We start from the raw sequence: 57,436 nt of genomic DNA, 5'->3' as shown, positions 1-57,436 counted from the left end.
GCTTCTGCGATCAGGTCGACGATCTCCCATTCGCGACCGTTGACGGTGATCAGTTCGCCAACCTTCTTGCCGAAGAGAGCCTGCGCCATGGGTGAGATATGCGAGATCGAGCCTTTGCCGGGCTCGGCCTCGTCCTCCCCCACGATCTGCCATCTGGCCGTCTTGCCGTCTTCATCTTCCAGCGCCACGGTCATGCCGAAGCGAACGACATCGGAATCGGCATCCGGAACGGACAGCTCGGCATTCTCGCGCCGCGCTCCCCAATACCGCAGATCGCGTGCGGCAAGCTCCAGTCGTTCCCGATCCCCTTCGGCCTCGGCGCGCACGATCTCTTCGCGCAACCGAACGATTTCCACCTCGATAAGCGCCAGACCGCGTTGCGTGACGAGATTGCGATGCGGGCTCACAGGGCGCTCGCCAAGGGCTGCGATCGCGCTTTCGTTATCGTCCTCCCGGGTAAACGCCCTGCTCATGGCGGCTCAGTCCGCAAATGCGGCCGGGCGAACCTCGCCGACCTTCGCGCCATTGCGGCTCATGATGGGCTTGTGCGCCAGATTGCGCAGTTCCTCCGCAAGCGGCTCGTCCTTTTCAAGAAGCTTCGCCAGAACGCCCGCAATCATCGCTTCAGCCGCGCGGACGGCTCCGTCATCGCATTTCAGCGCGATACCGAAGCCCAGTTCCGGCACCGCGGCGCAATAGACGCCCTCTGCCCCCATCTTGACGAAGATGCGACCGGGCGCGGCCTTCATCAGAGCCTCGTCGGCACGGCCGGTTCCCGAAACCATGAAGGGCTCCGCCATGCAGGCCGACATCAGCCGCCGTCCGGCCTTTGCCCGCTCCGGCTGCAAGCCGTTTCCGGTCGCTATTCTGGCAAACCCCATCGCGAAATCGCGCAGCGGAACCGCATAGGTCGGGATCGAGCAACCGTCGGTGCCGCAACTGTCCACGTCATGGGCCGCCCCGGTCACTGCCTCCATGGCATCATGTACCAGCCCCTGCAGCCTGTGATCCGCCTTCACGTAGCCCTCATGGGCGATGCCGGAATGGCAGCAGGTGCAGAGAAATCCGGCATGTTTGCCCGAACAGTTGTTGTGCAGCGCATTGGGTTCGCCGCCTGCCCGCGCCATCGCTATGGTGGCGGCATGGTTGTCCGGCCAGTGGCAGCCGCATTCCAGCGCTGTTTCATCCAGCCCCGCGCGCCGCAGCATCGAAAGCGCCGTCTCGGCATGCAGGGGCTCGCCGGAATGCGACGCGCAAGCCAGAGCCAGCTCACGATCTCCAAATCCATAAGCGTCCGCCGCACCGCTCTCGACCAGTGGCAAAGCCTGAATGAGCTTTACCGCAGAGCGGGGAAAGACCGGTCGGTGCGTCTCCCCGATTTCCCAGACGGATTTTCCGTCGCCATCAAAAACCGCCACCGAACCACGATGAACGCTTTCCACCAGAGTTCCGCGAAGAACCTCTGCCAGTACCGGATTTGTCACGTCTGCCGGCTCCTCCCAGGCCAGAGCAATTCCGAAATCGAATCATGAGGCGATCTAATTTCGGAACTGCGAAAACCGCTCGCAGCGCTCGCGCGCTTCGCGTCAGTTATGAATCCGCTTTAGCGGATACGGTCGAGAATCGATACATAGTTGGCGACAGCCGCACCTCCCATGTTGAAGATGCCACCCAGCTTTGCATTCGGCACCTGAATGCCGCCCGCCTCGCCGGCAAGCTGCATCGAGGTCAGCACATGCATCGAAACCCCCGTTGCGCCGATCGGGTGGCCCTTTGATTTCAGGCCGCCGGAAGGATTGACCGGCAGCTTGCCGTCCTTGGCCGTATAGCCTTCTAGCGCCAGCTTCGCGCCCTCGCCGCGTTTCGCCAGTCCCATCGCCTCATACTCGATCAGTTCGGCAATGGTGAAGCAGTCATGCGTCTCCACGAAAGACAGATCGTCCAGGGTCACGCCGGCCTTCTTCAGCGCCTGCGCCCAGGCATGTTCGCAGCCCTCGAACAGCAATATGTCGCGCTTCGACATCGGCAGGAAATCCTGCACATGCTCATTGGCGCGGAAGGCGATGGCACGGCGCATCGACAGCGCCGTCGTGGCATCCGTCAGCACAATTGCTGCGGCGCCGTCCGAGACGAGCGAGCAGTCGGTGCGCTTGAGAGGTCCCGCAACATACGGGTTCTTCTCGCTTTCCTGCCGGCAGAAATCGTAGCCCAGATCCTTGCGCATCTGTGCATAGGGGTTTTCAACGCCATTCTTGTGGTTCTTGGCGGCAATGGCGGCAAGCGCGTCCGACTGGTCGCCATGACGCTGGAAATAGGCATGGGCGATCTTGCCGAACACGCCGGCGAAGCCTGCCGGGGTGTCGCCGTCTTCCGGCAGATAGGATGCCTTCAGGAGATTGGCGCCGATCTCCGGTCCCGGCGTGGTCGTCATCTGCTCGGCGCCCACCACAAGAACGAAACGCGCGCCCGAGTCGACGGCCCGGATGCCCTGCCGCACGGCGGCCGATCCGGTCGCGCAGGCGTTCTCCACCCGCGTCGCCGGCTTGAAGCGCAGGCGGTCATCTGTCTGGAGCACGAGGCTCGCCGTGAAATCCTGCGCCGAAAATCCTGCGTTGAAGTGACCGAGCACGATCTCGCCCACGTCTTCCGGTCCGATGCCCGCATGTTCCAGCGCTTCAGCGGCTACCTTGGCAATCAGACTTTCCAGCGTTTCGCCTTCCAGCTTGCCGAAGCGCGAATGCGCCCAGCCGACGATACATGCGGTCATGACAACATCTCCCTGTCCGTTCAGCTGTCCGGCTGATCACGGCACTCTGATCCGCGCAGGATAACCACCCCGCCGGCCTCGTAAAGCACCTTGTTGTGGGTCAGGTACAAATTGCTCGATTTTTCATTGATTGATTAGTCAATCAAAAATACACTTGCCCTAAGGAGAAGCCAGAATGCCAAAAATCGGAATGGAGCCCTTGCGCCGCCGGGCGCTGATCGACGCTACCATTTCCACCGTGGGCGAACGTGGCACGCTGAACGTGACCGTTTCGGAAATCGCCGGGCGCGCCGGCGTTTCCTCCGCCCTTGCGCATCACTATTTCGGCCCGAAGGAAGTGCTTTTGCAGGCCACGATGCGACAATTGCTGGTCGATCTGGGCCGTGACGCGGTCGTGGCGCTTAAAAACGCCACCACGGCGCGCGAGCGCCTGTCCGCGATCATCGCCGTCAATTTCAATGCCGCACAGTTTCGCGAGGAAACCGTGCATGCGTGGCTGGCCTTCTATGTGGAGGCTCAGAATTCCCCGCCGCTGCGCCGCCTGCTGCGCGTTTATGCAAGGCGTCAGAATTCCAACCTGATGAGCGCGCTCGTTCCGCTGGCCGGCCGCACGGAAGCCCGGCGCATGGCGGAAGCAATCGCGGCCATGATCGACGGTCTCTACATCCGCCGCGCCTTGCGTGACGGTCTTCCCAATCCCGCAAGTGTGGCCTCGCTGGTCGAGGATTATGTCGATGCGAAACTCAGACAACAGGCGAATTCATCATGAGCAACCGGCCTAACATCCTGATCCTCATGGTCGACCAGCTCGCCGGAACCCTGTTTCCCGATGGCCCGGCCGAATTTCTTCATGCGCCCCATCTTCGCGCCCTTTCGGCCCGCTCGGCCCGGTTCCGCAACAATTACACCGCCTCGCCCCTGTGCTCGCCTGCCCGCGCCTCCTTCATGAGCGGCCAGCTTCCCTCACGTACCGGCGTTTATGACAACGCCGCCGAGTTCGCCTCGTCGATCCCCACTTTCGCCCATCATCTGCGCGCCGCCGGCTACCACACCTGCCTGTCGGGCAAGATGCACTTCGTCGGACCGGATCAGTTGCACGGCTTCGAAGAGCGTCTGACCACCGACATCTACCCGGCCGATTTCGGCTGGACGCCGGACTACCGCAAGCCCGGCGAACGCATCGACTGGTGGTATCACAATCTGGGTTCCGTCACAGGGGCGGGCGTCGCGGAAATCACCAACCAGATGGAATATGACGACGAGGTCGCCTTCCTCGCCGGCCAGAAGCTCTACGACCTGTCGCGCCAGTCCGGCGATGAAAACCGCCGCCCCTGGTGCCTGACGGTCTCCTTCACTCACCCGCACGACCCCTATGTGGCGCGCCGCAAGTACTGGGATCTCTACGAGGACTGCCCGCAACTGGAACCTGACGTGGGCTTCATGGCCCATGACGAGCAGGACCCGCATTCGCAGCGCCTCTATCTCGCCAGCGACTATGCCAGTTTCGACATCAAGCCCGAGCAGGTGCGCCGCGCGCGGCAAGGCTATTTCGCCAACATCTCCTATATCGACGACAAGGTTGGCGAGTTGCTGGACGTGCTCGACCGCACGCGCATGGCCGATGACACGATCATCCTGTTCTGCTCCGACCATGGCGACATGCTGGGCGAGCGCGGCCTGTGGTTCAAAATGAGCTTCTTCGAGGGATCCGCGCGCGTTCCGCTTATGATCGCCGGCAAGGGCATCACCGCCGCCCATATCGATGCGCCTGCCTCGAACCTCGACATCTGTCCCACCCTCTGCGACCTCGCCGGCATCGACATTTCCGCCATCATGCCATGGACGGACGGACAGTCGCTGAAGCCCCTCATGCAGGGCAAAGAGCGCAGCGAGCCGGTACTGATGGAATATGCGGCGGAGGGCTCCTATGCTCCGTTGGTCGCCATCCGCGACGGCAAGCACAAGTTCGTGCATTGCGAGATCGACCCGCCGCAACTGTTTGATCTGGAATCGGATCCTCTCGAACGGGAAAACCTTGCGGCCGCTCCCGAAAATGCCGGTCTGGTCGCTGCCTTCATGGAAAAAGTCCGTGCGCGCTGGGACATGGCCGCCTTCGACGCTGCCGTGCGCCAGAGCCAGGCACAGCGCTGGGTCGTCTATCCCGCGCTGCGCAACGGCGCTTACTTCCCGTGGGATTTCCAACCTCTGCAAAAAGCGTCCGAACGCTACATGCGCAACCACATGGATCTCAACACCCTCGAAGAACAGAAGCGCTTTCCGCGAGGTGAATAGCCATGCATGAGGCAGACTTCGTCATCATCGGCTCCGGTTCCGCCGGCTCGGCCATGGCCTACCGGCTTTCCGAGGATGGCAAGCATTCGGTCATCGTCATCGAATATGGCGGCACCGATTATGGCCCGCTCATTCAGATGCCGTCCGCCCTGTCGATCCCGCTCAACATGCCGCTCTACGACTGGGGTTTTTCCAGCGAGCCCGAACCGCATCTGGGCGGAAGGGTTCTCGCCACGCCGCGCGGCAAGGTTCTGGGTGGCTCTTCTTCCATCAATGGCATGGTCTATGTGCGCGGCCACGCCCGCGATTTCGACCACTGGGCGGAGGAAGGCGCTGCCGGCTGGAGTTATGCCGACGTGCTTCCCTACTTCAAGCGTATGGAGCACTCCCACGGCGGCGAGCAAGGCTGGCGCGGAACCAGCGGCCCGCTGCACGTCCAGCGCGGCAAGCGCGCAAACCCTCTCTACGCCGCCTTTATTGAGGCCGGCCAGCAGGCCGGTTTCGAGCTGACCGCTGACTACAACGGCTCGAAGCAGGAAGGTTTCGGGCCGATGGAACAGACCATCCATCGCGGCCGGCGCTGGTCTACCGCCAATGCCTATCTGCGCCCTGCCCTCAAACGCAGAAATGTGAGTCTGGTCAGCGGCTTCGCGCGAAAAGTCATCATCGAGAATCAACGCGCCACCGGCGTCGAGATCGAAGTTCGCGGACAGATTCAGGTCGTTAAAGCGCGACGTGAGGTGATCGTCGCTGCGTCCTCGATCAACTCGCCGAAAATCCTGATGCTTTCCGGCATCGGCCCCGCACGACATCTACAAGAAAAAGGTATCGCAGTGGTTGCCGACCGGCCGGGTGTCGGGGCCAATCTCCAGGATCATCTGGAACTCTATATCCAGCAGGAATCCACCCAGCCGATCACGCTGAACTCGGTCCTTAATCCGATCTCAAAGGCGCTGATCGGCGCACAGTGGCTGCTGTTCAAGAGCGGTCTCGGCGCCACCAATCATTTCGAGGCCGCCGCCTTTCTGCGCTCGGCAGCTGGCATCGATTACCCGGATATCCAATATCACTTCATCCCCGCCGCCGTGCGTTACGATGGCAAAGCGGTCGCCGACACGCACGGTTTTCAGGCGCATGTCGGGCCGATGCGCTCCAGATCGCGCGGCAGCGTTACGCTGCGTTCTCCCGATGCGTGGGAAAAACCCGTCATCTGCTTCAACTACATGTCGCATCCTGACGACTGGACGGAATTCCGCCACTGCATCCGCCTCACCCGCGAAATCTTTTCACAAGCCGCCTTCGATCCCTATCGTGGCAGGGAGATCTCTCCCGGCAGTGATGTGCAAACCGACGAAGAACTCGATGCCTTCATTCGCGATCATGCCGAGAGTGCGCTGCATCCCTGCGGCACCTGCCGCATGGGCCGGGCTGATAATCCCATGAGCGTTGTGGACCCTGAATGCCGGGTCATCGGCGTTGAAGGTCTGAGGGTCGCGGATTCGTCCATCTTCCCGCGCATCACCAACGGCAACCTCAACGCACCCTCGATCATGACCGGCGAAAAGGCCGCTGATCATATTCTCGGCCGCACCCCGCTGCCGCCGTCCAATCTGGAACCCTGGATCAATCCGCGCTGGCAACAGTCGGACAGATAAGCCAAAGTCCTTTCAACCGATCCGATGGAATTACCGGAGCCTGCCATGCGCGCCCAACCGACCGCCTCGCATTACGTCAATGGACGTTATATCGACGACGACCGTGGCGCCGAGATCGCCGTCATCTATCCGGCCACCGGCGAACGCATCGCCACGCTGCATGCGGCGACGCCCAACATCATCGAGTTGGCCATCGAATCGGCGCGCGCCGCGCAGGCCGAATGGGCACGCCTCAAGCCGGTCGAGCGCGGCCGCATCCTGCGCCGCGCCGCCGATATTCTGCGCGAGCGCAATGAGGCTCTGGCGCGGCTTGAAACGCTGGACACCGGCAAGGCCATTCAGGAAACGCTGGTGGCGGACGCCCCTTCCGCCGCCGACTGCCTCGAATATTTCGCAGGCGCCATTGCCAGCTTCAACGGCGAGTTCATCGACCTGGGTGGCCCCTTCGCCTACACGCGCCGCGAACCGCTCGGCGTCTGCGTCGGCATCGGCGCATGGAACTATCCGATCCAGATCGCCGGCTGGAAATCCGCACCAGCGCTCGCCATGGGCAACGCCATGGTGTTCAAGCCCTCCGAAAACACGCCGTTGTCGGCGCTGGCGCTGGCCGAAATCTATTCCGAGGCCGGCCTGCCGGACGGCCTGTTCAACGTGGTGCAGGGCTATGGCGATGTCGGCGCATCCCTTGTCGGCCATCCCTCCGTCGCCAAGGTGTCGGTCACCGGTTCGGTCGCTACCGGCAAGCGCGTTCTGGCGCAGGCCGGAGCCAACATGAAGCACGCCACCATGGAGCTCGGTGGCAAGTCGCCGCTCATCGTCTTTGACGATGCCGACCTCGAAAACGCCATCGGCGGCGCGATGCTCGGCAACTTCTACTCCACGGGCCAAGTCTGCTCCAATGGCACCCGAGTCTTCGTTCAGAAAGGCCTGCAGGACCGGTTTGTCGAGCGCCTTGTCGAGCGCACCAAGAAAATCCGCATTGGCGACCCGCTCGACCCTGAAACCCAGATGGGGCCGCTGGTCAGCAAGGCCCAGCATCAGCGTGTGCTGTCCTATATCGAAGCCGGCATGCAGGAAGGTGCTGTCCTCGCCTGCGGCGGCAATGCCCCTGCCCTGCAAGGTTTCGATGGCGGCTTCTTTGTCGAACCCACCGTCTTCACCGGCGTCAGCGACACGATGCGCATCGCGCGCGAGGAGATTTTCGGCCCCGTGATGAGCGTCTTGTCCTTCGAGGATGAAGACGAAGTGATCGGCCGCGCCAACGGCACCGAGTTCGGCCTTGCCGCCGGCGTCTTCACCCGCGACATAGCACGCGCGCATCGCGTCATCGGTGAGCTGCAGGCCGGCACCTGCTGGATCAACGCCTACAATCTCACCCCCGTTGAGATGCCGTTCGGCGGCTACAAGCAGTCCGGCATCGGGCGCGAGAATTCGCTCGCCGCCCTCCAGCACTATTCGCAGATCAAGTCGGTCTATGTGGAGACCGGCGACGTCGACAGCCCCTACTGACCTGTCTCCGTCGTCGCGTCCAGATACTGCATCAGCGCGTAGACGAGGTGATAGAAAATCGAGGCAGGCACCTCGGTCGCCACAGAGCGGCCGCGCTCGTCGATGCGATCGACCCACAGGCCGAGCGGCGCCGGGTCGATATGCCAGCGGAACAGGCGGCCCACGCGCGCCTCGATCTCAGGCTTGAGGTCCGGCCCGTCGGCCCGATCCAGCGCGATCGACGCCTTGATCGCCTCCGTCTGCGGCCAGCTTCGCGACACCAGATCGAGCGGCATGCCCTGCTTCGACACCGCGCCGTAGGCAAGGCCGGTCGCACGGTTCAGGCCATTGGCGACAGCCGAGGCATAGAGCTTGCGGGCATAGGTGGTGAGGCTCTTCTGGCCGCTGCGATTGGCGAAGTCGATCAGCAGCGAGGCCCATTCGAAATGATGGCCGGGCTCTGTCCAGTCGCCCTTGCCATCCGGGGCCGGCGCCCAGCCATCCTCGAAGAATTCACCTACGGTCCATGAATCGGCGTCGAAGAAATAGCTGCGGAACAGATCGACGATGCGGGCGGCACGGCGCAGATAGGTCCTGTCGCCGGTTGCCTCATGCCAGGCCAGAAACGCTTCCAGCAGATGCATATGCGGGTTGGAGCGGCGCAGGCTGCCACCCTCCGGCGCTTCAAGAAAACCGGCAAGGCTGCTGTCCTCCAGATGCTCGTCGAGGAAGGCGAAGGTTTCCCGGCCAAGCCTCAGCGCATCGGGATTGCCACACATATGAGCGTGGGCGAGTGCCAGAAGCACGCAGGAATGGTCGTAGGCGTCTTCGGTCGCATCGTTTATCGAACCATCGACGTTGAGGGTGCGCACCCAGCCGCCCCGGTCGGTGCGCCCGCGCGACATGAACTCCAGCCCGTGCGCGATCAGCCGGTCGGCAGGCCCGTCCCAGCCGCGCGACCCCGCGACCGCGAAACCGTAGACCTGCCGCGCCATGGTGCGCATGCGCTTCGGCCTGGCCAGCGGCACGGCATCCAGCCCCAGCGCCTCATGAAACCCACCATGGCGCTCGTCCACGCCAACGGTCGACCACAAGGGCAGCGCCTCATCGAACAGCCAGTGCCGCACGCGGCTGCGCCACGCGCCGCTTTCCACCACCCGGTCGTGCGACGGCGTGAAGCGTGTCTCCAGCCTTCCGCTCTTTTCGAGCTGCTGCACCACCTTGCGTACATTCTGGCTGTGCGAGACAGGCGCCACGAAGGTCGCGTCGGCGGTGGCGACCACGGCCGTATCCTTCAGTCCGACCGCCGACAGCAGCCGGCCATGGCTGCGGATATAGGAGTTCTCGCAATCGATGGCGACGACATCGCCAATGATGACATTGCCGTTTTCGTCGGAAGGTCCGACATCAAGCAGGGACTGCCACGAACCGAGATCGTTCCAGCGAAAGCCCGCCGGCACCATGGCGATGCCTTCGGCACGTTCCATCACCGCATAGTCGATGGAATCGGACGGGATCGCCGCATAGAGATCCTCCGGCATATAGAGGCCGGAAAGATCGGTTCTGGCGGCTGCGAAAGCTTTCTCCGTCGCGGCCCATATATCCGGCTGGAAGCGCAGGAAAGCATCGCGCATCACGCTCGCCCGGAACAGGAAGATGCCCGCATTCCAGTAGTAATTTCCTGCCGCAACGTATTTCTGCGCAGTCGCGGTATCAGGTTTTTCCACGAAGCGCGAGACATCGAACACGCCGCCATGCTCCGCGCCGACTTCGATATAGCCATAGCCGGTTTCAGGCTGATCGGGGCGAATGCCGAACACCACCAGCCTGCCCGCACCAGCTGCCGGCACGCCCTGCTCCACCGTCTGCCAGAATTGCGCGGTGGTGGAAATTTCGTGGTCGGAAGGAACCACCAGCACGAGGCTGTCGCCGAAATCGGCCAGCGTGCGCAGCGTAGCCAGCGCCACCGCGGCGGCCGTATTGCGCCCCACCGGCTCGAACAGCACGCCGCCGCCAGCGAGATCAATGCCATTGATGTCGCCATGCACGCGCCCGGCATGGCGTTCGGATGCGATCAGGAACACAGGTGCGACACCCGCTGTCCGGCCTGTCATGCGCCGCAGCGTCTTGGCCAGCATCGAGCCATCGCCTGACAGATCGTGAAACTGCTTGGGATTGTCCTCGCGCGACAGCGGCCACAGCCGCGATCCCACGCCGCCGCTCATCACGAAACAGGCGATAAGGTCACTCATGGTCACGCTCAAAATGTCTGGTTGTAGGGACCGACTTCCGGGCTGCGCCGCAGCACGGCATCCAGCGCCTCGAACATCTCGCGCCGCCGTTCCGCAGAAACCGGGCTTTCCACCACCACGACCAGCTCGGGCTTGTTGGAGGACGCCCGGATCAGCCCCCAGGTGCCGTCCTCAGCCACGACGCGAACGCCGTTCACCGTCACCAGTTCGACGATCGGCTGCCCGGCAAAGCGTTCTCCGGCGGCCTTCATCGCCTCGAAATCGGCCAGCACCCGCTCGACCACGCCATATTTGATCTCATCGTCGCAATGCGGCGACATGGTCGGCGTGCCGTATGTGACCGGCAGTTCCCGATATAGATCGGCCATCGACTTTGACGGATTGCGGTCGAGCATGCCGCACACGGCAATCGCCGTCACCAGCCCATCATCATAGCCGCGCCCGATCGGCGGGTTGAAGAAGAAATGGCCGGATTTCTCGAAGCCGGCGATGGCGCCAAGCTCGGCTACGCGGCGCTTGATGTAGGAGTGGCCGGTCTTCCAGTAATCGGTCTCAGCGCCATTGGCCTGCAATTGCGGATCGGTCTTGAACAGGCCCGTCGACTTGACGTCCACGACGAAGGACGAGCCGGGATATTGTTGCGAAATGTCACGCGCCAGCATGACGCCGACCTTGTCGGCGAAGATCTCGTTGCCTTCATTGTCGACCACGCCGCAGCGGTCGCCGTCGCCATCGAAGCCGAGGCCCACATCCGCGCCAGTCTCCAGCACCTTGTCGCGGATGGCATGCAGCATCTGCATGTCTTCCGGGTTCGGATTGTAACGCGGGAAGCTGTGGTCCAGTTCGACGTCGAGCGGAATCACCTCGCAGCCGATTCGTTCGAGCGCCTGCGGGGCGAAGGCGCCCGCCGTGCCGTTGCCGCAGGCAGCCACCACCCTGAGCTTGCGTGATATCCGCTTTCCCGCGACCAGATCATCGAGATAAGTGTCGCGAAAATCGGGCACGAATTCGTAGGAACCCCCGCCGACGAGATCGAAGTCGCCCTCCAGAACGATTTTCTTCAATGCCGACATTTCGTCCGGCCCGAAGGTCAGCGGCCGCTGCGCGCCCATCTTCACGCCGGTCCAGCCGTTTTCGTTGTGCGAAGCGGTGACCATGGCGACCGAAGGCGTGTCGAGCGCGAACTGCGCGAAATAGGCCATGGGCGAAAGGGCAAGGCCTATGTCCTTCACCTTCGCGCCGGCGGCCATCAAGCCCGACACCAGGGCCAGCTTGATCGCAAGCGAATACTCGCGGAAGTCATGGCCCGTCACGATCTCGGGGCCGATGCCCATGCGGCGGATCAGCGTCGCCAGTCCCATGCCCAACGCCTGCACGCCGATCAGATTGAGTTCCGGCTCCTTTTCCGCGCCCGGACGGCCAAACCACCAGCGCGCGTCATATTCGCGAAAGCCGGTCGGTTTAATCAGCGCCGAAGTCTCGAACCCGAACGTATTCGGCCTCGCCTGTTCCACGATCCTGAGCTTCAATTGAGCAGGCCCCCGCACCTTTTTAACACGCAACTCTGCTGCATTGCCTATCAGCAAAGCCTTTAAAGGGGGTTATTCTCGCACCATCCCGCCGTGTTCACAAACAATCGTGACAAACAGGCAAATTGTCGTGTCATTGCCGCTTGCAGGAACAGATTCGCGGCGTTATAAGCCCGCCACTGGTCACGGAGTGTAGCGCAGCCTGGTAGCGCACGTCGTTCGGGACGACGGGGTCGCAGGTTCAAATCCTGCCACTCCGACCAGATAAAACAATCAGTTAGTTTTCCCGATTTTTCTCCTCTCCCCTAGACTCCGCCTGAAACAATCAGGAGAGGCCGGGTTATTGGTGTGGGGAAGCTGATTTCAGATATGCAATGAGGTTCCTGATATCCTCATCGCTCCATAACCCCAGAAACCGCATGGAATTGCCCGGAATGGTTCTTCTCGGGCTGTAGAGGAATTCGGCCAGCAGTTCCTCAGTCCACACTCTTCCTTCCTGTCCGGCACTTTTCATTGCCTGCGAATAGGACCGGAAGTCCGGGACCGAGCCAATCTCGCGGCCAACAATCCCCATGAGGTGGGGCCCCATTCGATTGCCGTTGCTGGTTATGTTGTGGCAGGGGGCGCATTTGCGAAATATCTGTTCCCCGGCTCCAATATCCGCAGGAGCGGCGGAAGCCGTCGTCAAAGTGAGGAACAGCGCGGTCCGAACCAATCCGGCTACGCAAGACAGAACGCCGGCATCGCGCCAAAACATGTGTCGGACCGCCTCAGATTTTCGGCATGTCACGATCGCGATGCCGCGGGAATTCGGCAACATTCATAGAATACAGATTGCCTGCTATCCATCGATATTGACGGCTGACACCGGCAGGGTCAATCTCCTGTAGGGTTCGCATAATCCTCCCCTCCTCCGCTAAGGTGCCAAAACACATGTCTGAAGTCTCCCCTAAAGACGCAGGTCTTTTCATACCCTTTTTGGGCCCGTTCTATCGAAACTTCGCGCAGCCATATGGATGGGCGGCATTCAGAATTGTCATCGGCGGCCTGTTGATGATCGAGGGGTGGCCGAAAATCGTTGCACCCTTTGCGCAAACCGGGTTTGTTGAAGGACTTGGCCTCTATCCCGGCTGGTTCTTCTCGCCGCTGCTGGCCATCATGCAGTTTGTGGGAGGAGCCATGATCGCCGTCGGCCTTTTCACACGCCCCGTCGCTCTGGCCAATGCCGTGATGCTGGTGGTCACCATCTGGTTCCACATCACCCACCCGTACGGCGACGCTTTCCTTACTGCTGAAGGAATGGAATTTCTGAAGGATAATCTTCAGTATCTCACTGCTGATGGTCAGGCGCGACTGCTCTCCGACGGTGGTTCTGCATTCCTGCATCAGGTCCAGTCCAAAGCCGAATTCAACTCGACTTTCTGGTCAGCCGGGGCCGCTTTGATAGCAGCTTTTGGCGGCGGTCGGATTTCCGTTGATCGCCTGCTGATTGGACGGGAATTCTGAACGCGCTGATCCGCCGGACAGTGCGGATCGCATGCGGAAGTAAAGGGATCGCCGAAGGCCGTTTTTACAACGGGTCCAGGCGGTTCCCGCAAGCCGGCAGGAAACAACTGCCTGATACGCCGATCCTGCGGAGACCAGAACCTCCCGGGTCCAGCCAGCCATCTGCTCCGAAGTGCTGAGGGCAGTCCGTCATCGCGACAGGCGTCGCGCATTGGCCCGCACCTTCTTGCGGTAGCCTTTCACCACCTTGTCAGGCGAAGCGCCCCGCGCGATCTGGACGGAGGCCTGACCTGCCGCAGCGACCTTCTCGCTCACCATGCGGCGCGCCTCGCGCTCACCCCGCTTGCCGCCCATGGCAAGCTTCATGGTCCGCAACCAGATCACCTGCTGGGCCTCGATTCCCAGCATCGCCATGTTGAACCACAATCTGTGCATCGCGATCTCCTTTGCGGGCGCGCCCCTCAACGCGAATGGCCGTAAGCGGTTCCATGAGGGTTGCGCCCGGCAATCCGCCTGTGTCTTGATTCTGGTCAATCCACGTTACAGATGGCCTGCTATCAGTGGATGACCTGAGAACAGAGAACCGATGTCTTTCGTATCATTCGTCATCGCCGCCATCATGGTGCTGATCACGCCCGGCCCGACAAACACGATCCTCGCGGCATCGGGCGCAGCTATGGGCTGGCGTCGCGCCATGGTTCTGCCTGTGGCGGAGGCGGCAGGCTATATGGTCGCCGTCACGGCCTATCTGGTTCTTGTGCAAAGCTTCGCCGATGTGGCCGCCGCGATGCCGGTCATGAAGGGAATTGCTGCGGTCTGGCTGCTGTTTTCGGCATGGAAGCTCTGGCACCAGCCTGCGGACGCCATAGCAACGGAAAAGTCCGCTGCCATGCGCCGGGTCTTCCTGACGACCCTTCTCAATCCGAAGGCGATGCTGGTGGGCGCCATACTGATCCCGGCCATGAGCCCCGGGCTCCGGTCGGGCGCGATCGCGACGTTCCTTTGCTTGTCGCTGATTGCCGGAGCGATCTGGACAGTCTGCGGCTCGTCGCTGCCCAAAGCTATCAGGCCGCACGCCTATCGGCTTGCTGCTGTGGTCATCGGCCTGTTTTCGCTGATGGCGGCTTCCAGCGCCATTGCCGGCTGATCGCCGGCTCGTCGGCCCTCAAGGCGTTGCTGACACCACAACCTTATCGGCTGTCGGACTGGATCGTATCCAGATAGGCAAGCAGGGCCGTCACCTGATCCGAAGTGGCCTTGAACTCGGGCATATCGGGATGCCCGCTGTAAATGCCTTCCACAAAGGCTTCTTCAAGCGCATCCAGAGGATAGCGCTTCGACAGGTCGCGCATGGGCGGTGCCTGCGGATGCTTGCTTTCATCCCTGGCGCCAATGGCGTGACAGGGCGAGCAATTCATCTCCGCGATCTGGCGGCCCCTTCTGACGAGGTCTTCGGCCTGCGCAGGGACGGTGAACGCTGTGGCTAACAGAACAATGGCTAGGCGTTTCATGAGTTCGCTTGTCTATGGAAATGGTTAACGGGAGGTTCAGAAGCGAACCGCCACACCAGATTGAGCAGGCATTCCTGTCAGGACTGGATTACCACCACGCGCGTGCCCGGCGTCGCGCGTTCGTAAAGATCGATGACATCGTGATTGAGCATGCGGATGCAGCCGCTGGAAACGGCCTTGCCGATAGTGCTCGGCTGGTTGGTGCCGTGGATGCGGAACATGGTGTCGCGTCCGTCGCGGTAGAGATAGAGCGCCCGCGCGCCCAGTGGATTGTTGGGTCCGCCCGGCAGGCCACCGGCATACCGGCGGTTGCGCGGATCGCGCCGCATCATGTTGGCCGTCGGCGTCCAGCTTGGCCATTCGGCCTTTCGGCCGATCGTCGCGTTGCCGCGCAATGCAAGGCCCTGGCGGCCAACGCCTATACCGTAGCGGATGGCGCGGCCATTTCCGAGAACGTAATAGAGCCGGCGCTCCGACGTGTTTACCACGATGGTGCCGGCAGCATAGTCCCCGCCGAAAGCCACTTCGGTGCGGCGCAGCTCCGGCTTCACTTCCGATGCAGGTATGGCCGGCAGCGGAAACCGCTCACCCGGAATGGCGCCATAATTTGCATATTGAGAGGTCGCGCACCCTGCCATCAGCAATGGCAGCCCGATGATGAAGCCCCTGCGCGAAATCGACATGTGCCGCCCCGATTCAGTTTATGTTGCTGAATTGGTTAGGTCAGTATGGTTAACAATTTATTGCCGCGCCGTGGCCGCATGCCGTGGCGATGCACGGTGACTGCCGGGGCGGCCAAGCCCGCCCACCCCGACAGCCGGCCCGGTGCGCTCCGGGCCACCGGCAGAGCCGGCAGGTTTGAACGAGCACATCTCATGCCATGCGATTTCGTGCCGAAGTGAAACGCAATCGCCCCTGTAACGGGACATCCGGCACCCGCACCGCATCAAAACGGGGCTGGCGCTTTCCCATCCTGAGCCATGGCGTTACTGGCCATGCGGCTTGCGCTGGGCGCGATGCAGCATCCAGGTTGGCACCAGCGCAATCAGGAACACCAGCATGACGACGAGGAAACCGTCATGAAATGCCAGCGTGTTGGCCTGAATGGCGATCATCTGGCCCAGAAACTGGATGGCCGCGGGGATTTGCTGATAATCGGGCAATCCGCCTGCCTTGGCGATACCCGACACCGTGCCCAGCAGATCCATGGTCGCCGGATTATGACTTGTCTGCGTCGCGGTCAGTCCGTCGGCATGGTAGACGGTGCGCCGTTCAAGGAACACGGCCAGCAGGTTGACGCCGAAGGCGCCGCCAAGCTGGCGGATGAAGTTGATGGCGCCGGATCCCTGCGCCACCAGTTCGCGGGGCAGCACCTTGAGCGAGCCCGCCGTCAGCGACGGGAACAGCAGGCCAAGACCGATGCGCGAGATCACCACCCACCAGGCCAGCGTCCAGAATGCGGTATCGACGCTGACCGATGCGGTCAGCCATGACGACCACGCGAAGAGAACCATGCCGACGGCGATCAGATAGCCGGCAGGCACCTTGTCCGACATGCGCCCGGCGATCGGGAACACGACCACCAGCACAAAGCCGGACGGCATCAGCAGAAGGCCGGCCTGCGTCGGTGTCAGGCCCTGTATGGTCTGAACGAACAGCGGCACGAGATAGGTGGAACCGAACAGGCCCGCCCCCATGATGAAGGCGACCAGAGATGCAGCCGAGAACGGCACGCTGGTGAACAGCCGCAGGTCGAGCATCGGTCTGGCGGTGGTCGTCTCCCACCAGATGAAGCCGGCGATCGCGACGGCGGCGACAGCGAACTGCAACAGAATGGGATCGGAAGACCAGCCAAGGCGCTGGGCATTGGTCAGCGCATTCAGGATCGAGGCCAAAAACAGGCACAGCAACACCATTCCGCCCCAGTCGAAACCGGGTCGCGGACCGGTCTGGGTCCGCACGGGAAGGAACAGATTGGACAAAACGATGCCGATCAGGGCGAAAGGAATGCCAAGGTAGAAAACATAGCGCCAGCTGAAGGCATCGATCAGGAGACCGCCGATCCACGGTCCGAGCGCAGGCGCCAGAACCACGCCGATGCCGAATATGCCCATGGCCGCACCGCGCTGGTTAGGCGGGAATACCTGAAACAGCAGGATCATCGCCAGAGGCTGCACAACGCCGGCGGCGGCACCCTGAATGACGCGCGCGACAGTGAGAACCGTCTCGTTCGGCGCAATGCCGCCCAGCACCGAACCGGCCATGAAGATAGCCAGCGCCCCCACCATGGTTGCGCGCTGGCCAAAGGCCCGGTCGGCCCAGTCCGTCACCAGCATGGTCGCGGTCATCGCCGCCAGAAAGCCCGTCGACAGCCACTGCGCCTGCACCTGGCTGATGCCGAAGGCGCCCATCACGTCGGGAATGGCGACGTTGACGATCGTGGTGGACAAGACCACCGCGATCGTCGCGATCATCACGGTTCCCGTGGCGAACCAGCGATAGGATGGCCCGTAGCGGTCGAACAGGCCCTCAATCGACGACATCGACGCTCACTTCCACCATCATGCCGGGCCGCAGCAGGCCCTCCTGCTGATCGATCTCGATGCGGATCGGCAGGCGCTGCGTGATCTTGGTGAAGTTGCCGCTCGGGTTGGGGCTTGGCAGCAGGGCAAACTGGCTGGTCGCCGCTTCGCCAACACGCGTGACCTTGCCGCTCACCTTGAGCTGCGGATAGGCATCGACTGTCACGGCGGCAGGCGCGCCGAGCTTCACCCTGCCGAAATCGGTTTCCTTCACATTGGCATCGATCCAGATGACGTTCGGATCGTGGTAGATGAGCAGGCGCGTGCCCGGCCCCACATATTCGCCGGCCTCGATGAAAGTGCTGTCGATGACACCGTCGAACTGGGCGCGGATTTCGCGCCGTCCGAGATCGACCTCCTTCTGGCCGCGCTGGGCGACAAGGGCCGCTTTCTGGCTTTCCAGCACCGCGATCTGGCGATCGAGCACCGCGATCTGGGCTTCTTCCGAGCGGGCGACGTCCAGATTGGCCCGCGCTGTCATGATCGCGGCGGCGGCCGACTTTTCCTGCTCGGTCGCAGTGGAGAGCGTCGCCTGCGCCTCCTCCAGTGTCTGCTCGGACGTCACCTTGCTGCTGGCAAGCCTGTTGACGCGCTCAAAGCGGCTGCTGGCATTGATGAGGCTCGCCTGGCTCGCCCGGTGATTGGCTTCGGCCGCTGTGAGCTGGGCTTCACCGGCTGCCAGTTTCGCCGCAACCTGCGTGCGCACCATATCCTGCTGCGCCCGCAACTGCGCCTGCTGCGCGTTCACGCCTTCAATCTGGGCATCAAGCGCCGAAAGTTCGAGCCTTGCAGTCTCGCTGTCGATCGAGGCGAGAAGATCGCCCTTCTTTACCTGATCGCCCGCAATCACATCGATGGAGACGACACGGCCGCTCACCTCGCTGCCAACTGTCACCAGATTGGCCGCAATGCGCGAATCGTTGATGGCAACATGGCTCCAGCGGTGCGCCAGCCAGGGCCAGATCACCAGCGCAGCGACGACAAGCCCGACGACAAGTACAAGCAGTTTCGCTCTGCCGCCACGCATGCTGCGCCCACTGGTCCGCCGCTTCACGGCTTCCGAAGCGGCAGGCGCCGCCTCCGGCTTCAGCCTTTCGGCCTGTTCATTTTCGTCCTTACGCAATTCCACAACCTTATCCACCGGTGCCCGACTCCAAACGATCCCCAATGATTTTCAAAAGCTCGCGCGCGCGCCCCAATTCCTCGGGCGCCACGCCTTCCAGCAATTCGTTACGCAGATCCGCAGCGATCCGGCCTATCTCGGCAAGAACCGGAGCAGATCCTTCGGCCAGCTCCACCAGCTTCACGCGGCGGTCGGCCTTGCAGGCACGGCGCAGCACCAGCCCCTGACGCTCCAGATTGTCGAGAACCCGGACCAGCGTCGGCCCCTCCACGCCGATAATGTCGGCAAGCTCGCGCTGGGATACCGGCGCCGAGCGCGACAGTTGCAGCAGCACCATCCATCTCGCCTGCGTCAGGTCGAGATGCCGAAGCCGCTCATCGATGCGCTTTCGCCACTGCCGGCTCACACGAGCCAGTTCGACGGCGAACAGCTCGCCAGCGTCCATTGAATGCATTCCTATTTAGTAGGTTGCTATCGATATAGAGGCAGTCCGTTGCTTTCGCAATGGTATCTGCAAAACCTCCCCCTACGACAATCCACCGCACCCGCTGGCCTAACCATCGGCACTTGCAGTTTGAATCGATATATTTTTATGAATATAACAGTTGCAGTTTCGCGGCATGAATCGCACGCGGACCAATGGTTATATAATTGCTTTTTTGGGGGATCATAAGTTGCGATATATATGGATAGGCTCAGCGCTAACGGCGCTGGCCACGATTATGTCTGCTCAGAGCAGCCTGGCACAGACCGTTGAGAATGACGCCGCCGAGGTTCAGTCCAACGAGAAAGACAAGAAACCCAGGGTGAAACAGGCTGGGGATGATGTCTTCGTTCTGGGACGCATCAATGTTTACGATGCACGCGGTGATGGTGGCACCAGCGGCCAGGCGGTATCGCAGAGTATTATCTCCGCCGATGATGTGCGTAATCAGAACCGCAACACGCTGGATGATGCGCTTCGTACCGTTCCGGGCGTGGAATCTTCGAATTCCGGCGGCCAGAGAAACGAGCGAATGGTTTATGTCCGCGGCTTCGATCGCTGGCGTGTCCCATTGTCGATCGACGGTGTTCGCATCTATCTGCCCGCAGACAACCGGCTTGATTATGGAAGATTTCTGACCCCGGACCTTGCTGAAATTCAGGTCCACAAAGGTTATGCATCCGTCTTGAACGGTCCCGGGGGCATGGGAGGCCAGATCAATCTGGTTACTCGGAAGCCAACCAAGGAGATCGAAGGCGAATTGCGCGCCGGCGTAGAGTTCGGAAACACCGGGCATCTTTCAGCCCATAATCTGTTCGGTTCAGTCGGCACACGCCAGGATATGTTCTACTTGCAGGCGAGCGGTTCTCTGCGCGACAGTGACGGCTGGTTTCTGTCCCGCAAGTACGATCCCGCTCCCGTTGGCGCAGGTGGTCCCGTACAGGGATCGGGGAAACGTGATTTCAGCCAGACAAAAGACTGGCGTATCAATTTAAAGGCAGGTTTTACACCAAACGACACAGATGAATATGTGGTCAGCTACACGAAACAGGAAGGCAACAAAGGCGCACCATATCACGTTCGCGAAGATGTGAGCGGCATCACTCCCGGAGCCAGCAAGTATCAGAATAACTGGTCCTGGCCTCAATGGGATGTTTCGACAGCGTCTTTCAACTCTCATACACAGATCGGCGATGTCTCCTATCTGAAAACGAAGTCCTATTATAACACCTTCGACAATCGCGGGGCTTTCTACGACGATTACACGTTCTCCACTCAGAAGACCAAGAATTCGGAAAACAGCTATTATAATGACTACGCATACGGTTTCAGCATAGAGGGAGGAACGGAACTCATCCCCATGAATACGCTGAAAACGGCGTTCCACTATCGCCGTGACGTTCACAGGCGGTGGAGCCACTTTTCGCCGGACGTGACGCCGGCGGATATCTCTCCTCGGCAGCGCAGGGTTGAAGATACCTGGTCGGTAGCAGCCGAGAACACTTTTCATGCCACCGATACGGTCGATTTCGTAGGAGGCATCAGCTACGACTGGTACAAAACGCGGCGTGCAGAATACTATTCGAAAGGAGAATTCGGTGAATTCCCCTTGTTCGACAATAATGCCTTCAACTGGCAGGGAGCGGCAATCTGGCGTCCAACTGCCGACGTTGAATTGCACGCCAGCATTTCCAGCCGCACACGTTTCCCGACCCTGTTCGAGCGCTACAGTTCACGTCGCGGTAATTATATCGAGAACCCCAATCTTGGCCCCGAACGGGCAACCAACTACGAGATCGGTGGCTCAACGAACCTTCTGAACGGCGACGCAAGAGTTGGAGGGGCGATCTTCTACAGCAGGGTCGGCAACGCGATTGAATCAATCGGCGGCTTTGTTTGCCCTGAGGATAAGCCTGCGAACCCTAACGCCCCGCCTCCCCCCGCCAAGTGCAGCCAGAACCAGAATATCGGTAAGGCCACTTACTATGGCTTCGAGATTTCAGGTGAGTGGGACATGCTTTCGACTTTGACGGTTGGCGGAAATTATACGCTCCTCAAAAGCGAACTCCGCAACCCGGACAATCCGAATCTGAAACCTGACGGTCGACCCGAGCACATTGCCTATCTTTATGCGCACTGGCGGCCTATCGAAAAGCTCACCATCACACCTGGGCTTGAATTGTCCAGTTCGCGCTGGGCAAGCATCAGCGGTGGTAAATTCACAACCAAACCCGGCTTCGGCCTAGCAAACCTCAATGTCCACTACGACTTCAACGATCAGATGTCGTTTACTGCTGGCGTCCGCAACATTTTTGACAAGCACTACGAACTGGCTGACGGCTTCCCGGAGCCCGGCCGCACCTTTTATCTGAACTCGCGCCTCACGTTCTGAGGCATCCTCCCCAAACAAAACCGCCGGCGAGAGCATCGCCGGCGGTTATTTCAAATCTGCAGAGGCTTCTACCCTACCTCGAAATCGCCCGGCTGCGGCGGGGCTATGGGCGTGAAGCGCGTCCGCTCCGGCTTCAGGTCGAGCAGGGGCGTGCCGTCGAGGCAATCGAGGCCGCGCACCAGAAGCGTGTTTGCCTCGCGCCCGGCCCGCGTCACGATCGAGGTCCCTATCGGATTGGGCCGCACCGGCGAGCGGATGGAGAAGGTTCCGCGAGACTTGCCGTCGCTGGCGGGGCTTTGCAGCACCAGATCACGCCGCGACATGTGCAGCCAGTACAGCACTTCCAGTTCATCGAACTCCTCGATATTGGCCAGCGCCGCAACCCATGGTTCGAACACTTCGATGCGGCACACCGGGCCGTCGCGCCGGCCTTGTCGCGGCGTCATCATGCGCGAGGTCCAGGGCGTGTGGATGCGGCCGATGAACACCAGTCCGGCATCGCTCGCCGGCGGCATCGCCACGGCCCGCTCGCCCTCGCGGATTTCGTTTTCCCTCACCATCCCTTACTCCTGACGGAAGCGGCCGAGCGCGGGTGCGCATATGCTTCGCCCGGCACCCTGCATGAATTCCACGGCAACCTCCACGCCATAAAGGCCGTGCAGGCTCTTCGGCGTCACCGCCTCGCTGGGCGAGCCATCAGCGACCACATGCCCCTGCTTCATCAGCACCGCCCGGTCCGCACAGGCGAAGGCATGCCCGGGATCGTGCGTCGACAGAACGATGGAAAGACCGGACCCCCGCAGTTCGTTGATGCAGTCGAGCACGCGCGCCTGATTGCCGAAGTCGAGGCTGGCGGTCGGCTCGTCCATGACGATCAGTTCCGCCTCCTGCACCAGCGCGCGCGCAATCAGGGTCATCTGCCGCTCTCCGCCGCTGATCTCGTTGAAGGAGCGTTCGGCGAGATGCGCCAGGCCAAGCCGGTCCAGCGCGGCAAAAGACAATTTCCGGTCATGGGCGGAGGGCGTGGCGAAGGTGCCGATGCGGCTCGCCCGCGCCATCATCACCACGTTGAGGACGGTGAACGGAAAATAGGACGAGCCCGCCTGCGGAACATAGGCGACATGACGGGCAAATTCCGCCCTCGTATAGGCCTGCACCGGCCTGCCGCGCATCTCCAGACGGCCACCCAGTGGCGGCAGAAGGCCAAGCAGGGTGCGAAACAGCGTGGTCTTGCCGCACCCGTTGGGTCCCATCAGGCACATCACCTCGCCTGAGTTGACGGAGATGTTGACGCCCTGCCCTATGGCCTTGCCACCATAGCCGAAGGCCAGATCCTGCGCGGACATCATCACTGCCATCCGCGCCTCCCGCTCACCAGCAGCCACAGGAAGAATGGCGCGCCGATCACCGCCGTCAGGATGCCGAGCGGCACCTCGATCCCTGCAATGGTCCTTGCCAGCGCATCCACGCCAACCATGTAGCCGCCGCCGAGCATGAGGGAGGCCGGCAGCAGGCGGCCGAAATCCGGTCCCACAAGGCTGCGGGCTATGTGGGGCATTACCAGCCCCACCCAGCCGATGATGCCGGAAACGGAAACGGCAGCCGCCGTCATCAGCGTGGCGGCCGACACCAGAATGAGGCGCAGGCGCCCGGTTTCGATGCCGAGTGCGCGCGCTTCCTCCTCATCGAGCGTCATCAGGTTCATGCGCCAGCGCAGAAGCAACATCGGCACCAGCCCCAGCAGCATGGCCGGCAGGAGTGACGCGGCATCGGCACGGGTGATGCTGGCGAGGCTTCCCAGCAGCCAGAAGGTGATGGCGGGCAACTGGTTGTAGGGGTCAGCAAGTACCTTGAGCAGGGAAATGCACGCCCCGACCAGCGCGCCCACTGCCACGCCGGCGAGCACGAGCACGAGCACGGGATCGCGGCCCCGCACCATAGACCCGACCGCATAGACCAGCGCGACAGCCGCAAGGCCGCCGGCAAAGGCCATGCCCTGTATGGCCAGCACCGGCAGCGACAGGAAAATGCCACCGACGGCGCCGAGGCTCGCACCCGCGGAAACGCCCAGAATGTCGGGCGACACCAAAGGATTGCGGAACAGCCCCTGATAGACGCAACCGGCGGCCGCAAGCGAGGCTCCCACAAGCAGCCCCGCCAGCACCCGCGGCAGACGCACATTCCAGACCACCGTCTCGACGGTGGCGTCCAAACCACTCGGTGTTCCTGTCAGGCGCGACCAGACCACCCGCGCCATATCGGAAAGGGAAACATCATATTTCCCGGCCGAAAGGGCCAGAATTACGACGATCGCCAGCAGCAATGGCGGCAGCAGCACCGGGAAAAGAGAGCGCCCTGCCCGACTGCCGGCATCTGGCAGCGCCCCGCTTTTGCTCATTTTATCGCGGAATCCGCCAGAAGCTGGTCAATCTGCTCCTGTGTCAGCTCGACCTGATAGAACAGACGGTAGAATTCGCGCGTCCGCTCGCCCATGTCGAATTCCGCCTTGCCCGGATAGAGGATTTCCGTCAGCCACGTCACCGACATCAGCCGGTTGACGCCGGGCGGGGAGTCGAACCAGCCGAATGGCTGCGTCGGCGCACGGTAGACCCGGCCATCCTTCACCGCCTTCAGGTTCGCCCATGTCGGGTCCGTCTTCACGGATTTCTGGAATTCCGGGCTCAGCGTCAAAATGACATCGGGGTTCCATCCGAGAACCTGCTCGATCGAAACGTTCGACAGCCCTCCCGATCCCGCGAGCGCTGCAACGTTGTGAGCGCCCACAACATCGAGAATTTCCATATTGATGGAGCCGGCGGAACCGGTCTCAAGTCCGTCCGGCCCGCGCCCGTAATAAACCTTCGGGCGGTCTTCCGGAGCGATATCGGCAACCATCTCCTTCTGCCATGCCATCGTGCGCTCGGCATAGGAAGCCAGTTCCTCGCCGCGTACTTCTACCTCCAGCAGGCCAGCCACCTCGCGCAGGGTTTCCGGCGTGCGCAGGAAAGCGCCGTCGATCAGCACATAGGGAATGCCGGTCTGTTCCTGCACCCTGTCGGCCAGTGAAGCGTAGGTCGGATCGATGGTGCCGACATCGATGATGATGTCCGGCTTCATCGACAGGACCATTTCGATATTGGCCGTATTGCCGCGTCCGGTGAGCCGGCCGGTCTCCGGCAAGTCCCGATACGGCTCGGCGAGAAACTGCTTTTCCGCATCCGATGGTGAACGCACCCAGCCCACCATTTTTTCCGGCGACACCACATAAAGCAGCACGGAAGCAGGTGGCCCCGCTGCAAGCACGCGCTCTACCCTGTCGGGTATTTCGACAGACCTTCCCGCAGCGTCCGTGAAAAGCCGTGCCGCCTGCGCAAGAGCAGGCATGAGAACCAGTTGCAGAGCGGCAAAGGCGACAAGCAGCAGACGAATTGGGAACATTGCGGGCTTCCGGAACCAGTGGCGTTTCCATGGTTATATAAGCTGAAATATATCGATCAAGCACGAACCACACATCCCGAGGTTCGCAATCATTGCTTAATCTTTTCATCTTAAAGTTAAAATCTTGAAATCGAACACTCGTAAGTTGAATATCAATTTGGAGGGTGTCTTGATCTGCTATTTGCCGAAACGCCTCTGCGTATTCCTTCGGTGTAGACGGGCTGCAGCGGCCGTCGAATTCGCCATTCTCTCCCCGATTTTCCTCCTGCTTATATTGGGAATGATCGCTTACGGCATCTATTTCGGTGCCAGCCATTCAGTCCAGCAACTGGCCGCCGATGCCGCGCGCATCGCCATGAGCGGACTGTCCGCTTCCGAGCGCAGAGCGCTGGTAACGGACTTCATAAACCGCAACGGGTCGGGATATGCATTCGTCGACGCCACGAAGCTCACTGTCGACGCTCATGACAGCGCCGCCGATGGCAGCCAGTTCGTCGTAGCCGTTGCCTATGACGCATCCAATCTGCCGATATGGGGTCTTTTCGAGGGCATAACCATGCCGGGAAAGACGATCCGGCGGCAGTCCACGATCCGGATAGGAGGACTGTGATGCATGAACCTCCGGCTGCGGCCACGCAATCGCCCCGGAATTTTCTCAGGAACAGGACTGGCAACTTCGCGGTGATGACCGCGCTGATCATGCCCTTTGCCGTGGTGCTGACCGCCTTCGCGGTGGATCAGGGATCTCTCTACACCGAACGGCGCCATGCGCAGGCGATAACCGACATCGCCGCTATCGCCGCCACCGGCAACATAAGCAAGGCGGAAACGATGGTTGCCGCCACCTTCAGCGACAATGGCCTTGGTCAGGTTCTGGTGCGCGGCGCGGGAAACACCACGAAACCCTTGCCGGGCCGGCCGGTCGCCAACGTCATTCGCGGCCGCTACACCCCCGACCCGTCGAAGCCGCGCGCAAGCCGTTTCGTACCGGGAAAGCAACCTTACAACGCAGTCGAGGTTTCGCTGGAAAAGCTCGGCAACCTCTACTTCGGCAGCAGCGTGATGGCTCCGCCGGTCATCGGCACATCGGCCATAGCCAGTATAAGAGCGGAAGCTGCCTTCTCTGTCGGCTCACGTCTGCTGAACCTTGATAATGAAGGGCTGCTTAACGGCCTGCTTGGCGCCCTGCTGGGCGGCAACATCAATCTGAACGTCATGGACTACAGGGCGCTGGCGGCTGCCGACGTCAGCGTCCTGTCATTTCTGGATGCGCTGGCCATTCGCACAAACGCCACCGCACTTACCTATACCGATCTGCTTTCCACAACAGCCACGGTGGGCCAGATTGCGGCCGCCATGGCCGATGTTCCCGGCCTCGACAGCGTCAGCCGCATCGCCCTGCAAACGCTGGGCGCACAATCGAGCGCCAGTCTGCTGGTGTCCCTCAACACGCTGATCGATCTTGGCTCCGTGGGGCAGCTCGGCATCGGCCAGCGCCCTGCCGGGCTGGATATAGCAGCCAACGTGCTTTCCATGCTGACTGCAAGTGCTGCGATCGCCAATGGCGACAATATGGTGGCCGCCAATCTTGGCGGCATGTTGCCCGGTCTTGGTGGTCTCAAACTGAAGATTGCAATCGGCGAGCCACCACAGCGCTCGCCATGGCTGGCGGTAGGCGAAGAGGGAACGGTCGTGCGCACGGCCCAGACGCGCGTCAGCCTCGTCGCCTCCGTCAGCCCCTTGTCGAGCAATCTCGGCGGCGGCATTCATCTTCTCTCGATCAACCTGCCCCTGCATGTCGAGGTCGCCTATGCCGAGGCAAGGTTGAAGTCGATCGAATGCCCTACCGGCCGGCCGGAAAGCCTGCGAGTCACGATAGACACGACGCCGGGTATCGCCGAACTCTATATCGCCGAAGCCTACGGTTCGGGGTTTGCCGACTTTACGCGCAAGATGATGTTCCGTGCCGTTGCGATTGCCGATGTCAGCCTCAACATCCTCTTCGTCATCAAGCTCGACCTTCTCAAGATCAAGGGCTTTGCCCATACCATGATGGGCAATGATGTCGCGATCCCCCTTACCTTCACACAGTCCGACATAGCGGCAAAGAAGACGAAGACGGCGACGACCAGCAACTACACCTCATCGCTCACGTCCACCCTGATCGACGACCTCAAGCTTTCGGTTGAACCTCTGGGCCTTCCGATCGACATCGGCTGGCTGCTCGGCGTGGTCAAGCCACCAGTGCAACTGGCCCTCGGCGCCGTCACTCCGGTTCTGGATAAACTCCTCTACAATCTCCTCGGCATGCTCGGCATCAGCCTTGGTCAGGCCGATGTGCGTGTCACCGGAGCGACTTGCGGACGCGCCCTTCTGGTGCAGTAGGAGCCTCAGGTGATGACGCTCGGGCGCTCGCGGCCGGTATGGCGGCGAATGCCCGCAATCTCGTCCGCCGCTGCGATAAGATCGGCCAGCGCCGCCTGCGTGTCGATACCGTGACTGGCCGTATCGGGCTCATAGCGCTCTATATAGACGCGAAGCGTGGCACCGCTGGTTCCGGTTCCCGAAAGCCGGAACACCACCCGCGATCCGCCCTCGAACAGGATCCGGATGCCCTGCTGAACGCTCACCGAACCGTCCACCGGGTCATGATAGGCAAAGTCGTCAGCCGTTTCGATGGTGAGCCCGGACACCTGCGTTCCCGGCAAGGAGGCCAGCTTTTCCCGCAGTTCCTCCATCAGCGCATTGGCACCGGCGGCGTCCACTTCCTCATAGTCATGGCGCGAATAGTAATTGCGGCCGTATGTGGCCCAGTGTTTCGTCACGATTTCGCTGACGCTTTCGCGGCGGGCCGCGAGAATGGAAAGCCACAGAAGCACAGCCCAAAGTCCGTCCTTCTCGCGGACATGGCTGGAGCCTGTGCCGGCGCTCTCCTCACCGCAGATCGTCGCCATGCCGGCATCGAGCAAGTTGCCGAAAAACTTCCAGCCTGTCGGCGTCTCGTAAAGACCGACGCCCAGTTTCTGCGCCACACGATCAGCCGCGCCGCTGGTCGGCATCGAGCGCGCGATGCCGGCGAGCCCGCCTGTGTAGGCGGGCGCCACCGTTGCATTGGCGGCCAGCACCGCAAGCGAATCGGAGGGGGTGACGAAAATGCCCTTGCCGATGATGAGGTTGCGATCTCCGTCGCCGTCGGAGGCGGCGCCGAAATCGGGAGCATCGGGTCCCATCATCTCCTCGTAGAGGTGTTTGGCGTGAACCAGATTGGGATCGGGGTGATGCCCGCCGAAGTCCGGCAGAGGTCGAAAATTCCGGCATGAGCCGGGAGCGGCACCGAGACGGCGCTCGAAGATCTCCGTCGCGTAAGGCCCGGTCACGGCATGCATGGCATCGAAGCGCATGCGAAAGCCGGAGGCGAACAGTTTCCGCAGCGCCTCGAAATCGAACAGGCTCTCCATGAGGTCCGCATAATCGCGCACCGGATCGACAATCTCGACCTCCATGCCGCCGGCTTCGACCGTGCCGATGGTGTCGATGTCGATATCGCCGATGTCCGCGATCCGGTATTCAAGGATTTCCTTCGACCGCGCATAGATCGCGTCGGTTATCTTCTCGGGCGCCGGGCCGCCGTTTCCGGCATTGTACTTGATGCCGAAATCTTGCCTTGGCCCGCCGGGATTGTGGCTGGCGGACAAGATGATGCCGCCGAAGGCCTTGTATTTTCTGATCAGATGGGAGGCGGCCGGCGTCGAGAGGATGCCACCCTGCCCGACCATCACCTTGCCGAACCCGTTGGCTGCGGCCATGGCGATGACCTTCCCGATCACCTCGCGGTTGTAGTAGCGCCCGTCGCCACCGACCACCAGCAGCCTGCCCCCGAAGCCGGAAAGCGCATCGAAGATCGACTGGATGAAATTCTCGGCATAGTTCGGCTGCTGGAACACCGGCACCTTCTTGCGCAACCCGGATGTTCCGGGTTTCTGATCGTCGAAAGGTGTGGTGGAAACGGTGCGTATCATCTGGCGGCGTGCCTTTCCGGGAAAAAGCCTCAGGTCGGGAACAACGCACTGGCGCGCGCTTCGATCCCCGTCCCAGATACGCTTTCAGACAGCGTCCGTGAAGATGGCACAGGATCAGGCCGCGACGGCAACCTCCGGTGGCGCCTTTGCCCCGGTCATGAAGGCCACCGCATCCGACATGGTGTAGTCCTTCGGATCGATGACGGTGAGCCGTCTGCCCAGCCGGTGAATATGGATACGGTCGGCGACCTCGAAAACATGCGGCATGTTGTGGGAAATCAGCACGATCGGCAGGCCGCGCTTCTTCACGTCGAGGATCAGTTCCAGCACGCGCCGCGATTCCTTGACGCCGAGCGCTGCCGTCGGTTCGTCCATGATCACCACCCGGGACCCGAAGGCAGCGGCGCGCGCCACCGCCACGCCCTGACGCTGGCCGCCCGAGAGGGTTTCCACCGCCTGCCCGATATTCTGGATGGTCATCAGTCCGAGTTCGGATAGCATGTCGCGGGCGCGCTTTTCCATGGCAGGCCGGTCCAGCATGCGCAGCCATCGGCCAAGCGGCCCCGGCCGCCTGATCTCGCGGCCAAGGAACATGTTGTCGGCGATCGACAGCGCCGGCGACAAGGCAAGGTTCTGGTAGACGGTCTCGATGCCGGCCTCTCGCGCCTCCATCGGCGAGCGGAAGGAAACCGGCTTTCCCTCCAGCCTGATCTCGCCCTCGTCAGGCGTCATCGCGCCGGAAAGCGCCTTGATCAGCGATGATTTTCCCGCGCCATTATCCCCGATCACCGCCAGTATCTCGCCCGGATAGAGATCGAAATCGGCTGAATCGAGGGCTGTGACGCGGCCATAGCGCTTGACCAGACCGCGTGCGGTGAGAATGGGTTCGCGCTGCATCAGCCTGCCACCTTCCTGATCCACTGGTCGACCGTTACGGCACCGATGATGAGCACGCCGATGAGCAGATAGGTCCATTGCGGATCGGTGCCGATGAGCCGCAGTGCCAGCGAGAACACGCCGACGATCAGCGCCCCGAACAGCATGCCGAGAATGGAGCCGCGACCGCCGAACAGGGAGATGCCACCGATCACCACGGCCGTGATCGATTCGATATTGGCGAACTGCCCTGAAGTGGGGGAAACCGAGCCAAGACGTCCAATCAGCGCCCAGCCGGCCAGCGCGCAGATCAGACCGGCAAGCGTGTAGACCGAAAGCAGCATTCGGTTGACATTGACGCCCGAAAGCTTGGCCGCCTCGGGGTCATCGCCCACCGCATAGACATGCCGCCCCCATGCGGTGTGGTTGAGCACGTACCAGAGCACCAGAACCAGAACCACCATGGCAATCACGCCATAGGTGAAGACGGCATTGCCGATGCGGATATTGTTGCCGAACCATTGCAGCAGCGGCGCATTGGCCTCGATATCCTGCGCGCGGATCGTCTCGTTCGCGGAATAGAGAAAGTTGGCGGCCAGAATGATCTGCCAGGTGCCGAGCGTGACGATGAATGGCGGCAGCCTCAGCCGCGCCACCAGCCAGCCATTGAGGAAGCCGCAGGCAGCACCGACGGCGAAGCCGCAAAGGATCGCAACAGGCGCCGGCAGCCCGTAGCGGAACGTGAACTGCCCCATGACCACCGACGACAGCACCATGATGGCGCCGACGGAAAGATCGATGCCTGCCGTCAGGATCACCAGCGTCTGGGCCGCCCCGATGATGCCGACGATCGCCACCTGCTGCAGAATGAGTGTCAGGGAAAACGGCGAGAAGAAGCGCCCGCCGATCACCAGAGCGAAGACGACAAGCGAAGCAATCAGGACGATCAGGGGCACCGCCGCCGGGCTGGAATGCAGGAAGTGCTGCAATTTCTCGACAGGGGTGCGGTCGTGTCCTTCAAAGCGCGCCACCGAACTGTCGCTGCCTTCCAGAGCCTTTTCGAACTCCTGCGCTCGCCCTTCGCCTGAAGCAGCTTCGTTCATAAGTGCCCTCCTCCCATCGAGCGCTTGCTCCCGGAGGACGCGCAGAAAATTCCCGCGCGTCCGCAGAATAGTGTGCTCAAGCCTGCGCCGGGATCAACCCCAGCAAAGCTCGAGACCCTTCCGGACATCGATCGACTCGACGCCTTCGGCAGGCTTTGCGGTGACAAGCGCCACGCCGGTGTCGACAAAATCCTTGCCTTCGGTGGCCTGCGGCTTCTCGCCCGTGTCAGCGAATTTCTTGATGGCCTCGATGCCCAGAGAAGCCATCAGCAAAGGATATTGCTGCGAGGTCGCGCCGATCACCCCTGCCTCCACGTTCTTCACGCCCGGGCAGCCGCCATCGATGGACACGATCAGCACGTTCTTTTCCATGCCCACCGCCTTCAGCGCCTCATAGGCACCGGCAGCCGCAGGCTCGTTGATGGTGTGGACGACATTGATGGACGGGTCCTTCTGAAGAAGGTTTTCCATCGCCTTGCGGCCACCCTCTTCATTGCCGTTGGTCACATCATGGCCGACAATACGCGGATCGTCCTCGTCACCGATGCGGTTGATGTCCTTGGTGTCGATGCCAAAGCCCTTCATGAAGCCCTGATCACGCAGAACGTCGACGGTCGGCTGCGATGGCGTCAGGTTCAGGAACGCGATCTTCGCATCCTTCGCCTTGTCACCGAGCGTGGCGGCGGCCCATTTGCCGACCAGTTCGCCGGCGAGGAGATTGTCGGTGGCGAAGGTCGCGTCGGCGGCATCCGCGGGTTCGAGCGGCGTATCCAGCGCGATGACGAGGATGCCGGCATCGCGGGCCTGCTTCACGGACGGAACAATGCCCGCCGTATCGGATGCGGTAATCAGAATGCCCTTGGCACCATCGGCGATACAGCTTTCGATAGCCGCCACCTGGCTTTCGCTGTCGCCATCTATCTTGCCGGCATAGGTCTTCAGGTTGACGCCCAGTTCCTTGGCCTTGGCAACAGCGCCTTCCTTCATTTTCACGAAGAAGGGGTTGGTGTCTGTCTTGGTGATCAGGCATGCGCCCACTTCCTGTGCAGAAGCCGGAGCGGCAAGCGCTGCCGCACCAAGCGCGGTCGCGCAGAACAGGGCGGCCTTCAACGCGGAGATTTTCATTGCATCCTCCCAGATGATGACGGCTCCGGACCAGTTCCGAGGCCAAGATACGAGGGCTCGCACTGCCTTCCCGGCCGCGCCCTGAGACAAAAACAAACACAGGTTCCGGCACCCTGTCAATAATTAAATCACTCTTATTTATTATTGACAGCATTGCGCCGATCCAACATTCTTGCCAAAGGACAGGGGAACTTTCGGGAGACTGGCTACGGTGGAAACCGGCACTGTGAAACATGGTCCGCCCGAAGCGGCGGAAAGCCGTTTCCACCGCGGCACCAACCAGAGCGGGATGCGCGATCACAATGAGCGCCTCGTGCTGTCGCTCGTGCGCCTGCATGGCAGCCTGTCGAAATCCGACATTGCAAGGATGACCGGCCTGTCGGCGCAGACCGTATCGGTCATCATGCGCGAACTGGAGCGCGACGGGCTGCTCCTGAAGCAGGCCCCTCAGCGCGGCAAGATCGGCCAGCCCTCTGTGCCGATGTCGCTCAACCCAGACGGCGCCTTCTTCATTGGGCTCAAGATCGGCCGCCGCAGCTCGGATCTCGTGCTCATCGATTTTCTGGGAACGGTGCGCGCCTCGTCGCAACTTTCCTATCGCTATCCGGTTCCGCGCGAAACGGTGGAGTTCGTGCTGTCGGGCATGAGGGAGCTGCGGGCAACCCTGAGCGCCGGCCAGCAGAAGCGCATTGCCGGCCTTGGCATAGCGATGCCCTTCGAGCTGTGGAGCTGGGCCGACACCGCCGGTGCGCCGCGCGAGATAATGGACGAATGGCGCCACCGCGACATGCGGTCCGAAATCCAGCTTCTGTGCGATTTTCCCGTCTATCTCCAGAATGACGCCACCTCTGCCTGTGGGGCCGAACTGGTGTTCGGCCAGACCGGCGCTTTGCGCGATTTCGTCTATTTCTACATCGGTGCCTTCGCCGGCGGCGGCATCGTGCTCGACGGCAGGCTCTACAGCGGGCCGACCGGAAATGCCGGCGCCCTTGGCTCGATGCTTATTCCCGGCAACGGCAACAAGCCGACCCAGCTGATCGACATCGCCTCGATCGCGGTGCTGGAAAAGCGCCTGAACGCAACTGGCGTGGATGCGCCGCATCTTTGGACGACGCCGGAAGAATGGGGCGACCTCGGCCCGACCGCGGATCAGTGGATCCTCGATGCGGCAAACGCGCTGGCCTATTCGATCGCCTCATCGACAGCCGTCATCGACTTTGAAGCCGCGGTTATAGATGGCTGGATGCCGGCTTCCGTCCGCGCCCGGCTGGTCGATGCCGTTCGCAACGCCATGTCGGGCATTGATGCCGAAGGCGTTTCCGTCCCCCGAATCCAGGAAGGCACGGTCGGCGTTCATGCCCGCGCCCTCGGCGCTGCCAGCCTGCCGCTCTCCGAACGTTTTCTGATCGGCCCGACCCTCCCCGCCAGAACGGCGTAGGCGGCAGCCAATTTCACTCCTCCAGATTGAGCTACGGAGCGAACGCCTGATGATACTTTGCTGCGGCGAGGCCCTGATAGACATGCTGCCGCGCAATTCCACGCTCGGCGAGCAGGCTTTCGCCCCCTATGCCGGTGGGGCGGTGTTCAACACCGCCATCGCGCTCGGGAGGCTTGGTGCACGCACCGGCTTCTTTTCCGGCATCTCAGATGACATGTTTGGCACGCTTCTGCGGCAGGAACTGGAAGCCAGCAAAGTCGATTGCCGCTATCTTCACATCTCACCGCGTCCGACCACTCTTGCCTTCGTCCAGCTCGACCGGGGGCAGGCCAGCTATACATTCTATGATGAGAACACAGCCGGCCGCATGCTGACAGAAGCCGACCTCCCCGCGCTCGACAACGAGGTCGCAGCAATGCTGTTCGGTGCGATCAGCCTCATCTCCGAGCCTGCCGGCAGCGCCTATGAAGTGCTCATGCGCCGCGAGCACGGCAAGCGCGTGATGATGCTCGATCCAAACATCAGGCCGGGCTTCATTCCCGATCACGAGAAGCATCTCGCGCGCATCGAAGCGATGATGGCAATGGCCGACATCGTGAAGCTCTCGGACGAGGATCTCGCATGGTTCGGGCAGCCCGGCACGACGGAGGATTTCGTTGAAGGCTGGCTGACGCGCGGCCCCGCCCTCATCGTCATCACCCATGGCGCCAGGGGCGCGACCGGATATTCGCGCGCGGGCTCGGTCACCATCCTGCCGCCACCGGTCGATGTCGTGGACACGGTGGGCGCGGGCGACACCTTCAACGGAGGCTTGCTCGCCTGTCTGTCGGAACATGGAATGCTGTCCCGGTCCGCACTGTCGGGCCTGTCCATGAGCGGCCTGCGCTCTGCGCTGGAATTTGCCACGTCGGCCGCTGCCGTCACCGTTTCACGCGCCGGCGCCAACCCGCCGTGGCGCCATGAAATGAGCTGACTTCGCACATATCAAATTTCCGTCGTACCTGCGCATCGAAATGTGATCTGGCCGCACCGAAGGTTTGCGCCTGCGCCTTTCCCCTGTCGGACAGGTCTGGTACTTGGCCGGCATCTGAAGCGCATTTGCATTGGAGCAGTCATGCAGTTCATCGATCTCAACGCGCAACGCGAACGCATCCGCGACCGGCTCAAAGCCGCCATCGACCGCGTCGTTGACCATGGCCGTTACATTCTGGGACCGGAAGTCACGGAACTGGAAGAGAAGCTTGCCGCCTATGTCGGCACGAAGCATGTCGTGGCCTGCGCCAACGGCACCGATGCCCTGCTGCTACCGCTCCACGCTTCCGGCATCGGCATCGGCGACGCCGTCTTCGTGCCGAGCTTCACGTTCGCGGCCACGGCAGAGGTCGTGGCTCTGACTAAGGCCGAACCCATATTTGTGGACGTCGATCCCAAAACCTACAACATCGACATCGCCAGCCTCGAAGCCGCCATAGACATGGTGAAGGCGGAAGGCCGCCTGCAGCCGAAGGCCATCATTCCGGTCGACCTGTTCGGTCTTGCCGCCGACTACGATGCCCTCATGCAGATCGCTGCGCGCGAAAAGCTTCTGGTGATCGAGGATGCCGCCCAGTCCATCGGCGGCTCAGCCGACGGCAAGATGTGCGGCGCCTTCGGCCATGTCGCAGGAACCAGTTTCTATCCGGCCAAGCCGCTGGGCTGCTATGGCGACGGCGGCGCCATGTTCACCGATGACGGCGATCTTGCCGAAAGGCTGCGTTCCTTCGCCTTCCACGGCAAGGGCGAGACCCAGTACGACAACATCGTCGTCGGCATCAATTCCCGCCTCGACACCATTCAGGCTGCGATCCTGATCGAAAAGCTCGCCATTCTCGAAGACGAAATGGAAGCCCGCCACCGGGTGGCCGCCCGCTATGCCGCTGGGCTCGGCGACATCGTCAAGGCCGCCAGCAATCCCGAAAACGGGCGCTCGGCCTGGGCCCAATACGCCATCGAGACGCCGAAGCGCGACGGTCTGAAGGCACATCTGCAGGAGAAGGGCATTCCTTCGGTCATCTATTACGTGAAGCCTCTCCACACGCAGGTGGCCTATCGCAATTTCCCGCGTACGCCCACCGGCCTTGCCGTATCGGAAGAGCTGCCGCAGCGCATCCTGTGCCTGCCGATGCATCCCTATCTGTCGGAAGACGATCAGGATCGCATCATCGAAACGATCCGCAACTACATAGGCTCGAATTCGGTCGCAGCCGGAGAATAAGCCAGAAAACGGGGGCCGGCGTGAAGTTATGCCGGCTCCACCCCGCGGGCGATGAAGAACGGATTGGCGAAATCGACATCATCGGCAATGTTGCGCTTGCCATATGAAAGCGGTGCGCCATCCACGGTTCTGGTCATGCCGCCGGCCGCCCGCAACACGGCGTCGCCTGCCGCCGTATCCCATTCCATGGTACGGCTGAAACGCGGATAAACATCCGCCTCGCCTGCCGCAAGCAGGCAGAACTTGAGCGACGAACCGACAGAAACGATTTCGGCTGCGCCCAGACTGATAATGTATTCATCCGTCTGCGACGTGTTGTGTGAGCGGCTTGCCACCACCGTCTGCGTCATCGACGGCTCGCGGACGCAGACGCGCTGGCGCGCCACAACGGTGTAATCGTCACCAACCCACAGCGTCTCGGCCAGACCCGGCCGCCCGGAAAAAAAGCGGCCGCTGCACGGTGCGAAAACGACGCCAACCTCCGGCACACCATTGCGGATCAGGGCAATGTTGACCGTGAAATCGGACCGGCGGGCTACGAATTCCTTGGTCCCGTCAAGCGGATCGACGAGGAAGAACACCTCGCCAAGTTCACCGGGACGCACGCCGGCAGACGCTTCTTCCTCTGCTACACAGACGATGTCCGGGAAGGCATCGCGCAGACCTTCAAGTATGATGCGCTCGCTTGCCCGATCCGCATCGGTCACAGGCGAGGTGTCGGCCTTGGCCTCCACCGCGCAGCCCGCCTCGAAGATCCGCATGATCTCGCGCCCGGCATCAAGCGCGAGAGTTTCAAACAAGGCAAGGACTTGCGTATCGTCAGATACCGCCGCCGCTTTCGTAATGCTGCTGGGCAATGTCACGCTCTGTCAACCACCGTTCCACCGCCTCTACCATCTCTTCCGGCGTCCGGCCGAGCGTCTGAAGGCGTAACTCGGGGTTCTCCGGCGATTCGTAAGGCGAGTCTACTCCCGTAAAGTTGTCGATCTCGCCTTTCAACGCCTTAGCATACAACCCTTTGGGGTCCCGACGCACACATTCCTCGAAAGGTGTGTCAACGAACACCTCGATGAACTCGCCTTCCGTCATCAGTTCGCGCGCCAGAAGGCGTTCAGACCGGAACGGAGAAATGAAGGAAACGATGACGATCAATCCGGCATCCGCCATCAGCCTGGCGACCTCCGCGACCCGGCGGATGTTCTCCGCGCGATCGGCTTCGGTGAAGCCGAGGTCCCGGTTCAGTCCGTGGCGGACATTGTCACCGTCGAGGATGTAGGTGTGGCGCCCGGCCGCGTGCAGCTTCTTTTCCAGAAGGTTGGCGATGGTCGACTTGCCCGACCCGGACAAGCCCGTAAACCACAGCACGGCGGGACTCTGATGCTTGAGGGTGGCACGCGCATCGCGGCCGACATCCAGCGACTGCCAGTGGATATTATCCGCCCGCCTGATCGCCTGCCGGATCATACCCGCACCGACAGTGGCATTCGTGATGCGGTCGATAAGGATGAACGCGCCGGTGGTCCGGTTCTCGGCAAAAGCATCGAAGGCCACCGGCGACTGCAGCGTGATGGTGACGTCACCGACCTCGTTCAGCTCCAACTCGCGCGCCTCTTCCTCGGAAAAGTCGTTTATGTTCAGCCGATGGCTGATCTTGTCCACCGTGGCGCTTGCCTGATCGGTGGCGGTGCGCAAAACATAGCCAGCGCCCGGTCTCAGCACCTTCTCGTCGAACCAGACGACCGAGGCCGAAAACCGGTCGGCAACCTGTGGACGTGCCGAAGGCGCGACGAGCACGTTGCCGCGCGAAACCTCGACCTCCTCGTCCAGCACCAGCGTCACGGCCTGCCCTGCCACCGCACGATCAAGGTCGCCGCCTTGCGCAACGATCCGCCGGACCTTTGCCTGCCTTCCAGATTTGGCAACCACCACCGCATCGCCCGGCGAGACCGAGCCGGAGGCTATGGTGCCGGCGAAGCCGCGAAAATCGAGATTGGGGCGATTTACGTACTGGACCGGCAGGCGAAACGGCCGTTCCACCGCCTCGTCATCAACCGGAGCGGTTTCCAGATGCTCCACCAGGGTGGGGCCGCCATACCAGTCGAGCTGCTCCGATCGCTGGCTGACATTGTCGCCATAGCGCGCGGAAATGGGAATCGCTTCCAAGGTGCGGAAGCCAAGCGTGCCCGCGAACGCGCGATAGTCGGCGACGATGCGATCGAATACGGCCTGGTCGAAGCCGACCAGATCGATCTTGTTGATGGCCACCACGATATGGCGGATCCCGAGCAGCGAGGCGATGACGGTGTGGCGCCGCGTCTGGCGAAGCACTCCCTGCCTCGCATCGACCAGCACGATGGCCAGATCGCAGGTGGAAGCGCCGGTGGCCATGTTGCGCGTGTATTGCTCATGGCCGGGTGTGTCCGCCACGATGAACTTGCGTTTCGGCGTCGCGAAGAAACGGTAGGCGACATCGATGGTGATGCCCTGCTCGCGTTCCGCTTCCAGCCCGTCGACGAGCAGGGCGAAGTCCATCTCGTCGCCCGTGGTGCCGTGCCGTCGCGAATCCTGTTCCAGCGTGGCGAGCTGGTCCTCGAATATCTGCTTCGTGTCCGACAGAAGCCGGCCGATCAGCGTCGACTTGCCGTCATCGACCGAGCCGCAGGTCAGGAAGCGCAGCAGGGATTTCTTTTCCTGCGATGCGAGATAGGCGCGCACGCCCTCGACCGCGTCGAGATTTTCCGGCGTTACGTGCTGCATTTCAGAAATATCCCTCACGCTTCTTCTTTTCCATGGACCCGGCCTCGTCCCGGTCGATCAGCCTCCCCTGCCGTTCGGAGGTGCGCGCCGTCAGCATTTCTCCGACGATGGTCTCAAGCGTATCGGCGCCGGAATCGATCGCACCTGTCAGCGGGTAGCAGCCGAGGGTGCGAAAACGTACCAGCCGCTCCTGCACCTTTTCGCCGGGAAGCAGTTCCATACGCTCGTCATCCCGAAGTATGAGCATGCCGCCACGATCCACGACCGCTCGGCGTTTGGCGAAATAGAGCGGAACGATGGGGATGTTTTCCTGCAGGATGTACTGCCAGATATCGAGTTCGGTCCAGTTGGACAGCGGAAACACCCTGATGGATTCGCCGGGCGAAATGCGGGTGTTGTAGATATTCCACATCTCCGGCCGCTGGCTTTTGGGATCCCAGGCATGGCTGGCATTGCGGAACGAGAAGATACGCTCCTTGGCGCGTGATTTCTCCTCGTCGCGGCGCGCTCCGCCGAAAGCGGCATCGAAGCCATACTTATCCAGCGCCTGCCGCAGGGCCACGGTCTTCATGATATGGGTGTGGGTATTCGAGCCGTGTCGGAACGGATTTATACCGTCGCGAACGCCATCCTCATTGACATGCACGATCAGGTCGAAGCCGAGACGCGTGGCCATTTCGTCACGAAAGGCAATCATTTCACGGAATTTCCATGTCGTGTCGACATGCAGGAATGGAAAGGGAGGCTTGGCCGGGTAAAATGCCTTGAAGGCCAGATGCATGAGGACGGCTGAATCCTTGCCGACAGAGTACAGCATCACCGGCCTGGAAAAACTGGCGGCAACCTCCCTGAAAATATGGATAGATTCCGCCTCCAGCCGCTGGAGATGGGTTAGCACCGGGGCCATGGCAGCCTGCTTTCCTTTCAACAGATCCGGAACGACTTTCAGATGCCGCCCGGTCGGCCTGCCGTGCAGGTCGGTGCTTTGGTCGGTAAATCTGCGTCCGCAAACGGTTTTTAGCCGCAGCGGGGCGCGCAACCAACGCAAGGTCAACTCACCAAAGCCACCGGAGGCGATAATTTTTCCACGCGCGCGACGATAACGGGTACAATCGTGCGACATCCCTGTCCGCACGTCCACGTCATCAAACGGGCATCATTTTGTTGCCCTGTAAACTCTTCAGCTGTAAGTCCTTTTCCCTGACCGACGCGATGTGCAGCGCGCCAGCACAATCATCACCAACCGCGCCGGAATATCGTCATCAGGGAGCCGGAGGTTTTGACCATTCCTGAAAATCCCAAGACAGACCGAAATCGCATGGCAGCAGTCCTTGCCCGGCTTCCGCAGAACGGCATCGATCGCAACAACTACATCTCGGCCTTTCTGATGGGGGCTCTGCCGGCTGTCGGCGGCAGCGTGATATCGGTGCTGCTCTATACCTTTTTCGTGTGGGCTATCTTCTCACTTGCAATGGGCCGATTCAGCTTCCATCTGACCGGATCCGACCGCCTGCTGGCATGGACCTTCACCATTTTCGCCGGAATGATCGTTCTCACGGCATTTGCCGGCGAAAACCGGTCCACTGCGCCGCTCTCATTTACCTGGCTGCTGGCTTTCCTTTCCCCCTGGGCGATTATTCCCCGGCTGCGGGCAAGCCCCGCGATCGACTATCTCGAACCCTACACCGCCGGTGCCGCGACCGGCGCCATTGCCGCCTGCATCGTCGCTCTCATCCAGCTGTCGTTTCTCGGTATCCGTCCCGAGGCGGCTGCCGGAAACGCAGCGGTCTTCGGCATGATGGCGCTGATGCTCATGGGGCTCGGCGGGCTCAGGATCGGGTCACCGTCGCGTATCGTCGCGCTGTTCGGAGCGGTTGCCATCGGTGCCGGCTGCGCAGCCGTGTTGCTGTCACTGACCCGCGGCGTGTGGATCGTCTGCATCCCCGTTCTTGCGCTGCTGGCCGCATTCGCCCCGGCAAATGTGCGTACTATTGCCCGTCATCCGGTAACGATCCTCGGAGCAGCAGCGGCAGCTTTGATAACCTATCTGGTTCAGGAGGCTATGGAGCTTCGATGGCAGCAAACCATAAATGACTTCACTCTCGTGCTTCAGGAACGCAGCATCGGCAGCTTTGGCGAACGGGTTCGGCTCTGGCACGCCGCGAAAGAAGCCATCAGCCATTCACCCATCTGGGGCTACGGCATCCAGAACCGCATGAGTGCGCTGCTGCCAACCCTGATGATGGATGGCAACCTCATACATGGCTTCACACATGCGCATAACGGTTTTCTAAGCTTTGCGCTGGATGGCGGCGTGCTGGTTCTCAGCGCCGTCATCGCTGTACTGGTGGTGCCGGTCTACATCGCATGGAATGCGCCGCGTGACCGCAACTACCGGCTCCGCCTGTTTGCGGCGCTGATCGTGACATCGTCCTACGCGCTTTGCGGCATGACACAGATCATGTTCAAGCACGATGTCATGGATTCCTTCTTCGTCTTCTTTTCAATGCTGATCGCGGCATCGATCCCGGCAGCCAACCCTGAAACGAAACCCTGATAAAGCCCGGCATCCCAAGAAACAAAAACGCCCGGCACCGTCAATGGTGCCGGGCGTTTTTCAGGTCTGATGCTTATTCTAGCGGAAGCGGGCCAGGATTGACCAGACTGCCGGCACGAGGCTGGCAGCCAGCGCGACCTTGATGAGATCGCCGACAACGAACGGCACCACGCCGAACTGCCAGGCCTTGTCGGCACCGATCAGCAGAGCAAGCCACGTAAAGCCCATCGCCATCATCACCACTTCAGCGACCATGAAGGCGCCGAACAGCTTGAAGGGGTTGCGGTCGAAGCCGCGATCAGCCGCCCAGCCGGCGATTGCGGCCATGGCAACGAAACCGGCAAGGTAGCCACCCGTGGTTCCAAGCATATAGGCGATGCCAACACCCTTTTCCGGCGAGCTCTGGAAAACGGGCAGGCCCATGGCACCCTGCGCCATGTAGAGCACGAGAGTGGCAACCGCCAGACGCATGCCGAACGCGGATGCGATGAGCAGCACCGCCAGCGTCTGCAGGGAAATATCAACAGGGCCGAGGAACACCTTGGTCTTTGCCGAAACCGTCAGCAGCAGTGTTCCGCCGATGGCAAGAAAAACCTGAGCCGCAAGGCGGGCAGTGCCTTTCTCGGGCAGAGCCAGTGAAACAAGCGGACGCATCGTCGTTGCAATTGCCATGATCTTCCTCATTCCATTTGGTCAGGGCCAGTTGGTCGGGCCTTTCCTTAAAGAGGCAGGCACCGCACAGCACATTTCCCCTATATTGGCTTCCATGCTAAGCGGCAAATGGTTTCGCGAAACAGCACAGCGGATGGCAAGGTTTCATGGCACTTGAATTCGATACCGGTTTCGAGCCGGCGCATGGCTCGGCTGTCAGCGCGGCTCCCGGCATTTTGCGCGTTACCGCCCCAAACGCCTCGCCATTCACCTTCCACGGAACCAACAGCTATATCGTCGGCCATGACACGCTGGCCGTCATAGATCCCGGCCCGGAAGACGAGCGCCACCTCAGAACCCTGCTCGACACGATCGCCGGACGGCCGGTCAGCCATATTTTCGTCAGCCATACGCATCGTGACCACTCGCCCCTCGCCGCCCGCCTGAAGGCGGAAACCGGCGCGATGATCGTCGCGGAAGGCCCGCACCGGGCTGCGCGGGAACTGGCGATCGGCGAGATCAACGCGCTGGATGAAAGCAACGACACCGAATTCCGGCCCGATAAGTTCCTGCCGGACGGAGGGACCGTCGATGGAGACGGCTGGTCAATCAGCGGGCTCCATACACCCGGCCATGCGGCAAATCACATGGTTTTCGCATTGGAGGGAACGGGCATCCTGTTCAGCGCCGACCATGTCATGGCCTGGTCCACCAGCATCGTCGCGCCGCCGGACGGAGCCATGGCCGACTACATGGCCTCACTGGAAAAGCTGCTTGAGCGCGACGACCGTTTCTTTCTGCCCGGCCATGGCGGGCCGGTGACACAGCCGCAGGCCTTCATGCGCGGGCTGAAGGCGCACCGCAAAATGCGCGAACGCGCCGTTCTCGACCGTCTGGAAAAGGGCGACCGCACCATCGCGAACATGGTGAAGACCATTTATCGCGATACCGATCCGCGCCTGCACGGCGCGGCGGGGCTGTCGATTCTCGCACATCTGGAAGATCTCGTCGGTCGCGGTCTGGCGATAACGGAAGGCGCACCTTCCATCGCCGGCATTTACGAGCCCGTTCGCTGAGGCTTCTTACTGCCCCTGTTCAATCCCGGTCTGGCCTGTCACTTCCTGATCGAGTTCCTTCAGGAAGCGAACGATGCGATCGGCATTGTCCCCGAGGTCATGGCGTCCGTAACGGGATGCCGAACGCATGTCGATGACGCTGATTTCCTCATTGCCCGCAACGCGGATAGCCACATCGACCGGCAACTCCAGAGCGAAGCTGGAGGCAGCGGCGGTAATCAGCAATTCCCGCGCATCCCCGTTTTCGAGCACTGGCATGGTGGAATTTTTCCATCCCTGCCTTCGCAACACCTTCTGGACCATGACAACGGCCTCGGAAAAAGGCAGGTCGTAGCGGCGGCCATTGACCAGCGGATAGGCTTGCGTCTGCAGGCGCCATTCGCCCGGCGTAGCCGCAAAGATGCGCCCGTCGGCAAGAGCAGGTGCCGTTTCAAGGTCTGTTGAAATATCGCTCAGCGGCGGGAAGGTCAGCGCCCACCAGGATGCAACCGCATAGGGCGCCAGAACCAACAGCGCAATCAGTGCCCCTGCCGTGAGGTCGCGCCCGCCCTGATCACCGAAATTCCAGAGCCGGGCAAAGGCCCAGCCTGCAAACAGCAAGGCGAATGCTGCCAGCAACGCCACCAGCGCCAGAACCCACAGATAGGCAGGCGTTTCGACAAGACCAAAGTGATGACCGGTCCACACTGTAATGAGCAGGACCGCCGAGAACGCCGCTGTGCGCCGCGACCAGCCCGCTGCCATCGTCGTCTGTCGTTCAGGAAACGCCGTCATCGCCCGCCATCCGGATCACACAATGGCATGGCTTAGAACATTCTGCGTCAAAGTTGAATGCACCGCCTGAAGCCGGCCGCATGTTCACACGACACACAGCCGGGCGGCGCAAGCATCTGCGCCTCAGCCAGCTTTCCGGATGGCGGACTGCGCTGCGGCCAGCCTTGCGATCGGCACGCGGAACGGAGAGCACGACACATAGTCGAGCCCCACTTCCTCGCAGAAACCGATGGAGGCCGGGTCGCCGCCATGCTCGCCACAGATGCCGAGCTTGATGCCGGGTCGTGTGGCCCTGCCCTTCTCGGCTCCCAGACGCACCAGCTCGCCCACGCCCTCGATATCCAGCGACACGAACGGGTCCTGCTCGATGATCCCCTTCTGGCGATAGACTTCGAGGAAGCTCGCCGCATCGTCGCGGGAAATGCCGAATGTCGTCTGGGTGAGGTCGTTCGTACCGAAGGAGAAGAACTCGGCGGTTTCGGCAATGTAGTTGGCGCGGATCGCGGCGCGGGGCAATTCGATCATCGTTCCGGTGAGATACTCGATGGCAACACCGGTTTCCTCCATCACGCTCTTTGCCACCGAATCGATACGCGCCTTGACGTAATCGAGTTCCTTCTTGAGGCCGACCAACGGCACCATGATTTCCGGGACCACCAGCTTGCCGGCCTTGCGCCCTGCCTCAACGGCGGCTTCGAAAATGGCGCGGGCCTGCATTTCGGCGATCTCGGGATAGGTTACGGCAAGGCGGCAACCGCGATGGCCGAGCATCGGGTTGAACTCGTGCAGCGACTCGGTGCGCTGGCGCAGCTTGTCCGCGGATACGCCCATGCCCTTCGCCACCTCATCAATTTCCTCGTCCGTCTTCGGCAGGAATTCGTGCAGCGGCGGGTCGAGCAGACGGATCGTCACAGGCAGGCCGGCCATGATCTCGAACAGTTCGAGAAAATCGGAGCGTTGCATGGGCAGAAGCTTGGCCAGCGCCGTTCGCCTGTCCTTCTCCGTATCGGCGAGAATCATCTCGCGCACGGAGGTGATACGATCGCCATCGAAGAACATGTGCTCGGTGCGGCACAAACCAATGCCCTCGGCGCCGAAGGAGCGCGCCATGCGCGCATCCGCCGGGGTCTCTGCATTGGTGCGCACCTTCATGCGGCGTGCGGCATCCGCCCATTCCATGATGGCCGCGAAATCACCGGACAGTTCCGGCTGGAGCATAGGCACAGCTCCCTTCAGAACCTGGCCCGAGCCGCCGTCGATCGTGATGATGTCACCCTTGCGGAAGGTCTGGCCGAGCGCCGTCAGCGTACCGCTCTTGTGGTCGACCCGCAGCGAACCGACACCGGAAACGCAGGGCTTGCCCATGCCGCGCGCCACCACCGCCGCATGGCTGGTCATGCCGCCCCGCGTGGTCAGAATGCCTTGCGCGGCATGCATGCCGTGAATGTCCTCCGGGCTCGTCTCCACACGAACGAGGATGACCTTGCGGCCGGCCGACTTCATTTCCTCCGCCTCATCGGAATTGAAGACGATCTCGCCTGTGGCCGCACCCGGCGAAGCAGGCAGGCCTACACCGATGACGTCACGCGCGGCCTTCGGATCGATGGTGGGGTGCAGGAGCTGGTCGAGCGAGGCCGGGTCGATGCGGCAGACCGCCTCATGCTTCGTGATCAGGCCCTCGCCGGCCATCTCGACTGCGATCTTCAGCGCAGCCTTCGCCGTGCGCTTTCCCGAGCGGGTCTGCAGCATCCACAGCTTACCGCGCTCGATGGTGAATTCGAGATCCTGCATGTCGCGGTAGTGGTTTTCGAGCCGCTGCGATATCTCGACGAAATGGCGGAACGCATCCGGCATCAGCTTTTCCATCGAAGGCCGGTCGGAACCGGCAGCAATGCGCGCTGCTTCCGTGATGTTCTGCGGCGTGCGAATACCCGCCACCACATCTTCGCCCTGTGCATTGACGAGGAATTCGCCGTAAAGCATGTTCTCGCCGGTGGAAGGGTTGCGGGTGAAGGCGACGCCCGTGGCCGAGCTGTCGCCCATATTGCCGAACACCATCGCCTGCACGTTGACTGCGGTGCCCCAGCTTTCGGGAATGTCGTGGAGGCGACGATAGGTGATGGCCCGCTGGTTCATCCAGCTTGAAAATACGGCACCGATCGCCCCCCACAGCTGCTCGCGCGGATCCTGCGGGAAAGGCTTTTCCAGCTCTTCCTCAACCTTCGCCTTATAGAGCGCAATGACGTCCTGCCATTCCGCAGCGCTCAGATCGGTGTCGAGATCATGGCCGAGGCTGGCCTTGGCGTCTTCCAGAATTTCCTCGAACACTTCGTGATCGAGCCCGAGCACGACGTTGGAGTACATCTGGATGAACCGGCGGTAGCTGTCATAGGCAAAACGCGCATCGCCCGAATCGGAAGCCAGCGCCTCCACCGTCTCGTCGTTCAGGCCCAGATTGAGCACCGTATCCATCATGCCGGGCATGGAAGCGCGGGCACCTGAGCGCACAGAAACCAGCAGGAGCTTCGAGGGATCGCCGAACCGGCGGCCCGTCACCTTGCCGATATGATCCAGGGCAGCATCGAGCTGCGCCTCAAATTCATCCGGATAGCGCCGACCATTGGCATAATACCAGTTGCACATCTCGGTGGTGATGGTGAAGCCGGGCGGCACAGGCAGGCCGAGACTGCACATCTCGGCAAGATTCGCACCCTTGCCACCCAGAAGGTTCTTGTCGCCGGCTCGCCCTTCGGCAGCCCCGTCACCGAAGGTGTACACCCACTTGCTCATGCCCGCTCCCCGGCTTGCTGTGGTCGAAATGCCCCGGCCGGGGCTGGATGCGGGCAGCGATAAGGTGCCGAAAAGCGAAAGGCAAGCACGCGCTTGGGATAGCGGCCATCTATATCGATTAAAGACACGCAACCCGCCCTCGCAGAACAAGGCGGCAATACCGGCCTTTCCCCGCAAGGAAGGCCGCTGAGCCGAAACCGCCTCTTGCCTCAAAATCCAAAGAGGATTAGAACATAAAGTGAACATGGAGGCGGCAATGAAAAAGACAGGCAAGCTCGACTATCTGGAAATGCCTGCGACCGGAGGGACGCTGGACAGCGTGAAAGCCTTCTACAGCGCCGCCTTCTCGTGGTCGTTCACTGACTATGGCCCTGCCTATTCGGCCTTCAGCGAGGGGCTCGACGGCGGTTTTTACACCGACACAAGCGAGGCATCGTCCAAGCCGCTGCCGGTGCTTTACAGTGAAAATCTCGAAGAGACGCTGGAGGCTGTCGTTTCCGCCGGCGGCCGAGTCGTGAGGCCGATCTTCTCGTTTCCGGGCGGGCGCCGTTTTCATTTCACCGATCCGGCGGGAAATGAACTGGCGGTCTGGAGCGAGTAGCGCACGTTCCAGAGGGATTGCGCTGATTGCGGTCTGCAGGGCAGAGCCCGGCTTTACGCGGCCGCACATGCCCTTTTGAAAAACCTGTTCCGCTATCGACAGGAGCGCTCCGATGCAGCTCCGGCAGAAATGGAAAGCGTCCTCGGGGCTGGAATTGTGTCAGAACGAAAGGGGCTGAGCGTTTCTGCGAATTGGAGAAAAGCAGAAATGATCTAATCGCAATATGACGGATTGTGCTTTTGATCGTCACTGCCTATAAGGCCGCTCTGTCCGGTCAAGGACGTTTCAGTTGGGGCGTCGCCAAGTGGTAAGGCATCGGTTTTTGGTACCGACATTCCCAGGTTCGAATCCTGGCGCCCCAGCCATCATCTGGCTTTTCTGATTTCAACCGCCTTCTGGTCCGGGTCAAAGATCCGGTTTTTTCCTCCGGCGGGATGACAGGGCGGCTTGCTGAAGGGTCGTTTCCAGAACGTCGTAGACTTTCTCCGCAGCATAATTGTCATCGAAAAAGCGGCGGGCATTGGCTGCGTGCGAAGCGAGCCGCTCCGGTCCGGCATCCATCAGCGCCGCGATCGCGCCGGCCAGTGCTTCCGGCTGGCTGGCCGGAACCGCAACGCCCGCGCCCGATTCATTGACGATGCGGGCGCCCTCGCCGTTGAGCGAGGCGACGATCGGCTTTCCGCACGCCAGATAGCTTTGCGTCTTGTAGGGCACGGTCAATGCGAATATCGGAATGTCCTTCAGGCTGACCAGCATCGCATCGGCATGGGCGAAAAACTTCGGCATATCCTCTTCCGGGTGGCGTCCGAGAAAATGCATTCTCTCCTCCAGCCCGTTCTCCGCCACGAGCCTCCTGACGCGCTCCTCATCTCGGCCGCTTCCGACGATGACCCAATGCAGGTCCGTACGTTCGCGCAGCAATGCCGCGGCGGCCACAAGCGTATCGAAATCCTGGCTTTCGCCGATGTTTCCGGCAAACATCAGCCGGAAACCGTCCTGCGGCACCAGCCGCTCATGCTCCGGGGCATCCTCGGGCCTCAACGGACGATAAAAATCGGGAGCGGTGTTCGGAAGGAATCGAATGCGCTCTGGAGGAACGCCGAACCTCGTGATCATGTCGTGGAAAGCAGCGCTCTGCACCATGACGATATCGGCACGCCGGTAAAGCCAGCCGCAAACCGCGTTCAGCAGGCCGACCGCGAAGCGGTTATGAAGGCCCAGCGTATATGTCGCACTTTCCGGCCAGATGTCCTGGACCCAGTAGACGCAAGGGGTTCCGGTCCGCCAGCGTAGGAAAATTCCCGCAAAAGCCTGAAACAGCGGCGACGGCATCGAAACGAAAGACACATCGGAGCCCGACCTGAGCTTGCGGAACATGGTCCAGCTCGCTGTGACGGGATAGGTGAGGTAGTTGGCGATCAGGGACAAGGCGCCCTTGCCGCGCGGTACGGTATAGGCGCGGTCGATCCGGACGCCTTCCCACTCTTCCGTCCTGCGCTCCGTGTTCGAATACCCACCGAAGAAGCGCCCCGCCGGATAGTTCGGAACGCAGGGAAAAGCATGAACATCATGGCCACGGCGAACAAGTTCCCGCGCAATCGTGTTGTTCGTAAACTGCTCCGGATAAAAATACTGGGATATAAGTGCGATATGCATTGTCGGGAATCAGAACGGCTTTTCGAAGATCAGCTGAGAGAAAAGACACATATGAGCACAAATAGCGATGCAAATCTGGCGATCACGGGCGGCACCGGTTTCATCTCACGCGGCATGCTCGAAAGCTGTGCCGAAGCCGGCCTGTCCTGTCGCGCGCTTTCCCGCTCAGCCCGCCCCTCGTGGGCGGAAGAAACTACACAGTGGGTTTCCGTACCCGCCTATGACGATGCTGCTGCACTGAAAGAGGCGCTGGCAGGTGCGCGGTATGTGCTGCATCTTGCCGACAATCCAGCCCGGGGCGACGCCCGCAGCGTCGAACAGGCTGTTCGCAACTGTGACGCGTTGATTGCCGCGATCCGCAGCAACCGGATTGCGGGCGTGATTGTGGCGAGCAGTGTCTATGCGCGCAACGACACGGATAGCAGCACATCATCCTATGGAATGGTGAAACGTGCCAACGAGCGACAATTCCTGTCCGCGACCGATATCCGCACCGTCGTCCTGCGCCTGCCGCCGGTTTATGGGCCCGAAGGCCGGGGCGGACTTGCCACGCTTGCGAAACTGGTGCGCAAGGGAGTGCCGTTGCCGCTTGGCGCGGCTTCTGCCCCAAGGGCCTATCTCTCCCGGCGCAATCTCGCCTCGCTTGTGCTAGCCATGGTGAATGGCGGCGACAACAGGTGGAAGGGCGCAGCAGGCAGGATCTTCGAACCCTCGGACGGCGCTGCCATCGCCACACGCGATCTCATACGCGCCATGGCAGCACAGATGGATATTTCTGCAAGGCTTGTACCCGTGCCTGTCGCCGTGCTGCGAATCGCCGCCGGCCTAACCGGGAAAAAGGAACTCGTATCGGGAGCCATTGACCGCCTCGATGTAGCGCCGGTCGGGGAGCTTGAAACGGCTTTCGGATGGCGGCCCGTCGAGCGGATGCCGGAGAGTCTGGGCTTCCTGCGTGACGAGGTCAGGCGCTCCTGACGGCATCGCCACTGCCGCCGCCCGTGGCAGTGCGCACGATGTAGCGCAGATCGTCCATGAAACGGATTTGCGCCGCATAGCGGGCATCCGCTTCCGCCAGTTCGACGGGCGTCGACATGTCGATGCCGGCAAGCTGGGCGGGACCGGTGATACCCGGACGCACTTCATAGACGCCCCGCTTGTCCCGTTCGGCCACCAGAACGTCCTGGCTCGGCAGGCACGGGCGCGGGCCGACAAAGCTCATGTCGCCCCTCAGCACATTGACCAGTTGGGGCAGTTCGTCGAGCTTTGTCCGGCGCAGAAGGCGCCCGATACGCGTGATCTGCGCCGTCGAGATTTCGTGGCTTGCCCGGTCGCCGGTGCCCGTCGACATGGTGCGCAGCTTGTAGAGGGTAAACGGCCGACGGTGGTAGCCGACCCGAACCTGCCTGAAAACGGCCGGAGCGGCATCCTCGCGCCTGATGAGGACGATACAGACGAGGCAAAGCACAAGCGCCGGCAATGCGAGCACGAGCGCCAGTGCGATGTCCATCAGGCGCTTGCCGTAATCAGCGTACATGCCGGGGGCTCCTGTCAGTTCAGATCGTTGTCAGCTCAGATCGTTCACGCGAATGCCGTCCCACGCATTGGAAAGCTTCGCGGTGCCGAGGATCAGGTTCACCACACGTTCGGAGGTATTGTCGATGCAGTAGTCGGCCGGAACCGGGTGCGGCCGGCCGGCCGCATTTCGCTCGGCAAACAACCGCGTCACCGCGTCGACGCCGCTCAGGATGGTGTCGCGGTCCAGTCCCGTCATCACGATACAGCCCACATCCAGTGCTTCCGGGCGCTCGATCGCATCGCGCGGCGTGATGGCGGGAAAGCCAAGGATGGAGGCTTCCTCCGCGATCGTGCCACTGTCGGATATGGCGCAAAAGGCGCTCATCTGGAGGCGATTGTAGTCATGAAACCCGAAAGGTTTCATAAACTGCACACGCGGATCAAGTGCTGCCGCTCCCAGTGCATCGAGCCGCTTGCGCGTGCGCGGATGGGTGGAGACGATCACCGGCATGTCATATCGCCCGGCCAGCGCGCCAAGCGTTTCGACCAGAGCAGAAAGACGCGCGCTGGAATCCACATTCTCCTCGCGGTGTAGCGAGACGATGAAATAGCCCTGCGGCTTCAGGTCAAGGCGCTCCAGAACGTCCGAGCCCTCGATGCGGCCGCGATAGTGCTCCAGAACCTCACGCATGGGAGAGCCGGTGAGATAGATGCGGCGATGGGCGATGCCTTCCGACAGCAGATGGCGACGCGCATGCTCCGTGTAAACGAGATTGAAGTCTGAGATGTGGTCGACCATCTTGCGGTTGGTCTCTTCCGGCACATTGCGGTCGAACGACCTGTTGCCGGCCTCCATATGATAGACGGGAACCTTCAGGCGCCGCGCCATGATCGCCGAGATGGCCGAGTTGGTATCGCCCAGAATGACCACGGCATCAGGTCGTTCCGCCTTGATCACCCGTTCGCTTTCAGTGAGGATCTTGCCCAGCGTCTCGCCGAGCGTTCCGCCGCCCGTCCCAAGGAAATGATCGGGACGGCGCACGCCAAGATCCTCGAAGAAGACTTCGTTCAGCTCGAAATCGTAGTTCTGTCCGGTATGAACTATCCGGTGATCGCAGTGCTGGTCGAGCCGCGCCATCACGCGCGACAGACGGATGATCTCGGGGCGCGTCCCGAGTATGGTCATCACCTTGAGCATCATCTTACCTCAGAACAGGGTCGGCATAAGTATCCGGCGAAGCAGGGTCGAAGACCTCGTTCGTCCAGAAGAGAGTGAGCATCGGTCTGCTGCCGACATTCTCTATGCTGTGCGTGTGAAGGGTCGGCATGTCCACAACCGCCGGAGTATCGCCGCTCACACGGTATTCCCAGACCGTGTCGTCCAGCACCCGGCGGATGCGTATGATGGCTTCGCCTTCCAGCACCAGAAATCGCTCGATCTTGGAAAGATGGAAGTGGTTGCCGCGTGTCGCGCCGGGCTCGGTCCAGCTCAGGAAGGTCTGCCCGCCGCCACCGCCCTTCACCGCTTCGAAAAGTGTTCCGCGCGCGTCGCTGTTGAGCTTCAGCGGTCGGGGAAAGCCATCCGGATAGAGCGCTGCGCGGTAGCTGTTGAAGAGAGCGACCTCAAACGCATCGTCAAGATCGGAAAAAACATTGGCGCCATAGGAGGCGTGGTAGGCTTCTATCCGCGCGAGCAGTTCGGCGACCGTCATGGGGTGCGGCTCGGGGCGCAGCGTGCCGGCAGCACCATCGAGCCCCGCGTCGATTGCCGCCTGCGCGGCTGCTCCGGCGTGCAGGAGTTGCACCCTGCCCTGCGGATCGACCTGCGGCGTCTCGCCCGAGATCACCTGTTCGATGAAAGTGGCGGTGACGTTGTTGTAGCGTGGCCTGGCGCATTCGCCGAAGATGTGCGGCAGCACCAGATCGGTGTAGCGGGACGAGAAGGCAGCCAGTATCTCGCCCGCCCTTTTCTTCCCGCGGCCATAAGGCGTGTCTGATGCCGCATGTGTCGAATTGGCGTAAACGATATGGGGGCTTGCACCGGCCTCCCGGCAGCCCTGCACCAACGTCTCGGCGATCGCTGCGTTGCCCTTTTCGACCTCCTGCTCGGATGCCCGGTTGACGCCCGCGAAATGCAACACCGCATCGGCGCCCGTCACGGCATCGCGCAGGACGGCTGGGTCATCAAACCCGTGATGATCGAGCGCCACGACATCGAAAGGACGGGGCTCATTGCGGAAGGCGGCCGTGCAGTTGGCCGCATGGAGACGCGCCGCGGCATGCCACCCCAGAAGCCCCGCTGCACCGGTGACGACAATGCGCCTCACGCGCTCTTTTTCCATGTAGCGAGCTCAGCCTGAACCTCTGGAAGCGTCATCAACAGGGCTTTTACCTGCTCTACATTGAGGCGCTCGGTGTTGTGCGAATGGTAGTCCTCGTGGCGCACCGTCTCGTCCTCGCCTTCGGTGAAGTAGGCCTGATAGTTGAGGTCGCGGCCATCCATGCGGATGCGATAATAGTCGCCCATATCCTCGCTCTGACCAAGCTCCTGGGCGGTTGCCAGCGTCTCGTAGAGCTTTTCGCCATGGCGCCAGCCGATGTGCTCGACCGGGTGATCCGGCACACCAAACAGTTCGGCAAGCGCCTGCACGAGATCTGCTATAGTGGCGGCGGAGGCCTTGCGGATGAAAAGATCGCCCTGACGCGCATGGGTGAAGGCATGATGCACCAGCGCGACTGAATCGCGCAACGGCATGAGGAAGCGCGTCATGGCCGGCTCGGTCACGGTAACGGGCTGTCCAGCCTTGATCTGCCGGATAAAAAGCGGGATCACCGAGCCGCGCGAATACATGACATTGCCGTAGCGCACGAGCGACACGGTGGTGTCCGCATCCGGTCCGATGGCGCGGGCGAGCGCGGCCGCAATCTTCTCCATCATAGCCTTGGAGATACCCATGGCGTTGACCGGCATCACCGCCTTGTCGGTGGACAGGCAGACGACCGAGCGCACGCCGGCAGCCACCGCGGAATGGACCACGTTGTCTGAGCCCAGTATGTTGGTGCGCACCGCCTCCAGCGGAAAGAACTCGCAGGATGGGACCTGCTTGAGTGCTGCAGCGTGGAAGACGCGGCTGACACCGGCCATCGCCCTGTCAACGCTGCCCCGGTCGCGGATGTCGCCGACATAGAAACGAACATTGCCGCTGCGCAGGCTGTTGCGCAGCGCGTCCTGCTTTTCCTCGTCACGGCTGAAGACGCGGATCTCGCCGCAGCCCCGCTGCAACAGGTCCTGCAGCATGGTCTTGCCGAACGAACCTGTGCCGCCGGTGATGAGAACGCATTCGTTTTTCATTCTGTCGCTTTCCGCTGCGCTGCTTTTCCGTCCAGCCCGTGCGTCATGATATAGTCGAATGAGTCGTGAAAGGTAAAGCTGCTCTGCGGCCGCCCCACGGCCGGAAGGCGTGAATATTTCCGACGGGCCGCCGCGTTCCAGTCCGCACCAACGGCCCATCGCGGCGGTGATCGTCGCAACGACGTCAGGGCAGCCAGCTGTTTATGCCCACAACGATGCCGACATTGTCGTCCACCTCGGTAATGCCGGGGATAAGCGCCGGGCAGGCCAGCAGATAGCGATGCCCCGCCCCGCGCGCGTAGAGCATCAAAGGGCGCGGAATGTAACCGTAGCTGGAGTAGGGCAACTCTTCGTCCTGCAAGGTCATGGAGACCCATCCGTCCTCCGGCGCGATGACCTGGTGCGCCTGGCTCCTGCTGCCATTGCGAACGAACGTCTGGCCGGCACCTTCCCTGATCCACGCCACAGGTGCATCGAGCGCGCGGACATACATATGGAACGTCTGCGAAGGCAGACGCGGCTTCTGTCCGAAATAGGTGCTTATGTAATAGATGTTTCCGTCGATCGGGGTGCTCGCAGTCGTAGTCCCCGACCCCATAGTCATCTGTGCAACGTAGAACTCCGGACCATAACGACGGCGGCCGGAGTCGCGGATAGTATCGACAAGGTCTTTGACTGCCGCCGGCAGCGCGCCTGCCGTGCCGCCGTAGTCGGTATTGTTGTGGATGAACTTTCCGCCGTCGGCCGCCGTCGTGCCATTTGAAATCGTAAGATAGGACGGAAAGGAGAAAGCGCCTATGGCGAGATCCTTGGCGCTGTTGCCCGCGAAACGGCCGCTGTCTGGCAGAAGATTGAAGACCGCATCCCTGAGCGTATTGGTGTATGGCAGGGTAACTCTACCGCTCTGACGGTCGATCCTGAGCGCCTCCTTCCAGGCAGCCCCATCGGTGCTTACCTTGATCGTCAGGTCATCTCCGCCGACCAGCCCGATCTCTGCCCGGCCGGACCAGTTCGACTGCATCAGCAGCGACAGCACATTGGCCGCACCTTCCTTGTTCATGGTATAGCGCAGGTCGCCATCGCCGCCGTCGCCCGCCGGCCGCGCCGTCCACAGCACCTTGTTGAGCCGGGCGGAAAAGGGATTGGCGGCATCTGCCTCGGTGCCGACGCCAAGCAGGGCGAGATTCTGCAGCGGCGGAAGCTCGGCTGTCACTTTCTGCCACGCCGCCCCGGTCCAGCTAACCAGCGCATGCTCATCCAGCACCCATGCAATCCAGCCTTCCTTCGGCACAAGGAAGCGCCAGCCGCCATCACGCCACACGGCGATCGCGCCGTCCCGTTCTGCCCACTCGCCGTCAGCGCCGGGCGGGACGATCCAGCGCGCGCCCTCCTGCGGTTCGGGCGGAGCAGAAGCTAGGGTACGTCCCGCCACCGCGCATTGAACGAGCGCATCAAGCAACTCCAGCGCCTCATTGTGCGTGACATGCTTCTGCGCCTGACTGGGCATGATGTAGGGTAGGTCGAGATTCGTGGTATTTTCCATCTGGCTATCCTCGGGCTGAGTGTTCGGTCCGAGTATGAGCGGATCATGATGGGTGTGGATAACAGACTGCTATCGGGCGCTTGCAGCGTCCGTTTTCTAATGAAAGGAGAGGGCTGCCTTCTGAACAGGCGGTTCAAATTCAAAACAAAGTTGCGATGCACACTGCTGCGCAGTAGCTAATGGATTGAGCATTTTGTTTTCAACATGCCCCACCCTGATTTTACAATGGCACCTCAATGCGAAATTTAATTAAAATATTGATCCTTCTTATGCTGGTATCAGGAGCAATATTTCTTGCATACCCAGAACAACACTACAATGAAGAAGGATGGGGAGTTCTTTTAAAATATTCAATATATTTTCCATTAATAATCTTATCTTCTTTTTATATCATTATAAATCAAAAAATTAATAAAAATTTACTATTGTTTTCATTATGGATTTTAGTTTGCTCTATAACTCTTATCTTAGGAATGATAGATAAGATGCGCTATGCTCTTTATGTTATGCCAGCCTTTTCTGCACTCGCACCACAGTGGATACATAAAGAAACTCCGAAAATTGCCTATGCAGCACTCTGGATTGCTGCGCTAGGCGCCATCTACGAATACGCTGTTTTAGGGGGCTTTCCGCGCTTCCATCCAAATGGCTATAGAGCGGTTTCTGTTTTTGTAAATCCGAACAATCTCGGGATCACTACGGTGATATTGTACTACTTTACAGAAAGCCTTCAAAAATATAAAAGATTTTTTTCACTAATTATAGGCATATCTCTCATTATCATCAGCGGATCAAAGACAGCATTTATAATATTTTTTGTATTATTTTTAATACGAAGAGTTAGGATTACTTTATTGCAAGCTGCTTATGGAATTATTTTTTCTTTTTCTGCAATATGTTTGGCGTTTTATATAGGAATCATACCTCTAGAAAGCCTATATATAAGACTCGATCAATATTCGAACTTCTTTAATTCAATTGATGGATTTATTTTTATTACAAAAAATGAAAATTTTTATGAAAACTATGCCGATAATGCTTTTATTCAGCTATGGATAGAGGTAGGAATTTTAGGGTCTATATCATATATATTTATAATAATTTATTGTGCCGCACGTGATGGATTCAGAAAACCATTATGGCTGCTATTTGCAGCCGCCTCCATGACAACCAATGTTCCCTTTTTGTTTCCTCTGGGGTACATCTTTTGGTTTTATACTGGCCAAGACAAAATTCACAAGCAAAAACCCAAAACGACACATCCCTAGCGACAGATCCGAAGATTTAAAATATACACTATTACTAAATGCTATTATTTCAAATATAATCCAAAATATAATTAGCGCTCGTGGACAAAGGGTATCCATAATTTGACTGCGGCGATGGCGACAAAGCCGAGATAGGATTCCTTGGTCTTGTCGTATCGGGTGGCGATGCGCCGCCAGTTTTTGAGCTTGTTGAAGAGCCGCTCGATCTGGTTGCGCCATTTGTATTTGGCTTTGTCGTGCGGGATCGGCTCTCGCCTGTTGCTTTTTGAGGGGATGACAGCCTCGATCTTGGCGCTGGCAATCTCCTCTCGAATGGCATCAGCATCATAGCCCTTATCGGCCAGGAACGCCTCGATCCGGTCGGAAATCATCCGGAACAAGGGTGCGAAGCCCTGGATGTCGTGCGTTTGTCCGGGCGTCAGGACGAAACCGAGCGGCCGTCCCTTCGCATCACAGCGGGCATGGAGCTTGGTGGTGAAGCCGCCGCGCGATCGGCCAAGCGCCTCGGCCTCCTGAGTCCCCTTTTTATGCCGACCGCACAATGATGTGCCCGGACAATAGTGCTGTCGATCATGTCAGCGCTTCGATCCCGATCGACCATCTCCGCCAGCGTTTCGAGCATCGCCTCGAATACACCAGTCTCGACCCATCGTCGGTAACGCCGGAAGACGCTGTTCCACTTGCCATAGTCATCAGGCAGGTGTCGCCATTGCGCTCCCGTGCGCGCCATCCACATCATACCTTCAAAATAACGCCGGTTGTCCTGCGCCGGGCGGCATCCGCGCCCTCGTTCAGCAGGCAAAAGCGGGCCGATCAGCGCCCATTCCTCGTCCGCCAAACCAATCCCTTTGCCCAAGGCTCCCTCCAAATGGAAGCCTTGAACCAAAACCCGATCCCGCAGTCAACCTTTGTCCACGAGCGCTAGAGCATCTTCGACTTATTCCGGGTCATATCCGGCTGCCTCGAAATAGTGCCTGCACTCCTCGGCAGTGAAGGCTGTCAGGCAATCGGCGATGATGGACCAGAGATCGTCGACGGTTCTGGCAGCGGCCTTTCTGAGCA

General features: G+C 61.0%; 49 protein-coding genes, 2 tRNA genes and 1 pseudogene (1 of these 52 cut by a window edge). 19 read left to right on the top strand and 33 right to left on the bottom strand.

Annotation, left to right across the window (positions count from 1 at the left end; translation table 11 throughout):
* From AC5XE7_RS16135 to AC5XE7_RS16125, 3 genes are all read right to left on the bottom strand, one after another.
* Nucleotides 1-473: the 5' portion of a GreA/GreB family elongation factor gene (locus AC5XE7_RS16135; protein ID WP_495366808.1), read on the bottom strand. It extends 4 nt beyond the left edge of the window; only the first 473 of its 477 coding nucleotides appear in the window; its start codon is at nt 471-473; its stop codon lies off the left edge, out of view.
* A 6-nt stretch (nt 474-479) separates the two neighbouring features.
* Nucleotides 480-1,484 carry an asparaginase gene (locus AC5XE7_RS16130; protein WP_495366807.1) on the bottom strand — a complete coding sequence of 335 codons (1,005 nt, stop codon included), beginning with the start codon at nt 1,482-1,484 and terminating at the stop codon, nt 480-482.
* A gap of 119 nt (nt 1,485-1,603) precedes the next feature.
* The gene (locus tag AC5XE7_RS16125) at nt 1,604-2,767 is read right to left on the bottom strand and encodes an acetyl-CoA acetyltransferase (protein WP_495366806.1); all 1,164 of its coding nucleotides are present in this window, start codon (nt 2,765-2,767) and stop codon (nt 1,604-1,606) included.
* Nucleotides 2,768-2,942: 175 nt separating this feature from the next.
* Between AC5XE7_RS16125 and betI the strand changes: the two genes are divergently transcribed.
* Genes betI through betB form a run of 4 tightly spaced genes read left to right on the top strand, consistent with a single transcriptional unit; the run spans nt 2,943 to nt 8,223 of the window.
* A complete protein-coding gene (betI, locus tag AC5XE7_RS16120; protein ID WP_495366805.1) occupies nt 2,943-3,536 on the top strand; it encodes a transcriptional regulator BetI in 594 nt (197 codons plus the stop codon).
* The gene (gene betC, locus AC5XE7_RS16115; protein ID WP_495366804.1) at nt 3,533-5,059 is read left to right on the top strand and encodes a choline-sulfatase; all 1,527 of its coding nucleotides are present in this window, start codon (nt 3,533-3,535) and stop codon (nt 5,057-5,059) included. The genes betI and betC overlap by 4 nt, the downstream gene beginning before the upstream one ends.
* Before the next feature lie 2 nt (nt 5,060-5,061).
* Entirely contained in the window at nt 5,062-6,714 is a 1,653-nt protein-coding gene (betA, locus tag AC5XE7_RS16110; protein ID WP_495366803.1) for a choline dehydrogenase, read from the top strand.
* 45 nt (nt 6,715-6,759) lie between these two features.
* Nucleotides 6,760-8,223, top strand: a complete 1,464-nt coding sequence (gene betB / locus AC5XE7_RS16105) for a betaine-aldehyde dehydrogenase (RefSeq protein ID WP_495366802.1) — start codon at nt 6,760-6,762, stop codon at nt 8,221-8,223.
* Here betB and AC5XE7_RS16100 read toward each other — a convergent pair.
* Nucleotides 8,217-10,454 (bottom strand): mannose-1-phosphate guanylyltransferase/mannose-6-phosphate isomerase, encoded by a 2,238-nt coding sequence (locus tag AC5XE7_RS16100; RefSeq protein ID WP_495366801.1) that lies wholly within the window; start codon nt 10,452-10,454, stop codon nt 8,217-8,219. The two genes, betB and AC5XE7_RS16100, sit on opposite strands and share 7 nt — an antisense overlap.
* A gap of 8 nt (nt 10,455-10,462) precedes the next feature.
* Nucleotides 10,463-11,983 (bottom strand): phosphomannomutase/phosphoglucomutase, encoded by a 1,521-nt coding sequence (locus AC5XE7_RS16095; protein WP_495366800.1) that lies wholly within the window; start codon nt 11,981-11,983, stop codon nt 10,463-10,465.
* A gap of 186 nt (nt 11,984-12,169) precedes the next feature.
* Here AC5XE7_RS16095 and AC5XE7_RS16090 point away from each other — a divergent pair.
* Nucleotides 12,170-12,246 (top strand) — tRNA-Pro (locus tag AC5XE7_RS16090).
* Between the two features lie 77 nt (nt 12,247-12,323).
* Here the strand turns inward: AC5XE7_RS16090 and AC5XE7_RS16085 are convergent.
* Nucleotides 12,324-12,740 (bottom strand): c-type cytochrome, encoded by a 417-nt coding sequence (locus AC5XE7_RS16085; protein ID WP_495366799.1) that lies wholly within the window; start codon nt 12,738-12,740, stop codon nt 12,324-12,326.
* A 176-nt stretch (nt 12,741-12,916) separates the two neighbouring features.
* Between AC5XE7_RS16085 and AC5XE7_RS16080 the strand changes: the two genes are divergently transcribed.
* Nucleotides 12,917-13,489 carry a DoxX family protein gene (locus AC5XE7_RS16080; RefSeq protein ID WP_495366798.1) on the top strand — a complete coding sequence of 191 codons (573 nt, stop codon included), beginning with the start codon at nt 12,917-12,919 and terminating at the stop codon, nt 13,487-13,489.
* A gap of 189 nt (nt 13,490-13,678) precedes the next feature.
* On the opposite strand, the gene AC5XE7_RS16075 is transcribed toward AC5XE7_RS16080, so the two are convergent.
* A complete protein-coding gene (locus AC5XE7_RS16075; protein WP_183828410.1) occupies nt 13,679-13,924 on the bottom strand; it encodes a hypothetical protein in 246 nt (81 codons plus the stop codon).
* A gap of 151 nt (nt 13,925-14,075) precedes the next feature.
* Between AC5XE7_RS16075 and AC5XE7_RS16070 the strand changes: the two genes are divergently transcribed.
* Nucleotides 14,076-14,636 (top strand): LysE family translocator, encoded by a 561-nt coding sequence (locus AC5XE7_RS16070; RefSeq protein WP_495366797.1) that lies wholly within the window; start codon nt 14,076-14,078, stop codon nt 14,634-14,636.
* Nucleotides 14,637-14,679: 43 nt separating this feature from the next.
* On the opposite strand, the gene AC5XE7_RS16065 is transcribed toward AC5XE7_RS16070, so the two are convergent.
* The 5 genes from AC5XE7_RS16065 to AC5XE7_RS16045 form a co-directional block, all read right to left on the bottom strand.
* Nucleotides 14,680-15,000: a c-type cytochrome gene (locus tag AC5XE7_RS16065; protein WP_239800923.1), complete on the bottom strand. Its 321-nt coding sequence runs from the start codon at nt 14,998-15,000 to the stop codon at nt 14,680-14,682.
* A gap of 77 nt (nt 15,001-15,077) precedes the next feature.
* On the bottom strand, nt 15,078-15,683 hold the full coding sequence (locus tag AC5XE7_RS16060; protein WP_495366796.1) for a L,D-transpeptidase: 606 nt from the start codon (nt 15,681-15,683) through the stop codon (nt 15,078-15,080).
* Nucleotides 15,684-15,986: 303 nt separating this feature from the next.
* Nucleotides 15,987-17,543: a DHA2 family efflux MFS transporter permease subunit gene (locus AC5XE7_RS16055; protein WP_239800921.1), complete on the bottom strand. Its 1,557-nt coding sequence runs from the start codon at nt 17,541-17,543 to the stop codon at nt 15,987-15,989.
* On the bottom strand, nt 17,530-18,723 hold the full coding sequence (locus tag AC5XE7_RS16050) for an HlyD family secretion protein (RefSeq protein ID WP_495366795.1): 1,194 nt from the start codon (nt 18,721-18,723) through the stop codon (nt 17,530-17,532). Before AC5XE7_RS16050 ends, AC5XE7_RS16055 begins: the two co-directional genes overlap by 14 nt.
* Nucleotides 18,716-19,150 carry a MarR family transcriptional regulator gene (locus tag AC5XE7_RS16045; RefSeq protein ID WP_287947633.1) on the bottom strand — a complete coding sequence of 145 codons (435 nt, stop codon included), beginning with the start codon at nt 19,148-19,150 and terminating at the stop codon, nt 18,716-18,718. The genes AC5XE7_RS16050 and AC5XE7_RS16045 overlap by 8 nt, the downstream gene beginning before the upstream one ends.
* A 277-nt stretch (nt 19,151-19,427) precedes the next feature.
* Here AC5XE7_RS16045 and AC5XE7_RS16040 point away from each other — a divergent pair, with 277 nt between their 5' ends.
* Nucleotides 19,428-21,581: a TonB-dependent receptor gene (locus AC5XE7_RS16040; RefSeq protein ID WP_495366794.1), complete on the top strand. Its 2,154-nt coding sequence runs from the start codon at nt 19,428-19,430 to the stop codon at nt 21,579-21,581.
* Between the two features lie 68 nt (nt 21,582-21,649).
* Here AC5XE7_RS16040 and tsaA read toward each other — a convergent pair whose 3' ends face one another.
* From tsaA to AC5XE7_RS16020, 4 genes are read right to left on the bottom strand one after another with little or no spacing between them, the layout of a single operon-like run.
* Nucleotides 21,650-22,141 carry a tRNA (N6-threonylcarbamoyladenosine(37)-N6)-methyltransferase TrmO gene (gene tsaA / locus AC5XE7_RS16035; RefSeq protein ID WP_495366793.1) on the bottom strand — a complete coding sequence of 164 codons (492 nt, stop codon included), beginning with the start codon at nt 22,139-22,141 and terminating at the stop codon, nt 21,650-21,652.
* A gap of 3 nt (nt 22,142-22,144) precedes the next feature.
* On the bottom strand, nt 22,145-22,933 hold the full coding sequence (locus tag AC5XE7_RS16030) for an ABC transporter ATP-binding protein (protein ID WP_495366868.1): 789 nt from the start codon (nt 22,931-22,933) through the stop codon (nt 22,145-22,147).
* Nucleotides 22,930-23,979 (bottom strand): FecCD family ABC transporter permease, encoded by a 1,050-nt coding sequence (locus AC5XE7_RS16025; protein ID WP_495366792.1) that lies wholly within the window; start codon nt 23,977-23,979, stop codon nt 22,930-22,932. Before AC5XE7_RS16025 ends, AC5XE7_RS16030 begins: the two co-directional genes overlap by 4 nt.
* A complete protein-coding gene (locus tag AC5XE7_RS16020; protein WP_495366791.1) occupies nt 23,976-25,019 on the bottom strand; it encodes an iron ABC transporter substrate-binding protein in 1,044 nt (347 codons plus the stop codon). Before AC5XE7_RS16020 ends, AC5XE7_RS16025 begins: the two co-directional genes overlap by 4 nt.
* Nucleotides 25,020-25,188: 169 nt before the next feature.
* On the opposite strand from AC5XE7_RS16020, the gene AC5XE7_RS16015 reads away from it, so the two are divergent.
* Together AC5XE7_RS16015 and AC5XE7_RS16010 are read left to right on the top strand one after the other, a co-directional pair.
* The gene (locus tag AC5XE7_RS16015) at nt 25,189-25,629 is read left to right on the top strand and encodes a TadE/TadG family type IV pilus assembly protein (RefSeq protein WP_495366790.1); all 441 of its coding nucleotides are present in this window, start codon (nt 25,189-25,191) and stop codon (nt 25,627-25,629) included.
* The gene (locus AC5XE7_RS16010; protein WP_495366789.1) at nt 25,629-27,404 is read left to right on the top strand and encodes a TadG family pilus assembly protein; all 1,776 of its coding nucleotides are present in this window, start codon (nt 25,629-25,631) and stop codon (nt 27,402-27,404) included. The genes AC5XE7_RS16015 and AC5XE7_RS16010 overlap by 1 nt, the downstream gene beginning before the upstream one ends.
* A 5-nt stretch (nt 27,405-27,409) precedes the next feature.
* Here the strand turns inward: AC5XE7_RS16010 and AC5XE7_RS16005 are convergent, their stop codons facing one another.
* From AC5XE7_RS16005 to AC5XE7_RS15990, 4 genes are all read right to left on the bottom strand, one after another.
* Nucleotides 27,410-29,038 carry an alpha-D-glucose phosphate-specific phosphoglucomutase gene (locus AC5XE7_RS16005; protein ID WP_495366788.1) on the bottom strand — a complete coding sequence of 543 codons (1,629 nt, stop codon included), beginning with the start codon at nt 29,036-29,038 and terminating at the stop codon, nt 27,410-27,412.
* A 114-nt stretch (nt 29,039-29,152) separates the two neighbouring features.
* Nucleotides 29,153-29,935, bottom strand: coding sequence for an ATP-binding cassette domain-containing protein (locus AC5XE7_RS16000; protein ID WP_280200019.1), 783 nt, complete (start codon nt 29,933-29,935; stop codon nt 29,153-29,155).
* Nucleotides 29,935-31,017 (bottom strand): ABC transporter permease, encoded by a 1,083-nt coding sequence (locus tag AC5XE7_RS15995; protein ID WP_239800910.1) that lies wholly within the window; start codon nt 31,015-31,017, stop codon nt 29,935-29,937. The genes AC5XE7_RS16000 and AC5XE7_RS15995 overlap by 1 nt, the downstream gene beginning before the upstream one ends.
* A gap of 93 nt (nt 31,018-31,110) precedes the next feature.
* A complete protein-coding gene (locus AC5XE7_RS15990) occupies nt 31,111-32,142 on the bottom strand; it encodes a sugar ABC transporter substrate-binding protein (protein WP_495366787.1) in 1,032 nt (343 codons plus the stop codon).
* A gap of 211 nt (nt 32,143-32,353) precedes the next feature.
* On the opposite strand from AC5XE7_RS15990, the gene AC5XE7_RS15985 reads away from it, so the two are divergent.
* The 3 genes from AC5XE7_RS15985 (at nt 32,354) to AC5XE7_RS15975 (ending at nt 35,834) form a co-directional block, all read left to right on the top strand.
* Nucleotides 32,354-33,580: an ROK family transcriptional regulator gene (locus tag AC5XE7_RS15985; RefSeq protein WP_495366786.1), complete on the top strand. Its 1,227-nt coding sequence runs from the start codon at nt 32,354-32,356 to the stop codon at nt 33,578-33,580.
* Between the two features lie 49 nt (nt 33,581-33,629).
* On the top strand, nt 33,630-34,553 hold the full coding sequence (locus tag AC5XE7_RS15980) for a carbohydrate kinase family protein (protein ID WP_495366785.1): 924 nt from the start codon (nt 33,630-33,632) through the stop codon (nt 34,551-34,553).
* Between the two features lie 141 nt (nt 34,554-34,694).
* On the top strand, nt 34,695-35,834 hold the full coding sequence (locus AC5XE7_RS15975; protein ID WP_495366784.1) for a DegT/DnrJ/EryC1/StrS family aminotransferase: 1,140 nt from the start codon (nt 34,695-34,697) through the stop codon (nt 35,832-35,834).
* 26 nt (nt 35,835-35,860) lie between these two features.
* Here AC5XE7_RS15975 and cysQ read toward each other — a convergent pair whose 3' ends face one another.
* From cysQ to cysD, 3 genes are read right to left on the bottom strand one after another with little or no spacing between them, the layout of a single operon-like run.
* Entirely contained in the window at nt 35,861-36,691 is an 831-nt protein-coding gene (gene cysQ / locus AC5XE7_RS15970) for a 3'(2'),5'-bisphosphate nucleotidase CysQ (RefSeq protein WP_495366783.1), read from the bottom strand.
* Entirely contained in the window at nt 36,654-38,591 is a 1,938-nt protein-coding gene (gene cysN / locus AC5XE7_RS15965) for a sulfate adenylyltransferase subunit CysN (RefSeq protein WP_495366782.1), read from the bottom strand. The genes cysQ and cysN overlap by 38 nt, the downstream gene beginning before the upstream one ends.
* A gap of 1 nt (nt 38,592) precedes the next feature.
* Entirely contained in the window at nt 38,593-39,714 is a 1,122-nt protein-coding gene (gene cysD / locus AC5XE7_RS15960; protein ID WP_495366781.1) for a sulfate adenylyltransferase subunit CysD, read from the bottom strand.
* A 195-nt stretch (nt 39,715-39,909) separates the two neighbouring features.
* Here cysD and AC5XE7_RS15955 point away from each other — a divergent pair, with 195 nt between their 5' ends.
* On the top strand, nt 39,910-41,148 hold the full coding sequence (locus tag AC5XE7_RS15955; RefSeq protein ID WP_495366780.1) for an O-antigen ligase family protein: 1,239 nt from the start codon (nt 39,910-39,912) through the stop codon (nt 41,146-41,148).
* Nucleotides 41,149-41,226: 78 nt separating this feature from the next.
* Here AC5XE7_RS15955 and AC5XE7_RS15950 read toward each other — a convergent pair whose 3' ends face one another.
* Nucleotides 41,227-41,820: a biotin transporter BioY gene (locus AC5XE7_RS15950; protein ID WP_495366779.1), complete on the bottom strand. Its 594-nt coding sequence runs from the start codon at nt 41,818-41,820 to the stop codon at nt 41,227-41,229.
* A gap of 146 nt (nt 41,821-41,966) precedes the next feature.
* Between AC5XE7_RS15950 and AC5XE7_RS15945 the strand changes: the two genes are divergently transcribed.
* Nucleotides 41,967-42,875: an MBL fold metallo-hydrolase gene (locus AC5XE7_RS15945; RefSeq protein WP_495366778.1), complete on the top strand. Its 909-nt coding sequence runs from the start codon at nt 41,967-41,969 to the stop codon at nt 42,873-42,875.
* Nucleotides 42,876-42,881: 6 nt separating this feature from the next.
* Here the strand turns inward: AC5XE7_RS15945 and AC5XE7_RS15940 are convergent, their stop codons facing one another.
* Together AC5XE7_RS15940 and ppdK are read right to left on the bottom strand one after the other, a co-directional pair.
* Nucleotides 42,882-43,649, bottom strand: a complete 768-nt coding sequence (locus tag AC5XE7_RS15940; RefSeq protein ID WP_280200003.1) for a DUF1499 domain-containing protein — start codon at nt 43,647-43,649, stop codon at nt 42,882-42,884.
* A 123-nt stretch (nt 43,650-43,772) separates the two neighbouring features.
* Nucleotides 43,773-46,439 carry a pyruvate, phosphate dikinase gene (gene ppdK / locus AC5XE7_RS15935; protein WP_495366777.1) on the bottom strand — a complete coding sequence of 889 codons (2,667 nt, stop codon included), beginning with the start codon at nt 46,437-46,439 and terminating at the stop codon, nt 43,773-43,775.
* Nucleotides 46,440-46,695: 256 nt separating this feature from the next.
* On the opposite strand from ppdK, the gene AC5XE7_RS15930 reads away from it, so the two are divergent.
* Nucleotides 46,696-47,040: a VOC family protein gene (locus AC5XE7_RS15930; protein ID WP_239800898.1), complete on the top strand. Its 345-nt coding sequence runs from the start codon at nt 46,696-46,698 to the stop codon at nt 47,038-47,040.
* A gap of 290 nt (nt 47,041-47,330) precedes the next feature.
* A tRNA-Gln gene (locus AC5XE7_RS15925) sits at nt 47,331-47,405 on the top strand.
* Between the two features lie 40 nt (nt 47,406-47,445).
* Here AC5XE7_RS15925 and AC5XE7_RS15920 read toward each other — a convergent pair.
* The gene (locus AC5XE7_RS15920) at nt 47,446-48,696 is read right to left on the bottom strand and encodes a glycosyltransferase family 4 protein (RefSeq protein WP_495366776.1); all 1,251 of its coding nucleotides are present in this window, start codon (nt 48,694-48,696) and stop codon (nt 47,446-47,448) included.
* 51 nt (nt 48,697-48,747) lie between these two features.
* On the opposite strand from AC5XE7_RS15920, the gene AC5XE7_RS15915 reads away from it, so the two are divergent.
* Nucleotides 48,748-49,671 (top strand): NAD-dependent epimerase/dehydratase family protein, encoded by a 924-nt coding sequence (locus tag AC5XE7_RS15915; protein WP_495366775.1) that lies wholly within the window; start codon nt 48,748-48,750, stop codon nt 49,669-49,671.
* Here the strand turns inward: AC5XE7_RS15915 and AC5XE7_RS15910 are convergent.
* From AC5XE7_RS15910 to AC5XE7_RS15890, 5 genes are all read right to left on the bottom strand, one after another.
* Nucleotides 49,658-50,230, bottom strand: a complete 573-nt coding sequence (locus AC5XE7_RS15910; protein WP_495366774.1) for a sugar transferase — start codon at nt 50,228-50,230, stop codon at nt 49,658-49,660. The two genes, AC5XE7_RS15915 and AC5XE7_RS15910, sit on opposite strands and share 14 nt — an antisense overlap.
* A 30-nt stretch (nt 50,231-50,260) precedes the next feature.
* Complete coding sequence (wecB, locus tag AC5XE7_RS15905; protein ID WP_495366867.1) at nt 50,261-51,409, bottom strand: non-hydrolyzing UDP-N-acetylglucosamine 2-epimerase; 1,149 nt, start codon at nt 51,407-51,409, stop codon at nt 50,261-50,263.
* A 4-nt stretch (nt 51,410-51,413) separates the two neighbouring features.
* Nucleotides 51,414-52,553, bottom strand: a complete 1,140-nt coding sequence (locus tag AC5XE7_RS15900) for a polysaccharide biosynthesis C-terminal domain-containing protein (RefSeq protein WP_495366773.1) — start codon at nt 52,551-52,553, stop codon at nt 51,414-51,416.
* Complete coding sequence (locus tag AC5XE7_RS15895) at nt 52,535-53,563, bottom strand: polysaccharide biosynthesis protein (protein ID WP_239800893.1); 1,029 nt, start codon at nt 53,561-53,563, stop codon at nt 52,535-52,537. Before AC5XE7_RS15895 ends, AC5XE7_RS15900 begins: the two co-directional genes overlap by 19 nt.
* A 184-nt stretch (nt 53,564-53,747) precedes the next feature.
* The gene (locus AC5XE7_RS15890) at nt 53,748-55,106 is read right to left on the bottom strand and encodes a DUF2793 domain-containing protein (RefSeq protein ID WP_495366772.1); all 1,359 of its coding nucleotides are present in this window, start codon (nt 55,104-55,106) and stop codon (nt 53,748-53,750) included.
* Between the two features lie 269 nt (nt 55,107-55,375).
* Between AC5XE7_RS15890 and AC5XE7_RS15885 the strand changes: the two genes are divergently transcribed.
* The gene (locus AC5XE7_RS15885; protein ID WP_495366771.1) at nt 55,376-56,374 is read left to right on the top strand and encodes a hypothetical protein; all 999 of its coding nucleotides are present in this window, start codon (nt 55,376-55,378) and stop codon (nt 56,372-56,374) included.
* Between the two features lie 71 nt (nt 56,375-56,445).
* On the opposite strand, the pseudogene AC5XE7_RS15880 reads toward AC5XE7_RS15885, so the two are convergent.
* Nucleotides 56,446-57,176 (bottom strand): annotated as a pseudogene (locus AC5XE7_RS15880) (IS5 family transposase).
* Nucleotides 57,177-57,436 lie beyond the last annotated feature (260 nt).

Source organism: Aquamicrobium sp. YD-1-mutant5 (assembly GCF_059509755.1).
This window is presented reverse-complemented; position numbering and strand designations above follow the sequence as displayed.

Coding starts and splice junctions, on each gene's coding strand:
- AC5XE7_RS16125 (WP_495366806.1), bottom strand. CDS start 2,767: ATGACCGCATGTATCGTCGGCTGGGCGCATTCGCGCTTCGGCAAGCTG.
- betI (WP_495366805.1), top strand. CDS start 2,943: ATGCCAAAAATCGGAATGGAGCCCTTGCGCCGCCGGGCGCTGATCGAC.
- betC (WP_495366804.1), top strand. CDS start 3,533: ATGAGCAACCGGCCTAACATCCTGATCCTCATGGTCGACCAGCTCGCC.
- betA (WP_495366803.1), top strand. CDS start 5,062: ATGCATGAGGCAGACTTCGTCATCATCGGCTCCGGTTCCGCCGGCTCG.
- betB (WP_495366802.1), top strand. CDS start 6,760: ATGCGCGCCCAACCGACCGCCTCGCATTACGTCAATGGACGTTATATC.
- AC5XE7_RS16100 (WP_495366801.1), bottom strand. CDS start 10,454: ATGAGTGACCTTATCGCCTGTTTCGTGATGAGCGGCGGCGTGGGATCG.
- AC5XE7_RS16085 (WP_495366799.1), bottom strand. CDS start 12,740: ATGTTTTGGCGCGATGCCGGCGTTCTGTCTTGCGTAGCCGGATTGGTT.
- AC5XE7_RS16080 (WP_495366798.1), top strand. CDS start 12,917: ATGTCTGAAGTCTCCCCTAAAGACGCAGGTCTTTTCATACCCTTTTTG.
- AC5XE7_RS16075 (WP_183828410.1), bottom strand. CDS start 13,924: ATGCACAGATTGTGGTTCAACATGGCGATGCTGGGAATCGAGGCCCAG.
- AC5XE7_RS16070 (WP_495366797.1), top strand. CDS start 14,076: ATGTCTTTCGTATCATTCGTCATCGCCGCCATCATGGTGCTGATCACG.
- AC5XE7_RS16065 (WP_239800923.1), bottom strand. CDS start 15,000: ATGAAACGCCTAGCCATTGTTCTGTTAGCCACAGCGTTCACCGTCCCT.
- AC5XE7_RS16060 (WP_495366796.1), bottom strand. CDS start 15,683: ATGTCGATTTCGCGCAGGGGCTTCATCATCGGGCTGCCATTGCTGATG.
- AC5XE7_RS16055 (WP_239800921.1), bottom strand. CDS start 17,543: ATGTCGTCGATTGAGGGCCTGTTCGACCGCTACGGGCCATCCTATCGC.
- AC5XE7_RS16045 (WP_287947633.1), bottom strand. CDS start 19,150: ATGGACGCTGGCGAGCTGTTCGCCGTCGAACTGGCTCGTGTGAGCCGG.
- AC5XE7_RS16040 (WP_495366794.1), top strand. CDS start 19,428: ATGTCTGCTCAGAGCAGCCTGGCACAGACCGTTGAGAATGACGCCGCC.
- tsaA (WP_495366793.1), bottom strand. CDS start 22,141: ATGGTGAGGGAAAACGAAATCCGCGAGGGCGAGCGGGCCGTGGCGATG.
- AC5XE7_RS16025 (WP_495366792.1), bottom strand. CDS start 23,979: ATGAGCAAAAGCGGGGCGCTGCCAGATGCCGGCAGTCGGGCAGGGCGC.
- AC5XE7_RS16020 (WP_495366791.1), bottom strand. CDS start 25,019: ATGTTCCCAATTCGTCTGCTGCTTGTCGCCTTTGCCGCTCTGCAACTG.
- AC5XE7_RS16010 (WP_495366789.1), top strand. CDS start 25,629: ATGCATGAACCTCCGGCTGCGGCCACGCAATCGCCCCGGAATTTTCTC.
- AC5XE7_RS16005 (WP_495366788.1), bottom strand. CDS start 29,038: ATGATACGCACCGTTTCCACCACACCTTTCGACGATCAGAAACCCGGA.
- AC5XE7_RS16000 (WP_280200019.1), bottom strand. CDS start 29,935: ATGCAGCGCGAACCCATTCTCACCGCACGCGGTCTGGTCAAGCGCTAT.
- AC5XE7_RS15995 (WP_239800910.1), bottom strand. CDS start 31,017: ATGAACGAAGCTGCTTCAGGCGAAGGGCGAGCGCAGGAGTTCGAAAAG.
- AC5XE7_RS15990 (WP_495366787.1), bottom strand. CDS start 32,142: ATGAAAATCTCCGCGTTGAAGGCCGCCCTGTTCTGCGCGACCGCGCTT.
- AC5XE7_RS15980 (WP_495366785.1), top strand. CDS start 33,630: ATGATACTTTGCTGCGGCGAGGCCCTGATAGACATGCTGCCGCGCAAT.
- AC5XE7_RS15975 (WP_495366784.1), top strand. CDS start 34,695: ATGCAGTTCATCGATCTCAACGCGCAACGCGAACGCATCCGCGACCGG.
- cysN (WP_495366782.1), bottom strand. CDS start 38,591: ATGCAGCACGTAACGCCGGAAAATCTCGACGCGGTCGAGGGCGTGCGC.
- cysD (WP_495366781.1), bottom strand. CDS start 39,714: ATGTCGCACGATTGTACCCGTTATCGTCGCGCGCGTGGAAAAATTATC.
- AC5XE7_RS15955 (WP_495366780.1), top strand. CDS start 39,910: ATGGCAGCAGTCCTTGCCCGGCTTCCGCAGAACGGCATCGATCGCAAC.
- AC5XE7_RS15950 (WP_495366779.1), bottom strand. CDS start 41,820: ATGGCAATTGCAACGACGATGCGTCCGCTTGTTTCACTGGCTCTGCCC.
- AC5XE7_RS15945 (WP_495366778.1), top strand. CDS start 41,967: ATGGCACTTGAATTCGATACCGGTTTCGAGCCGGCGCATGGCTCGGCT.
- AC5XE7_RS15940 (WP_280200003.1), bottom strand. CDS start 43,649: ATGACGGCGTTTCCTGAACGACAGACGACGATGGCAGCGGGCTGGTCG.
- ppdK (WP_495366777.1), bottom strand. CDS start 46,439: ATGAGCAAGTGGGTGTACACCTTCGGTGACGGGGCTGCCGAAGGGCGA.
- AC5XE7_RS15930 (WP_239800898.1), top strand. CDS start 46,696: ATGAAAAAGACAGGCAAGCTCGACTATCTGGAAATGCCTGCGACCGGA.
- AC5XE7_RS15920 (WP_495366776.1), bottom strand. CDS start 48,696: ATGCATATCGCACTTATATCCCAGTATTTTTATCCGGAGCAGTTTACG.
- AC5XE7_RS15915 (WP_495366775.1), top strand. CDS start 48,748: ATGAGCACAAATAGCGATGCAAATCTGGCGATCACGGGCGGCACCGGT.
- AC5XE7_RS15910 (WP_495366774.1), bottom strand. CDS start 50,230: ATGTACGCTGATTACGGCAAGCGCCTGATGGACATCGCACTGGCGCTC.
- wecB (WP_495366867.1), bottom strand. CDS start 51,409: ATGCTCAAGGTGATGACCATACTCGGGACGCGCCCCGAGATCATCCGT.
- AC5XE7_RS15900 (WP_495366773.1), bottom strand. CDS start 52,553: ATGGAAAAAGAGCGCGTGAGGCGCATTGTCGTCACCGGTGCAGCGGGG.
- AC5XE7_RS15895 (WP_239800893.1), bottom strand. CDS start 53,563: ATGAAAAACGAATGCGTTCTCATCACCGGCGGCACAGGTTCGTTCGGC.
- AC5XE7_RS15890 (WP_495366772.1), bottom strand. CDS start 55,106: ATGGAAAATACCACGAATCTCGACCTACCCTACATCATGCCCAGTCAG.
- AC5XE7_RS15885 (WP_495366771.1), top strand. CDS start 55,376: ATGCTGGTATCAGGAGCAATATTTCTTGCATACCCAGAACAACACTAC.